The 57,671-nt window shown below is 57.7% G+C and carries 48 protein-coding genes and 1 pseudogene (1 of these 49 running past the window's edge); 29 read left to right on the forward strand and 20 right to left on the reverse strand.

All coding sequences use genetic code 11. From position 1 onward, the window contains the following. Positions 1-595: pseudogene (locus tag JRJ26_01065) on the forward strand (S8 family serine peptidase). A 39-nt stretch (positions 596-634) separates the two neighbouring features. Further along, positions 635-1,624 (forward strand): S8 family serine peptidase, encoded by a 990-nt coding sequence (locus tag JRJ26_01070; GenBank protein MBW2056064.1) that lies wholly within the window; start codon positions 635-637, stop codon positions 1,622-1,624. 20 nt (positions 1,625-1,644) lie between these two features. Here JRJ26_01070 and JRJ26_01075 read toward each other — a convergent pair whose 3' ends face one another. Together JRJ26_01075 and JRJ26_01080 are read right to left on the reverse strand one after the other, a co-directional pair. Beyond that, positions 1,645-3,726: a chloride channel protein gene (locus JRJ26_01075; protein MBW2056065.1), complete on the reverse strand. Its 2,082-nt coding sequence runs from the start codon at positions 3,724-3,726 to the stop codon at positions 1,645-1,647. 137 nt (positions 3,727-3,863) lie between these two features. Beyond that, complete coding sequence (locus JRJ26_01080; GenBank protein MBW2056066.1) at positions 3,864-4,535, reverse strand: adenine nucleotide alpha hydrolase; 672 nt, start codon at positions 4,533-4,535, stop codon at positions 3,864-3,866. Positions 4,536-4,825: 290 nt separating this feature from the next. Between JRJ26_01080 and JRJ26_01085 the strand changes: the two genes are divergently transcribed. Then, positions 4,826-6,550, forward strand: a complete 1,725-nt coding sequence (locus JRJ26_01085; protein ID MBW2056067.1) for a M3 family oligoendopeptidase — start codon at positions 4,826-4,828, stop codon at positions 6,548-6,550. A 10-nt stretch (positions 6,551-6,560) separates the two neighbouring features. Here the strand turns inward: JRJ26_01085 and JRJ26_01090 are convergent, their stop codons facing one another. Next, positions 6,561-7,160, reverse strand: a complete 600-nt coding sequence (locus JRJ26_01090; protein ID MBW2056068.1) for a GNAT family N-acetyltransferase — start codon at positions 7,158-7,160, stop codon at positions 6,561-6,563. Positions 7,161-7,182: 22 nt separating this feature from the next. Next, positions 7,183-7,683 (reverse strand): universal stress protein, encoded by a 501-nt coding sequence (locus JRJ26_01095; protein MBW2056069.1) that lies wholly within the window; start codon positions 7,681-7,683, stop codon positions 7,183-7,185. A gap of 147 nt (positions 7,684-7,830) precedes the next feature. On the opposite strand from JRJ26_01095, the gene JRJ26_01100 reads away from it, so the two are divergent. Next, entirely contained in the window at positions 7,831-9,633 is a 1,803-nt protein-coding gene (locus tag JRJ26_01100; GenBank protein MBW2056070.1) for an HD domain-containing protein, read from the forward strand. A 59-nt stretch (positions 9,634-9,692) separates the two neighbouring features. Here JRJ26_01100 and JRJ26_01105 read toward each other — a convergent pair whose 3' ends face one another. Then, complete coding sequence (locus JRJ26_01105) at positions 9,693-10,178, reverse strand: CinA family protein (protein ID MBW2056071.1); 486 nt, start codon at positions 10,176-10,178, stop codon at positions 9,693-9,695. A 414-nt stretch (positions 10,179-10,592) separates the two neighbouring features. On the opposite strand from JRJ26_01105, the gene JRJ26_01110 reads away from it, so the two are divergent. Continuing rightward, entirely contained in the window at positions 10,593-11,159 is a 567-nt protein-coding gene (locus JRJ26_01110) for a TlpA family protein disulfide reductase (GenBank protein MBW2056072.1), read from the forward strand. Here JRJ26_01110 and JRJ26_01115 read toward each other — a convergent pair. From JRJ26_01115 to JRJ26_01125, 3 genes are read right to left on the reverse strand one after another with little or no spacing between them, the layout of a single operon-like run. Then, entirely contained in the window at positions 11,156-11,854 is a 699-nt protein-coding gene (locus JRJ26_01115) for a DUF1684 domain-containing protein (GenBank protein ID MBW2056073.1), read from the reverse strand. The two genes, JRJ26_01110 and JRJ26_01115, sit on opposite strands and share 4 nt — an antisense overlap. Positions 11,855-11,897: 43 nt before the next feature. Further along, positions 11,898-12,542: a molybdopterin-guanine dinucleotide biosynthesis protein B gene (gene mobB / locus JRJ26_01120; GenBank protein ID MBW2056074.1), complete on the reverse strand. Its 645-nt coding sequence runs from the start codon at positions 12,540-12,542 to the stop codon at positions 11,898-11,900. 51 nt (positions 12,543-12,593) lie between these two features. Further along, a complete protein-coding gene (locus JRJ26_01125) occupies positions 12,594-13,826 on the reverse strand; it encodes a molybdopterin molybdotransferase MoeA (protein MBW2056075.1) in 1,233 nt (410 codons plus the stop codon). Between the two features lie 209 nt (positions 13,827-14,035). On the opposite strand from JRJ26_01125, the gene amrS reads away from it, so the two are divergent. Together amrS and JRJ26_01135 are read left to right on the forward strand one after the other, a co-directional pair. After that, on the forward strand, positions 14,036-15,046 hold the full coding sequence (gene amrS, locus JRJ26_01130; GenBank protein ID MBW2056076.1) for an AmmeMemoRadiSam system radical SAM enzyme: 1,011 nt from the start codon (positions 14,036-14,038) through the stop codon (positions 15,044-15,046). Further along, a complete protein-coding gene (locus JRJ26_01135; GenBank protein MBW2056077.1) occupies positions 15,043-16,200 on the forward strand; it encodes an SAM-dependent methyltransferase in 1,158 nt (385 codons plus the stop codon). The genes amrS and JRJ26_01135 overlap by 4 nt, the downstream gene beginning before the upstream one ends. Positions 16,201-16,281: 81 nt before the next feature. Here the strand turns inward: JRJ26_01135 and JRJ26_01140 are convergent, their stop codons facing one another. The 7 genes from JRJ26_01140 to JRJ26_01170 form a co-directional block, all read right to left on the reverse strand. Beyond that, positions 16,282-17,481: an electron transfer flavoprotein subunit alpha gene (locus tag JRJ26_01140; GenBank protein ID MBW2056078.1), complete on the reverse strand. Its 1,200-nt coding sequence runs from the start codon at positions 17,479-17,481 to the stop codon at positions 16,282-16,284. 22 nt (positions 17,482-17,503) lie between these two features. Then, on the reverse strand, positions 17,504-18,298 hold the full coding sequence (locus JRJ26_01145; protein ID MBW2056079.1) for an electron transfer flavoprotein subunit beta/FixA family protein: 795 nt from the start codon (positions 18,296-18,298) through the stop codon (positions 17,504-17,506). A gap of 54 nt (positions 18,299-18,352) precedes the next feature. After that, on the reverse strand, positions 18,353-19,135 hold the full coding sequence (locus tag JRJ26_01150; GenBank protein MBW2056080.1) for an enoyl-CoA hydratase/isomerase family protein: 783 nt from the start codon (positions 19,133-19,135) through the stop codon (positions 18,353-18,355). Between the two features lie 232 nt (positions 19,136-19,367). Then, positions 19,368-20,339, reverse strand: a complete 972-nt coding sequence (locus JRJ26_01155; protein ID MBW2056081.1) for a peptidyl-prolyl cis-trans isomerase — start codon at positions 20,337-20,339, stop codon at positions 19,368-19,370. A gap of 10 nt (positions 20,340-20,349) precedes the next feature. Further along, positions 20,350-21,282, reverse strand: a complete 933-nt coding sequence (locus tag JRJ26_01160; GenBank protein ID MBW2056082.1) for a peptidyl-prolyl cis-trans isomerase — start codon at positions 21,280-21,282, stop codon at positions 20,350-20,352. 21 nt (positions 21,283-21,303) lie between these two features. Beyond that, positions 21,304-24,723 (reverse strand): transcription-repair coupling factor, encoded by a 3,420-nt coding sequence (mfd, locus tag JRJ26_01165; GenBank protein ID MBW2056083.1) that lies wholly within the window; start codon positions 24,721-24,723, stop codon positions 21,304-21,306. A gap of 267 nt (positions 24,724-24,990) precedes the next feature. After that, a complete protein-coding gene (locus JRJ26_01170; GenBank protein MBW2056084.1) occupies positions 24,991-25,707 on the reverse strand; it encodes an FHA domain-containing protein in 717 nt (238 codons plus the stop codon). Between the two features lie 566 nt (positions 25,708-26,273). Here JRJ26_01170 and rimO point away from each other — a divergent pair. The 22 genes from rimO (at position 26,274) to JRJ26_01280 (ending at position 51,979) form a co-directional block, all read left to right on the forward strand. Then, positions 26,274-27,632, forward strand: a complete 1,359-nt coding sequence (gene rimO, locus JRJ26_01175; GenBank protein ID MBW2056085.1) for a 30S ribosomal protein S12 methylthiotransferase RimO — start codon at positions 26,274-26,276, stop codon at positions 27,630-27,632. Positions 27,633-27,770: 138 nt separating this feature from the next. Beyond that, positions 27,771-29,261 (forward strand): lysine--tRNA ligase, encoded by a 1,491-nt coding sequence (lysS, locus tag JRJ26_01180; GenBank protein ID MBW2056086.1) that lies wholly within the window; start codon positions 27,771-27,773, stop codon positions 29,259-29,261. 13 nt (positions 29,262-29,274) lie between these two features. After that, on the forward strand, positions 29,275-30,522 hold the full coding sequence (locus tag JRJ26_01185) for a lipoprotein-releasing ABC transporter permease subunit (protein ID MBW2056087.1): 1,248 nt from the start codon (positions 29,275-29,277) through the stop codon (positions 30,520-30,522). A gap of 82 nt (positions 30,523-30,604) precedes the next feature. Further along, positions 30,605-31,282: an ABC transporter ATP-binding protein gene (locus JRJ26_01190; GenBank protein MBW2056088.1), complete on the forward strand. Its 678-nt coding sequence runs from the start codon at positions 30,605-30,607 to the stop codon at positions 31,280-31,282. 518 nt (positions 31,283-31,800) lie between these two features. After that, positions 31,801-34,074, forward strand: a complete 2,274-nt coding sequence (gene bamA / locus JRJ26_01195; GenBank protein MBW2056089.1) for an outer membrane protein assembly factor BamA — start codon at positions 31,801-31,803, stop codon at positions 34,072-34,074. A gap of 82 nt (positions 34,075-34,156) precedes the next feature. Continuing rightward, positions 34,157-34,711, forward strand: a complete 555-nt coding sequence (locus tag JRJ26_01200; protein ID MBW2056090.1) for an OmpH family outer membrane protein — start codon at positions 34,157-34,159, stop codon at positions 34,709-34,711. 10 nt (positions 34,712-34,721) lie between these two features. Beyond that, positions 34,722-35,753, forward strand: coding sequence for a UDP-3-O-(3-hydroxymyristoyl)glucosamine N-acyltransferase (lpxD, locus tag JRJ26_01205; GenBank protein ID MBW2056091.1), 1,032 nt, complete (start codon positions 34,722-34,724; stop codon positions 35,751-35,753). Then, on the forward strand, positions 35,740-36,198 hold the full coding sequence (fabZ, locus tag JRJ26_01210) for a 3-hydroxyacyl-ACP dehydratase FabZ (protein ID MBW2056092.1): 459 nt from the start codon (positions 35,740-35,742) through the stop codon (positions 36,196-36,198). The genes lpxD and fabZ overlap by 14 nt, the downstream gene beginning before the upstream one ends. Positions 36,199-36,207: 9 nt before the next feature. Then, entirely contained in the window at positions 36,208-36,981 is a 774-nt protein-coding gene (gene lpxA / locus JRJ26_01215; protein ID MBW2056093.1) for an acyl-ACP--UDP-N-acetylglucosamine O-acyltransferase, read from the forward strand. Then, positions 36,982-37,947, forward strand: a complete 966-nt coding sequence (locus JRJ26_01220; GenBank protein MBW2056094.1) for a Gfo/Idh/MocA family oxidoreductase — start codon at positions 36,982-36,984, stop codon at positions 37,945-37,947. After that, positions 37,940-39,112 (forward strand): lipid-A-disaccharide synthase, encoded by a 1,173-nt coding sequence (gene lpxB / locus JRJ26_01225; protein MBW2056095.1) that lies wholly within the window; start codon positions 37,940-37,942, stop codon positions 39,110-39,112. Before JRJ26_01220 ends, lpxB begins: the two co-directional genes overlap by 8 nt. Beyond that, on the forward strand, positions 39,109-40,872 hold the full coding sequence (msbA, locus tag JRJ26_01230) for a lipid A export permease/ATP-binding protein MsbA (GenBank protein ID MBW2056096.1): 1,764 nt from the start codon (positions 39,109-39,111) through the stop codon (positions 40,870-40,872). The genes lpxB and msbA overlap by 4 nt, the downstream gene beginning before the upstream one ends. Before the next feature lie 105 nt (positions 40,873-40,977). After that, on the forward strand, positions 40,978-41,667 hold the full coding sequence (locus JRJ26_01235; GenBank protein ID MBW2056097.1) for a lysophospholipid acyltransferase family protein: 690 nt from the start codon (positions 40,978-40,980) through the stop codon (positions 41,665-41,667). Positions 41,668-41,783: 116 nt separating this feature from the next. Further along, positions 41,784-42,962 (forward strand): 3-deoxy-D-manno-octulosonic acid transferase, encoded by a 1,179-nt coding sequence (locus tag JRJ26_01240; protein MBW2056098.1) that lies wholly within the window; start codon positions 41,784-41,786, stop codon positions 42,960-42,962. Beyond that, entirely contained in the window at positions 42,959-44,266 is a 1,308-nt protein-coding gene (der, locus tag JRJ26_01245; protein MBW2056099.1) for a ribosome biogenesis GTPase Der, read from the forward strand. Before JRJ26_01240 ends, der begins: the two co-directional genes overlap by 4 nt. 310 nt (positions 44,267-44,576) lie before the next feature. Continuing rightward, a complete protein-coding gene (rpiA, locus tag JRJ26_01250) occupies positions 44,577-45,272 on the forward strand; it encodes a ribose-5-phosphate isomerase RpiA (protein MBW2056100.1) in 696 nt (231 codons plus the stop codon). Positions 45,273-45,896: 624 nt separating this feature from the next. Beyond that, positions 45,897-47,114 carry a homocysteine biosynthesis protein gene (locus JRJ26_01255; GenBank protein ID MBW2056101.1) on the forward strand — a complete coding sequence of 406 codons (1,218 nt, stop codon included), beginning with the start codon at positions 45,897-45,899 and terminating at the stop codon, positions 47,112-47,114. An 89-nt stretch (positions 47,115-47,203) separates the two neighbouring features. Then, positions 47,204-47,611: a 4Fe-4S binding protein gene (locus tag JRJ26_01260; GenBank protein ID MBW2056102.1), complete on the forward strand. Its 408-nt coding sequence runs from the start codon at positions 47,204-47,206 to the stop codon at positions 47,609-47,611. 108 nt (positions 47,612-47,719) lie between these two features. Beyond that, positions 47,720-48,937 (forward strand): cysteine desulfurase NifS, encoded by a 1,218-nt coding sequence (gene nifS, locus JRJ26_01265; GenBank protein MBW2056103.1) that lies wholly within the window; start codon positions 47,720-47,722, stop codon positions 48,935-48,937. 179 nt (positions 48,938-49,116) lie between these two features. Then, positions 49,117-50,214, forward strand: a complete 1,098-nt coding sequence (gene mnmA / locus JRJ26_01270) for a tRNA 2-thiouridine(34) synthase MnmA (protein ID MBW2056104.1) — start codon at positions 49,117-49,119, stop codon at positions 50,212-50,214. Between the two features lie 65 nt (positions 50,215-50,279). Beyond that, on the forward strand, positions 50,280-51,065 hold the full coding sequence (larE, locus tag JRJ26_01275) for an ATP-dependent sacrificial sulfur transferase LarE (GenBank protein ID MBW2056105.1): 786 nt from the start codon (positions 50,280-50,282) through the stop codon (positions 51,063-51,065). Positions 51,066-51,112: 47 nt separating this feature from the next. Then, entirely contained in the window at positions 51,113-51,979 is an 867-nt protein-coding gene (locus tag JRJ26_01280; protein ID MBW2056106.1) for a HEAT repeat domain-containing protein, read from the forward strand. Positions 51,980-52,096: 117 nt separating this feature from the next. Here JRJ26_01280 and JRJ26_01285 read toward each other — a convergent pair whose 3' ends face one another. From JRJ26_01285 to murB, 5 genes are all read right to left on the reverse strand, one after another. Next, positions 52,097-53,743: a radical SAM protein gene (locus tag JRJ26_01285; protein ID MBW2056107.1), complete on the reverse strand. Its 1,647-nt coding sequence runs from the start codon at positions 53,741-53,743 to the stop codon at positions 52,097-52,099. A gap of 116 nt (positions 53,744-53,859) precedes the next feature. Continuing rightward, complete coding sequence (gene ftsZ / locus JRJ26_01290; protein MBW2056108.1) at positions 53,860-55,026, reverse strand: cell division protein FtsZ; 1,167 nt, start codon at positions 55,024-55,026, stop codon at positions 53,860-53,862. A 116-nt stretch (positions 55,027-55,142) separates the two neighbouring features. Then, the gene (gene ftsA / locus JRJ26_01295) at positions 55,143-56,372 is read right to left on the reverse strand and encodes a cell division protein FtsA (GenBank protein MBW2056109.1); all 1,230 of its coding nucleotides are present in this window, start codon (positions 56,370-56,372) and stop codon (positions 55,143-55,145) included. Positions 56,373-56,388: 16 nt separating this feature from the next. Further along, positions 56,389-57,228, reverse strand: coding sequence for an FtsQ-type POTRA domain-containing protein (locus JRJ26_01300; protein MBW2056110.1), 840 nt, complete (start codon positions 57,226-57,228; stop codon positions 56,389-56,391). A gap of 53 nt (positions 57,229-57,281) precedes the next feature. After that, positions 57,282-57,671, reverse strand: partial view of a UDP-N-acetylmuramate dehydrogenase gene (murB, locus tag JRJ26_01305; GenBank protein ID MBW2056111.1) — the end only. It continues 522 nt past the right edge of the window; 390 of the gene's 912 nt are visible here — the last part of the coding sequence; its start codon lies off the right edge, out of view — the gene reads right to left on this strand; it ends in the stop codon at positions 57,282-57,284.

The following is a 57,671-nucleotide window of genomic DNA, read 5'->3' on the forward strand; positions in this document are numbered from 1 at the left end:
TCCGGATCTCGCAGACAACATCTGGTCCAATTCAGGCGAGATAGCCGGCAACGGCATCGACGACGACGGGAACGGGTATGTCGACGACGTTTGCGGCTGGGATTTCGTGGACAACGACAACGACCCGACCGATCCCTATGGCCACGGAACCCATGTCGCCGGCACCATAGCCGCCATGGGAGACAACGGCACCGGGACCGTCGGGGTCTGCTGGACGGCCAGGATCATGCCGTTGAGGTTTCTCAACACCTTCGGCTACGGCACCGTGGCGGATGAGATCTCGGCCATAGAGTACGCGATCGCAAACGGGGCCAAGGTCATCAACGCGAGTTACGGGAGTTCCGGTTTCAGCCAACCCGAGTATGATGCCATTGAAGATGCAGGGGCTGCCGGAATCCTCTTTGTCGCAGCGGCTGGAAACACCGCGACCGACAACGATGCAAGCCCCTTCTACCCTGCGAGCTATGACCTGGCAAACATCGTCTCCGTGGCCGCCACTGATCAGGACGACAAGCGCGCGTCTTTCTCGAACTACGGCGTGACCTCCGTGGACGTGGGAGCCCCGGGCAAGAACGTGTACAGCACCAAACCCGGCCGGCAGACGGTCTGGAGCGACGATTTTGAAGACGGGAACATGGACGATTGGACAACGGGAGGGACCGAGAATACCTGGGGTCTCACGGACCAGGTTTCATCGAGCGGGACCTATTCACTGGCGGACAGCTCGGGTGAGGATTATGAAAACGGCACCGCTTCCTGGGCCCAGGCGCCGGTCCTTAATCTCACCTCCCGGGCAGGCACGAAACTCCAGTTCCAGTTAAGGGGAGCCTCGGAATCCTACAAGGATCTCCTCTATGTTCAGACCTCGACGGACGGATCGACGTGGAGGAACCAAACCATCCTGATCGACGAGGATCTTTATGAGAGCGTCTCAGGCACGGAATTCGGCCAATGGACAAGTGCGACCGTCGATCTGGGCAGCTACGACGGCAGGGACACGGTCTATGTGAAATTCTACTTCGAAACCGACGGTGAAAACGTCTATGACGGGTGGTACATAGACGACGTCACCGTCACGGCCGCCTCCGCGGATGCAGACTACCAGTTCATGCAGGGCACCTCAATGGCCACTCCTCACGTGGCCGGTCTTGCCGGGCTGATCCTCTCGAGATTCGCCGGCATTTCCAACACGGAGGTGAAGGATAGAATCCTAAATGGGGCTGAATCAAAGGCAAGCCTGTCGGGAAAGGTTTCAACAGGGGGGAGGATCAACGCCTTCAACTCCCTCACCCTTCCCAGCAAGCCCACAGGCCTGAGTGCGACCCTCACCTCGCTGACCTCCATAAGGCTCACCTGGAACGATGTCGCCGACGAAGAGGGCTACCGCATAGAACGAAAGGCGGGCGAGGAAGGTGCCTTCTCCCGGGTGGCCACTCTCGGGTCTGACCAGACCTCTTACACAGACAACGATGTCCTGGCGGGCAGGGTCTACTATTACCGCCTCACAGCCTTCAACGGCTCCGGAAACTCCTCTTCTGCCACCACCACGGTCTACGCCGTGAATCTCACGGACGGAGGAGGGGGAGGGGGAGGCTGCTTCCTTACGGCCACGGGGCGGCCCTGACGAGCAGGAAAAGCGGGCCTTCACTTCGATCTCCTCAGTCTGTCCACTCCGGTCTGAGGGCCCATGACGAGGATCGTATCCCCCAACCTGAAACGATAATCCGCCGTCGGGGTGGCGACCTTCTGCCACTCCTTCCTGTCGGGATCGTAGTTTCTCCTGACCAGAATGACCTCCACACCAAAGCGGTTCCGCAAATCCAGTTCCTTCAGGGTCTTGTTCACAAAGCCCCCCGGGATCTCGATCTCGCACAGAACCTGCCCTGCAACCATTTCGACCCGTCCGAATCTGCCAAGTGCCCCTATGTAGCTCGAAACCGAGGTGACCATGTCCCGCCTGAGCACCTCCTTGTTGTAGGCATCGATCACGTCGTCCTTGGAAACTATGCCCACGAGGCGTTGCTCCCTTTCCCGGACTACCACGGGCAGTTCGTCTATGTTCATCTCGCTGAAGGCGATAATGACGTTGTCTAGGGTGTCCTCGGGCGTAAAGGAATGGCGCACGGGTGCAGCCAGATCGTGGGCCAGGACTATCGGTTCGAGAAGGTCCGATTCGTAGATGGTCTTCCTCACGTCGTGGATCGATATCACTCCCATCAGGCGCTTCTCGTCGTCCACCACGAAGAAGTTTGAGTGGGGGCTCGTCACGGTTAAGTCCATCAGTTTTTTGAAAGGGGTATCCGCGTGCACCTCCTCGTAATCCGACCTCATCACCTGGGCCACCCGGAGGGAGTGAAGCACGTTGATCTCCCGGCCCTGGAAGAGGTCGATCCCCCGGCGGGAGAGTTTCAACGTATATATGGAATCCCTCTTCAACCGGGTGGTGATCAGCACGCTGATGATGCATGCAATCATCAGGGGGAGCATGATCCTGTATTCACCGGTCAATTCAAAGATGATCAGGATCGACGTAATCGGAGCATGCATGGCTCCGGCTGCAACGGCTCCCATTCCAACCAGCGCATAGGCGCCAGAGGAAGCCGTGTGTGCGGGGGCCAGGGCATGTGCGATGGTCCCTACAAAACCACCGAGGTTGGCCCCGAGAAAAAGCGAGGGAGCGAAAATCCCTCCGGAGCCTCCCGAGCCGATCGTGACCGAGGTGGCCGCCAGTTTGAGAAGCACCAGAAACAAGAGGAAGTACCAGGCCAACCGGTTTTCCAGGGCCAGGCTGATAGTATCGTAGCCGACTCCGAAGACGTGGGGGAAGAGAATCCCGATTGCTCCGATCAAGATCCCCCCTATGGCAGGCTTCAAGAATCCGGGTACCGGAATGCTCTCGAAGAGATCCTCGGTTCTGTACAGGAGGTCGATAAACGCCAGGGCAACAAAAGCCGCCAGAATTCCAAGTACTGCATAGGGAATCATCTCGAAGACGCTGACGAGCTCATACCGGGGAATCACGAAGGCCGGAAAATCGCCGAGAAAGTGACGGGAGACCACGGTGGCAGACACGGAAGATACGACGATGGGACTGAACTGAGATATACCAAAATCGCTGAGTATTATCTCCATGGCGAACAGAGCCCCTGCAATGGGAGCGTTGAAGGTAGCGGCGATACCAGCGGCCGTGCCGCACGCAACGAGCGTCCGCAGGCGGGAGCCGGTCACCTTCAAGGCCTGCCCGAAAGCGGAACCGATGGCGGAACCGATCTGAACAATGGGCCCCTCTCTTCCCACGGAGCCGCCCGATCCGATACAGACCGCGGAGGCGGTGATCTTGGCGATCATCACCCGGGGGCGGATGGCGCCCCCGCGGAGCACGATCGATTCCATGACCTCCGGTACCCCATGGCCTTTAGCCTCGCTGGCAAAATAGATGACAATGGGACCGATGATCAATCCCCCTGCCGCAGGGGCAAAGAGTTTGACATACCAGGGCAGTTGGAGGACATAATCGAGGGCATAGCTCCAGGACCCAAAAAAGACCCCTTGAAAGAGCCGAATCGCAAGACGAAAAAAGATCGCTCCGAACCCCCCGAAGATTCCGATAAGCACCGCAACAAGCACCATGAAGGTGTGTTCGGTCATTCGAAGGCGGTACAACTGGTCTGCAAGGAAGTGCTGGAAAAAGGCCAGAGTGGGGTAACCACGGGTTTTTTCCGCCATCTTCGTCTGCTCCCTGCCCGACAGAGCCCTCCGGATAGGACCGGACGAGGGACCGGAGTCACCCTTCATCCGAGCCGGATCTGCCGGTTCACCGAGTCACCCGGCATCTCCCACACCGTGCCACCGTGGAGGGCCCTTTACGGGCTCTTTGAGACTATATCGGCAAAGACAAAACCGTCCCGTTCGACCCTTTCGCCCACCGAGATCTCTACAGGGCGGAGAAACATGGGCCCATCAAAAACGAAAGTGTGGAACTCGCCCCTTTCGCCGCAGGGATCGACGGTTGGAGGTATCTCCTCGAGAAAGGACGAATCGTACTCTCTACCCACAAAATCACCGGGCAGAAACCTGGAATCTACACACGTCACCCTGGCACGGACTCCCTGTGAGACCATCCTGCGAGCCAACTCGCCCGTACCGGCCCCCCATAGGGGGAACAAAGGGGTGATACCTGTACCCGACAGCCTGCTCTCCCTGTATCGGCGGACATCGGCCAGGAAAAGATCACCAAATGCCATGCACTCAATGCCCTCGGCTCTTGCCTCATCGATAAACCCGTTCATCGCGGCTTCGTATTGGTCGTTGTCACAGGGATGGGGAATCCAGATGATCCGCAGGGGCATTCCCACAGACTCGGCCTGTCCCTTGAGCAGATCAACCCGGACCCCGTGCATGGCTACCCGGTCGAAGACACGGTTGACCGTGGAGAAGAGCCCAACAACCTCTATGCAGGGGTCCTGGGAAAGCACATGGAGAGCCCAGGCACAGTCCTTGCCGCTGCTCCAGGAGACCAGGGTTTTTCTACTCACAGCATGCTCCACCCCGGAGATCCCTCTTGACCCCGGTACCGCTCCCCGACACCCCCGCCTCTGGCGGGCCTTTTCTCAAGAAGGTCCGCGTCTCGATGCCTCAGCCTGCCCGAGTTCCAGAGAGCGGTTCCCCGGGCGGGCTGGGGCCGGGGTTCGAAAGAGGCTAATACAGGCGCCAGGGGATGTCAAGGCGACCGACGATCGGAAGCAAGCCAGAAGCCGGCGTTGACAGCACTCCCGGCTGATGCCATACTTTACATACTCTTCAACCCCTCGTGCGGGAGGTGAGCATGGAAAAGAAGATCCTGGAGGAGAATCCCTATCCCAGAAGATTTGTCCCTCCGGACGCAGACATGGGGCAGTGGTCTCACATTGAACCCCTCTTTGCCGCCCTCGATTCGAGAGAGGTAAAGACTCCCCCCGGACTGGAAGAATGGCTGCTCCACATGAGCGAGCTTGCCTCCTGTATCGATCAGGAGGGTTCCAGGCGATATATCGCCATGACATGCCAAACCGATGATCCTCAGGCAGAGAAGGAGTATCTCCATTTCGTCGAAGAGATCGAGCCCCGCTCCAAGCCATGGTGGCAGAGGCTCTACACGAGATTCGTGAACCAACCTCTCCGTCTTGCCCTGGACCGCCAGAGATACGGGGTATTGGACCGCAAGATCGAAAACCAGGTCCGTCTCTTCAGGGAAGAGAACGTCCCCCTCGAGATGGAGGAGACAAAGCTCTCCCAGCAGTACCAGAAGATCACCGGAGCCATGACCGGCTGGTTTGGAGGCAGGGAACAGACCCTCCAGCAACTGGCCAGATACCTTGAAGAGCCGGACCGGACCACGAGAAAGGCGGCCTGGGAGGTCATCGCGTCCCGCCGCCTCAAGGACAGAGAGAGAATCGAAGAGATCTTCGACGGCCTCCTTGCCCTCAGGGCCAGAATCGCAAGAAACGCGGGCTTCCAGAACTACCGGGAATACGCCTTCCGCCAGCGGGAGCGATTCGACTATACGCCCCAAGACTGTCTCCGTTTTCACAAGACCGTCGAAGAGGTCGCCGTTCCCGCAGCCAGGAGCATCATGAGAGAACGCCGAAAAAGGCTCGGCCTGGATCGTCTCAGGCCGTGGGACATGATGGTGGACCTTGAAGGGAGACCCCCACTCCGGCCCTTCACAAAAGCGGAAGAACTGATCGAGGGATGCCATCGCATCTTCCGTCGAATCAACCCGGAGTTTGGAGACTTCTTCGCCCTTCTGAGGAAGAAGGGACTTCTCGATCTCGAGAGCCGCAAGGGTAAGGCGCCCGGGGGTTACCAGACGACCCTCAGTGAGGTGAGGCTCCCGTTTATCTTCATGAATGCCGTGGGAATCGATCGGGACGTTCGGACCCTACTCCACGAGAGCGGCCATGCCTTCCACACGCTGGAGTGCCGGGAGGAACCACTGTTTTTCTATCGGGAGGCTCCCATCGAGTTCTGCGAGGTCGCCTCCATGAGCATGGAGCTCCTGGGTGCAGGATTTCTGGACGAGTTCTACACCCCCGAAGACTCTCGACGCTCGTACAGGGACCTTCTGGAGGAGGTGATCACTATCTTCCCCTGGATCGCCACCATCGATACCTTCCAGCACTGGCTCTATACGCACGAGAATCACACCCGGGCCGAGAGAAGAAAAACCTGGCTCGAGTTGCAGGAAAGATTCGGCGGCATCGAAGACTGGAGCGGATACGAGGAGAGCCTCGCTTCCCTGTGGCAGAAACAGTCCCATCTCTTCGTCCACCCCTTCTACTACATAGAGTATGGAATCGCCCAGCTTGGAGCGCTCCAGGTGTGGCGGCGGTCCTTGAGGGACTTCGATCAGACCATCGGTTCTTACCGGTCTTCCCTCTCTCTGGGAGGCTCAAAGCCCCTGCCGGTGCTGTTTCAGAAGGCTGGTATTCGCTTCGACTTCAGCCGGAAGGCTGCGGAGAGTCTCATGGATACGGCTCTGGAAGCTCTCCGCCGGGCCCAGAAGGACTAGATCCCGTCTCTCATAGAGAGAAACGCATCCCAAAGGCTCTCTGGCCGGCAGGATACCTCCAAGGCTCTCTCCTCACGATTTCAAAGCCGTGGCGGCGGAAAAAAGAGAGCCCCCTGATGTTGGATTCGGCCACAGAGAGCCGCACTTCCCTAGTCGGAGAGTCGGTCCGAATGGAGAGAGGCCACCTTTTGGCGAATTCGATGAGGCGAGATCCGATCCCCTTTCCGCGTTCATTCCGTTCCACCGCTATGGCCAGGATCTCGGCAAAACACGGCCCATACCTTCTCGGTTTCCGGAGGATCATCATGAGGAGCCCCACAGGTATCGCCCGCCCTCCGTGGACCTCCTCGGCCACATAGGTGTGAACGTCCCGGCGAACAAAGAAACCCGTGAGGATGGTCTCATAATCCCCGTAGACGGAGAACGCCTCAAGGGCAAGGCTGCGGAGAAAAGGAAGATCATCCGGCACGGCATCACGGATGCTCACGGAAGGATTCGACTTCTTCCCGGTCTCCATGACGGGAACCGCTTTCATCCTGTTGTAGGGGCATGGAGGCAAACCGAAGAGCCTCGGCTTCGCCATGGCGCAAAGACCGAGGCTTTTCATCATCCTCCCGGCTGGAACAAAGGAGCTACTTCACTGTCACGCACGTGCAATCAGCCAGGTGGCATATCTTGCTGGAGACACTCCCCAGAAGCAGCCCCTTGACTCCACCCAGACCGCGACTCCCGGTGACAACCATATCGACCCCCTTCGATCTGGCCAGTTCGATAATCGTTTCAGCCGGATCTCCCTGGAGCACCACCGGCTCGACGCGCTTCACACCCTTGGCCCTGGCCTCTTCTTCTGCGACCTCGATGATCCCGCGGCCCACCTTCTCGAGGTAGACACTTTCAGGAGGATCCTCGATTCCCTCTACCCTGATGTATTCGAGCACCTCCTCAGGGATCTCCGTCTCGGGGACCACATGAACCAGATAGAGAGTAGCATCGTACTTCGCCGCAATATCACTTGCATATTCAACGGCCTTCCTCGCATGGAGAGAACCATCCGTAGCCACAAGAACCTTCTCGATCATCGTCCCATACCCCCTTTCTCCGAAGAACTCCCCCTCTCTCCCTGATTCTATCATGTGGGTCTCGGAATTTCATGGGCCCTTCGCGGTCCTCTCCCAGCCCCACTGGGAAACTCCGGGTTCATTTTGGTTGATTTGCGGGCAAAATGCGTGTATTAGTAGTATCGGTATTAACAAATAAACACCACGGGAAGAGACTCGTCGTTGGAAAAGATCCATAGCTGCGTCGTCACCCGGGCAATCCTCGATTACGTCGATTCGCGACGCCCCGACGACGTGAATCGCCTGATCGAGAACCTCCATCCGGAACTGGACGTCCTTACAGACCCGAAATCCTACCTTAAGGACAGCAACAACTGGGTATCCAGCCAAGTCTGTGCCGAGATGTTTCGGCGGGCCGAGGAGATCTTTGGGGATCCACGCATAGCCATCGATATCGGATACGATTCCACGGTCAACATGAAGATGAGCGACATCCAGAAGGTCCTGATCAGGTTCTTCGGCTCACCCAAGACGATCTTGGCGAGGATCCAGAAGTTCAACGACAAATACAACCGGAACAAAACGCTCGAGCTCATTGAGAGAGGACGGAGGCATGCCGTAGTCCGCCTCCACTGGTTCAAGGAGACCGAGCCGGTCAAAAGCTTCTGCTACTTCAATCAGGGTGTCTACACGGCCATTCCCACCATATGGGACATGCCGCCTGCACGGGTTGAAGAGATCCGCTGCTTTTTCGACGGCCATCCCTTCTGCGAGTATCGGGTGAAATGGACCTTCCGCCGTTCCTTCCTCATTTTCGACTCCACCCTTTTCAGGAGCAGAAAGCTCCTGGAGGAGAGTATCGTCGAGTTGGAACGGGACAAGCAGTTACTCCAGCACAAGTACGACGAGGTCCATCAACTCAACCTGGCACTCCAGAAAAAGGTCCACCAGCTCGCCTCGATCCAGCAGGCCAGCCAGGCGGTCGTTTCCATCCTCGATCTCCGAAACATTCTGGAGGTCGCCTTCAGCCTCCTGGCCCGTCTTTTCGGGTTTGACCGTTTTGTGATCTTCCATATCGACGAAGAGACAAGAACCCTCAAGATTCTCCATGCAAAGGGGTCGGAACCAGACTTGATCGAAAGGATCAGGGACTACCAGGTACCCCTCACACGTCTGAACAATATCCTTGCCAGGGTCGCCAGTACGGGGGTTCCGGCGATAATTGAGGATGTAAGAGATTCGCCTATCAATCAGGAGAACCTGATTATCAGGTTGTTTCGGCCCAAGGCCTTTGTGGTGGTTCCTCTCATCGCCAAGAACAAGATAATCGGTGTTCTGGCGGCGGACAAGAAAGCCGAGAAACTGAGGGCAAACCAGGAGGACAGAGAGTACCTTTTGAGCTTTGCCAACAACATCGCCATCGCCATAGAAAACTCCAAGCTCTATGAGGATCTCAGGAAGAACTTCTTCAGTTCCATCCAGGCTCTCGCCTATGCCCTGGAAGCAAAGGACCCATATACAAAAGGTCATTCGGAAGTGGTTGCCCAGTACTCCGTGGAGGTGGCCCGCCAGATGGGGCTCCCTGAAGACAGGATAGAGTCGCTCCACCAGATGTGCCTCCTCCATGACATCGGCAAGATCGGTGTGGTGCCGGACATCCTGGAAAAGGCCGCTTTCCCCGACAGAGACGAGTGGCAGGCTGTCCGGAAACACCCCCTTATCGGCGACAACATCGTCAGGCCCCTCAACCTTCCCTGGAAGGCCAGGTCCGTTATTAGAAACCACCATGAGCGTTTTGACGGGCGGGGCTATCCCGATGGTCTCACCGGCACTCAGATTCCTCTCGAAGCCCGAATAGTCGCCGTGGCCGACGCCTACGACGCCATGGTCTCGACCAGGCCTTACCGCAAGGCCATGTCGCCCAAGAGCGCCATTCTGGAACTCGAGAGAAACGCCGGTACCCAGTTCGATCCGGAGGTCGTAAGGGCTTTCAAGGCCGTCATCAGGAAACAGTCGATAAACTGACAGCTTGGCTCGGCCACCCGGCAGGGTGGCACCAATAGAGAGGGACCTGGGGGGTTCCTTCACCCGATGGTATCGCGCTCTTCGTAATACTCCAAGACCATCTCAAGGGCCTTGTCCGCAGCGAGCCTCTTGACCTTCAGTCTCGTCCCCTTGAAGCAAAAACGCCTCACAGCCGTCCCATTCGGGCCGGACAGGGCTATAAAGACCGTTCCCACCGGGGACCTGGCCGTCCCTCCCAAGGGGCCCGCAACACCCGTGGTCGCCAGGCCTAAGGTGGTATTCCTTTTCCTGCGAATCCCTTCCGCCATCGCCCTTGCGACGGGCTCACTGACGGCGCCGTGGTCATCAATCAAGGAGAGCCGTACGCCTAGGAGGTCCGCCTTCGATTCATTGCTGTAAGAGACAACCCCGGACTCAAAGTAGTCGGAGCTGCCAGACACGTTGGTAATCCGATGGGCGATCAATCCCCCCGTGCAAGACTCAGCCACGGAGATCGTCGCCCCCTCTCTTCTCAACCGACGCCCAATCCTCTCTTCGACCCTCATTGCGGAAACCCTCGAAATGACCGACCTCCAGCCGCCGACCCGCAACGTATCCCGACAGCGGCATGGATCGACCCGGCAACCCTCCCGGCACTCACTCCGACTCACTACCCTCTTTTCCCCTTAAAGTCAACCAGAACCAAACCGTGGAGCTTCCTGATTTTTGGAGAACACCCTTGCCTCCGGGCGACATTGCGGAAGCGGCGGGGTACCCATCAAGGGCGAGCGGGAAGGGGAAAGGTCGTGTTCGTGATTCGTGATTCGTGTTCGTGAGTCGTGTTCCTCGGGAAGGGACGCGAACTGTCCGCCCGCGACCCCATGAAAACCGGGGAACCCCCGCGCCTTGACAGCCCCTCCCGATAATCGGAATATTATGGAGTGTAAGACAAAAAATCTTTGATTCTCAAGGCCATTCCAATGGCATCGATCCAAAGCGGCATGATGCGCCCGAAGGGGCTGCTTCTCGTCGTCCTCTCGGGCCTCTGCTTGGTTCTCTCGTCGAGTCTCTCGTTCGGCCAGGTCGACCTCTTCTGGCGGATGCGTGTCTTGAGGTATGAAAAGCCCCTCGCTCCGAAGAGCTTTACGGCGGTCGATCTCGAGGGCAAGCCGGTCCGGCTCAGCGATTTCCGGGGAAATGTGGTCTTACTCAATTTCTGGGCCACCTGGTGCAGCCCCTGCAAGAAGGAGATGGGGCCTTTGGAAGCCCTTTACCGGCGATTCAAAGGGAGAGGATTCGTTGTTCTCGCTGTCTCCCTTGATCAGGGAGGAGCGAGGATCGTACGGCCTTTTGTCGAGAAGAAGGGACTCTCCTTTCCCATCCTCTTGGATAGTACCGGAAAGGCCAAATCGACGTATCACGTAACATCCCTGCCCGCGACTTTCCTCATAGACCGCAAAGGCAGAATAATCGGCAGATCCCTCGGGCCGAGAGACTGGGCGAGTGAGGCCGCTGTTGCACTGGTTGAATCCCTACTCGTCCATTAGTCCGTCTCTTCCCGGGGGTGTGAAGGGCTCCTGTACCTTTTTTCCCCTGCCTTGATTTCCACGGGGAGATAGTTCTCTTCCGGCGGAATGGGGCAGACGGAGTTTTCGTTGAATGCACAGTTGGGATTGTAGGCCATGTTGAAATCAATGATGGTGTAATACCCGGGAAAGATCTCTGCATTGAGGTACCGGCCGAGCCTGTAGGTCTCCTTCCCATTGGTCTTGTCTCTGAACGGCACGAAGAGGTAATCACTCAGAATCGACTTGTAGAGCTGGAGGGTGTAGGTGACTCCTTCCAGTTCGAAGCTGAACCTGCCGTAACGGATATAGCGCTTGTTGGTCCCCTTGTTGGTCGGAAAGGTGGCGTAGTAGTCCGGGTTGTGGATATTGAGACGGTAACGCTCGATCTTCCCAACAAAGACGTACTTCAGATTGATGGGATAGACATCAAGGCCCTGAAATCTCTCCCTGTCTCGTGCACTCAGAGGTGAACGGGGGTGATTCTTCAGGAACTCGTTTCTCCTCTTGCGGAAATCCTTGATCCGGGAAATCTTGGTCTCCGTCGAGACGCTCGTGAGACCAGGGGCCCGGGCGCTCCAGACAAACAGGACGGCCAAGACAATGAGAAGCACTCCGCCGAAACGGCGCCCTCCCCCTGCTTTCCGGTTCGAACTCTCCCTCCTGCAGACGGTCATGACAGCTACCCCTCGGCTTCCGTCCAAGAGATTCCCCGTACCTTCATTCCAGGATTATCCTGATCCTCCTCGGATCATGGCAGCCCTTCAGCGTTGAGACCATAGCACGGATTGTCGTCGTGAATAGGGTCTTGATAAAAGGGGTCATCGACACGGACCGGCCGTCCACCACGAGAGAGATCCCCTCACCACCCCTTTGCCGGAGGAATCTCTCTTCGATGAAATCCGCCACCCCTTTGCCGTCGTTCATGTCGAGACAGGGGACCGGGAGATCGACCTTTCGATCCGTCGCAACGGCGATGAGATTATCCTCCACAGAGCACATCAGTTCCCCGTGTTCCTCCTCCCGGAAGACCTCGATCTTGGGTTGGCTGTCCCTCTTGAACCCCTCTGAGAGGACTATATCCACATCCTGCACGAATCGCTCCCTCAGCTCCTCCAAGCTCAGGTCCCGATCCACATCCTGGATCAGGGCTATCTGTTTGGGGGAGGAAAGAATCACCATGTAGGTCCCCGCCCTCCGATGGCGCCAACTATCCTTTCCCTCCCGGTCTATCTCAAACCCATGGACATCGTGTTTGATGGTGGCCACCCTGTATCCCCGGCCTGCAAGCTCAGGGACAACCCTCTCGATCAGTGTGGTCTTTCCGCTGTTGGATTTGCCCACAATGGAGACAATAGGGATCATGATCTCCCACCTCTCTTGTCCAACATCAGCAACCGCCTTTCCATAGAGACCCTAGATGTCGAGTCCGAAGAGCCTCGCCCAGACCTTCTGTCCAGGCAGGACCTCAGATTCGCCTGCAGGAAGAACGATCATTCCGTTGGCATAGGTGACGGCCCCCAACGACCCGCGTGGTTCCCCGGCGATGGGAACGGCGGTCAATCTTCCGTCCTCGACCACTATCCTGCTCAGCACATACCTCTGGACCCCGTTCCTCCCCCTGACCCTACCTCCCAAATCGATCTTCACAGTCCGGCCGTTCGGTCCTTGGTCCCGCCTCTTCCCACCCATTTTCAGGAGCACAGGTTTCACCAGCTCCTCAAAGGTCACGATCGAAGCGCTTGGACTACCGGGAAGAGCAAAAACCGGTCTCCCCTCCAAAAGGCCGAAAACAAAAGAACGGCCGGGGCTCATTGCCACACCATCCACACGCCGGCCCACCGCCATCTCCCTGTATGCTGGCCTCACCCAGTCCGAACCCCCATGCCCCGTCCCACCGGTTGTGATTATTCCGTCGGCGACAAGCCCCGATCGAATCCTCTCTCTGATCCGGTCCTGCTCGTCCCCCACTACACCGAGGGGAACCGGGGTACAGCCGCATTCCCTGAGCTTGGCGAGAAGAACATAGAAGGAACTGGCAAAGATCTTCCCCAGGGAAAGCCCCTCCCCCAGATCGACGAGTTCACTCCCTGTGGAGAGAACGGCGATCTCAGGACGCCTGAAGACCTTCAACTCCCGGAAACCGAGAGATGCCAGGACCCCGATATTCCCGGGCCGCAGAGTAGTCCCCTTTCTCAACACCAAATCTCCCCTTCTTACCGACTCTCCGGCACGGGCCACGTTCTCCATAGGGCCAACCGGCTTTTCGAGCAAGACCAGAGCGGCGTTCTTCCCCCCGGGAGAGGTATCCTCGTCCCTCACCACGGCACCGGCCCCTGGCGGAAGAGGGGCGCCTGTCATGACGCGGATCGTCACCCCGGGCTTCACCGCGCCGCGGCAAGAGGATCCTGCCGGCACCGTCTCGATCACCTTGAGGGGAATCCTCTTGCCTTTGGAGGCCTGCTCCGCGTCCTGGGAATGTATTGCAAAACCATCTACCGTTGCATGGCTGAACCGGGGCAGGTCTGCAGGGGCAGCCACATCGACGGCGAGAACCCGGCCCAACGCGGCCGTAAGGGGTATCAACTCCGAGCCCACCTGGCTGACAGAGTCGAGCATGCAATTGAGCGCCTCTTCGACTGAAAGCACCTTCTTCCCCCAGAGTCCGGTGGCGGGATCACCAGAGTCCCACGGGCCGGCCCCATACTCACCTTCTTAATTCTAAGGGAAACAGAGTTGCGAAGCAAACCGGAGAAGTCTCCCTCCTCTGAGACCTGGCTTTGAGCTTGTCCCGCTCCCCTGGCCGGCACCGATTGATAATCCACGAGGGGAGGGCTATAATGAGGTGGAGGAGGCATATGAAGGAAGCGGCATTCTACGAAAAACTCGCGGGCGGAAGGGTCAGGTGCCGTCTTTGTTTTCATGAATGCGTAGTAAAGGAGGGGGGCCGCGGAATTTGCGGGGTCCGGGAGAACCGAGGGGGAACCCTTTTCAGTCTCGTATACGGCAAGGCGGTCTCCACGGCTGTCGACCCCATTGAAAAGAAACCCCTTTTCCAATTTCTGCCAGGGACGAAGACCTTCAGTTTCGCCACTGCGGGGTGCAATTTCAGGTGCCTCCACTGTCAAAACTACAGTATCTCCCAGATATCCGGATCCCATGGGGAGATCCCAGGCGAACCTCTTCCACCTGAGAGAATCGTCTCTCTGGCTCAACAGACAGGCTGCCAGAGCATAGCTTACACCTACACGGAGCCGACGATCTTCTTCGAGTATGCTCTGGACACGGCCGAACTGGCAAGCCAGGAAGGCCTCAAGAACGTCTTTGTCACCAACGGATATATCACCCCCGAGGCCCTGCGCGCTATCAGGCCTTATCTCGACGGGGCTAATATCGATCTGAAGGCCTTCACCGAGGAGTTCTACCGCAAGGTCTGCGGAGCGAGGCTGCAACCGGTCCTCGATTCGATTAGGCTATATAGGGAGCTGGGGATCTGGATCGAGATCACCACTCTTGTCATCCCAAACCACAACGACTCCGACGAGGAACTCAGGAACATAGCCCGGTTCATCGCCGATCTGGACCGAACGATTCCATGGCATGTCACCCAGTTCTATCCCACTTACAGGCTCCAGGACGTGCCCAGGACCCCTATCAAAACCCTGGAAAGGGCCAGGCAGATAGGGATCGAAGAGGGACTCAAGTACGTTTATCAGGGAAACGTGCCTGGAGCCGGAGGGGAAAACACGTACTGTCCCCGCTGCGGCAAGCTGCTCATTGAAAGATTCGGATACACTCTCCAGAGCTACTCTCTGGTAAGCGGAAAATGCCCGGCCTGTGGCGAGACAATCAGCGGGGTCGGCCTGTGAAGATCCCGCCTGCCCGTGAGAATCCAGACCTCAAGAAGTTCATCCTGAGACGGATCCGTGACAAGGGGAGGATCACATTTTCTGAGTTCATGGAGCTCTGCCTCTACCACCCGGTTCACGGCTACTACCAGACCAAAGGACAGAAGATAGGCAAAGACGGCGACTACTACACGAGCCCCTGTGTCCACCCGGTCTTCGGACGCCTTCTTGGAAGACAGCTGATGGAGATGGACAGCCTTCTCGGAGAGGAGGCCTTTTGGATCCTTGAGGCCGGAGCGGGAAGGGGCACACTCGCCGCAGACATTCTCGACTCCATTGCCAGGGAGTCTCCCCGGTTTTTCGAAAGGATCGAGTACGGCATAGTCGAGAAGAGCAACCCCTTTAGGGAAGAACAGAAAGACAGACTCGCCTCCTATGAAGACCGAGTCCACTGGCTTGATCCCGAGGCTGCCTGTGCCCAGGGACTCCAGGGGTGCGTGGTTGCCAACGAGTTCTTCGATGCCTTTCCAGCCCACCGTGTCGTGGTCGAGGACGGAAGGCTCCTGGAGATCTACGTAACCGAAGAAGAAGGTGGCTTTCGCGAGGTCTTTGACGAGCCTTCAACCGCGGAGATAGTGAGGTATTTCGACCAGATGGGGGTAAGCCTTGCCGAAGGTCAAAAGGCCGAGATCAACCTCCAGGCCCTTGGATGGTATGACCGGCTGGCCAGGATCCTCAGCCGGGGTTTTTTCCTGACCATCGACTACGGCTATCTGGCCGAGGAGCTCTACGATGCCCCTCGTCTCTCCGGCACACTGCTGTGCTATTACAGGCACACCTGCTCGGATAACCCTTACGCCCACATCGGGCTCCAGGACATGACGACCCATGTCAACTTCACCGGTCTCATCAAGAAAGGGGAATCCCTGGGATTCCGTCTGGCAGGCCTTGTACCGCAATACCGGTTCCTTCTCTGTCTCGGCTTCTTGGAAGAACTCGAAAAGAGGAACGAAGGGCTTACCCCCCGCCAGTCGCTGGTCGAGCGCCTCACCATGAAGCATCTCATCCTGCCCGAGGGGGGGATGGGAGACACCTTCAAGGTACTGATCCAGTACCGGGGGCTCGACCGTGTCCAATTGACCGGTTTGCGCCCCCTCTCAGCGGTTCCAGCCTGAGATCTCTGCTGTAGTCTCTCAGCTGTCCATCATTCAGGCCAACAGACCCCCCCGGACACACAGGCCCGGAATCCGGAGAGGCTAAGCCTTGCCGAGCCGTGCCTTGAACTCCTCGGTCAGCCGGGGAACTACCTGGAAGAGATCTCCCACGATTCCATAGGTGGCGATCTTGAAGATGGGAGCTTCAGGGTCTTTGTTGATGGCAACTATGATATCAGAGGTCTTCATCCCCGCCTGGTGCTGGATGGCGCCGCTGATACCGCATGCGAAGTAGATCTTGGGCCTGACCGTCTTTCCTGTCTGGCCGACCTGGTGCTCGTATGGGATCCAACCCGAATCGACCGCAGCCCTCGATGCCCCGACGGCCGCCCCCAAAACCTCGGCCAGCTCTCTGATTACCTTGAACTGCTCGGGGCCGCCAAGCCCTCGCCCGCCGGACACGATTATCTCGGCATCCATAAGATTGATCGACTCGGCCCCCTTGACGAACTCCAATACCCGGGTATGGACCTGATCTTCATCCATGGCCAGCGGTTCCCTGACTATCTCTCCCTGCCTCGATTCGTCTCTTGGGGGCATGGGGAAAACCTTCGGCCGTACGGTCGACATCTGGGGCCGGCGAGCCTCACAGACAATGGTAGCCATTATGTTCCCCCCAAAGGCCGGCCTGGTCTGCCTGAGGAGTTTCTTCTCCGGATCGATGTCGAGGCCCGTGCAGTCTGCGGTTAACCCCGTCTCCAATGTGGTGGCCACGCATCCGGCAAAATCACGGCCCTGGATGGTGGCACCGAAAAGAACCACTTCGGGCCTGTACTTGCGAATCAGGTTGACGGCAGCTGCCGCATAAGGTTCCGTACGGTACTCTTTGAGGAGAGGGTCTTGGGTGAGGTAGATCCTCTCCGCTCCGTAATGGAAAGCCTCTGAGGCAAACGATTCGACTCCATCTCCGAGAAGCATTCCGCAGAGACTGCACCCCAGACTATCGGCAAGCCTTCTACCCTGGCCGAGCAGCTCAAAGGAGACGTTTGCGAGCTTGCCCCGGTCGTGCTCGATGTAAACCCATACGTCCCTGTACCCCTCCACATCTGTTCCGGCTTTCTTCTCCTCCTTCTCGATCGTGATGGCATCCACAGGGCAGACATCGAGACAGGCTCCGCAGAAGGTGCACTTCTCGTTGACCACGGCCAGGTTGTCCACAAGGGATAGAGCGTCATACGGGCAGGCCTCTATACAGGCCCCGCATCCTGTACAGGTTTCTATATCGATTATCAGCTTCGGCATTCTTCCTCCCCTCCTGGCAGGGCTATTTGATCACCTTGGCCTCCAGCAACTTGTCGGCCAGTTGGGCAACAACTTCTGGAACCTCACCCTGGAGGATCTCCCCCCCTCCCCTCTGTTCAGGTGTGAAGACCCGCATCACCCAGGTGGGAGATCCGTCAAAGCCCACCTTCTTAGGGTCCACGTCAATATCGGCCACGGTCCAGGTAGGGATATCGGCCCTGGCCGCCTTCTTTATACCCAAAAGCGAGGGGAGTCTCGGCTCATTGATGTCCTTCATAACCGTTATCAGAGCAGGCAGAGAGGATTCCACGACCTCTTTGCCGTCTTCAAGCATTCTCTCAACCACAATCCGCCTCTTCTCAGGGTCGATCTCCTTCACCTTCGAGACATAGGTGAGCTGGGGAATCTTCAGGCGCGTCGCCACACCAGGGCCGACCTGTGCGGTATCCCCGTCGATGGCCTGTTTTCCGCAGATCACCAAGTCGACCTCACCGATCTTCTCGATGGCCTTGGACAGGGTATAGGCCGTGGCCAGGGTGTCCGCTCCGGCAAAGGCCTGGTCAGACAGTAGAATCGTCCTGTCAGCCCCCATGGCGAGTGCGTTCCGAAGGACATCGATCGCCTGGGGAGGCCCCATGCTGACTACGTTGACCTCCCCCCCGTACTTCTCCCGGATCTGAAGACCCTCTTCGATGGCAAACTCGTCAAAGGGATTGGTGATGCTCTCAACCCCTTCCCGAATCAGCGTACCCGTCTCAGGATTGATCCTCACGTCCGTCGTGTCCGGAACCTGCTTCACACAAACCACAATCTTCACGTGTCTCCTCCTCGCCGGCTCCCCTCTTCCAGTCAGCCGGGCCTCATCCGGCTTTCACCTTCCCACGAACCGGGGCTTCCGTTTCTCCACAAAGGATGCCATGCCTTCTCTCTGATCCATCGTGGCAAAACACATACCAAAGGAGAGGGACTCCATGTGGCATGCCTCTTCCAGCGCGACCTCATATCCCCTGTCGATACTCGCCTTGGCGAGTTTCAGGGCGATAGGTCCGTTGGAGCCGATCTTCCCCGCCACCTTTCTAGTCTCCTCCATCAAAGAATCCCCTGGAAAGACCCGATTGACGATCCCCAAATCCCTTGCCTCTTCAGCCGAAATCATGCTCCCCGTAAAGATCAACTCCTTGGCCCTGGCCTTTCCTATCAGCCGGGGAAGCCTCTGGGTTCCTCCAAACCCCGGAAACACCCCCAGGGTGACCTCCGGCAGACCGAATTTGGCCTTGTCAGAGGCGAAGGCGAAATCGCACGCAAGGGCGAGCTCCGTACCCCCTCCCAGAGCAAAACCATTGACCGCCGCAATCACCACCTTGCCCATCCTTTCGATCCGGCCGAGGGTCTCGTGACCGAGCCTCGAAAACCGGAAAGCCTCCAGGCAGTTCATCTCTTTCATCTCCTGAATGTCGGCTCCGGCCACGAAAGCCCGGTCTCCAGATCCGGTCAGAATCACCACCCCGACCCTGTCGTCCTCCTCCAGTTCCCCGAATACCGCCTGAAGCTCGTGGAGGGTCTCCATGTTCAAGGCATTGAGAGCCTTAGGCCTGTTGATGGCCACTGTCCCGATGCCTTCGGCGATGTCAAGCAGAAGGTTCTGGTAAGCCATCCTCTTCCTCCTGTAAGAACTCGGCCGCGGAGCTCAGGTGCCGGGGATTGAGCGAGATTTCACAAAAGGGTTAACCCATTCCGGGGCCCCTTGTCAACTCCGGGCGAGCCCCCCGCCCCGAGGGGGATCCACTCTCTGTCAAAAGATCCTCTCATGGGGTTCCCGTCGCTTCCACAATCCCGTTCAGGGATAGACATGGACCAAGAGCCCGGAGGCACCAGATACCGTCAGCTCAGAGCTTCACCTCAATGAAAGACCGCTTCTTGAGCTTGGCCAGCCAGCGCCTGTACAGCCGTTCCGCCAACTCCCTGTAGCAGTCCTCCTCGACCCGTTTCCGTATTTCGGCCAGAGGAATCGGCTTTGCCTCTTTTCTATCCGTCACCTGGATGATAACGACCCCATCGGGCGTTCGAATCGGCCCCCCCACTCCTCCCACAGGAAGGCTGAACGCCTCTTTCTCAAGGGCGGGAATCATTTCCCCCTTCTTGAAGTAACCGAGATCACCCTCCTCCAGGCCAGAGATGCTCTGGGAATATGTACGTGCAAGAGAGGCAAGGTCCTCACCCTTCTCTGCCCTTCCGACGATCTCTTCGGCCTTTGAAAGGGCCGAAGCTTCGGCCTCCCCCGTTGCATTCGGAGGGAGAGGGATCCTGATATGAGTGATCCTCACCGATTCCTCGGTTCTGTAGTCGTTGATATGGGTCTGGTAGTAGCTTCTTACATCCTCCTCTTTCACCTCGACCTTCGATCTGACGACCTGGTTGACCAGAGTGGTCTTCCTCAGCCCATTGATCACTTCCTGCCTGATATCCTCGTAGGTGAGGCCCTCTGCACGCAGCGCGGCCTCGAACTGGCTCTTGGTCAAACCCCTCTGCCTCCTGAAGGATTCCAATGCCTCCTTCACCCGGCTCTTGCTCACCTGGATCCCCCTCCTCTTCGCCTCCTGCTCGATGAGTTTCTCCTCGATAAGGTCGTCGAGTGCCCTCCGCCTCGCATCCTCGAGGTTGAACCGGACGTTCAGGGGGTCGCCCCCTTTGGGTATTCTGGGAAAGAAGGATCTCCTGAATCTCTCGAGTTCGGAGAGGGTTATTATGTCGTCGTTGACAATGGCCACTATCCGGTCGACGATCTCAGCCCTTCCCGGTGGATCCAGAAGGGCAAGGGCAAAGGAACAAACCAGAATCTTGAGCCATGTCCATCCCATGAAGCTGGCCTCACTCCGTGTATTCCAAGAGCCGGTGGTTGATCTCGATCTTGGCGTTCTTCTTCAGTTCCTCCAACCACTGGTAGTAAAGCTGTTCAGACTTGATCCGAGCGATTTTCCTCTTCACATCGTCGGCCACCTCTTCAAATGTAAGCTGGCGGCCCCGTACCTTGTCTTCCACCTTGAAGATATGGTATCCGTAAGGACTCCTCACAGGCTTGCTGATCTCTCCCTTCTCCATGGAGAAGACCACGTCGAACTCCCCAGGCATATCGCCCCGGGCAAAATACCCCAAATCCCCTCCGAAGGCGCTCTCAGGCCCCAGGGAATTTTCAAGGGCGAGTTCTTCAAACTCCTTCCCCGCCTTGAGTTCCCGAAGGATCTTCTTGGCATTCCGCTCCGAGGCCACGACTATCTGCCTGGCTCTGACCCGCTCGGGAAGCAGATAATCCTCACGGTGGGCATCGTAGTAGGCGCGGGCCTCCTCCGTGGTGATGGTACCGTCGAAATGGCAGCCTGTTTGAATCGTCTTCTCGATCAGTATCCTCTCCTTCACCCTCTTTTTCCACGTCTCAAAGGAGAGTCCCTGGCTGCTCAAGTAGTCCCGGAGGCTCTCCCCCTTGTAGTCGCTTTTGGTCTCCATGACTTCGGCTTCCAGCTCCTCATCTGTCACCGTCATTCCCAGACGTCTGGCCTCCTCCAGGATAAGAGCCTCCTCCACCATCTGCTCGAGGAATCTCTCCTTCATCTCCATGAGCGCCTCATGTCCTCCAGGGGAAAACTCATTCTCCAGCCTCATCTGACGGAATTCTCGATTGAAATCCTCCAGGGTTATGGCCTTGCCATCCACACGGGCCAGAATGTGGGCGGGGATATCACCCCTTTTGCATCCCGAGAGGGTGAATAGAACCAAGAGCCCAACCGAAAAGAGTACCCTTCTCATACCTTTCCTCATCGGAAGACCCTACCCCAACCCGATACTGGAGATATCCACATCCCCGGGCCTGTCCTCCTGAATTTTCAACTGCCCCAAGAGGTTCTTCACCACCTCGTGGACGTCCTTCTCGCCATCGAGTTCGATCCTCAACCTCAGATCAGGGCTGAACCGGACCCGGTCTGGAAACCTCCTTGCAAGGGCCACGATGGCGCCGGGTTCGATCCTTGCGGCCTTCTCAAAGCCGAGAACCACCCGACGCCCGTCAAAGTCGAAGGTCCTCACCCCCATCCGGCTCAACAGGGGCCTAACCCTCATGACTGCCAGAAGATGAGAAACCGGCTCTGGAACCGTTCCATACCGGTCCACCAGTTCAGCTCGTATATCCTCCAGGTCTTCATCCGTCTCGGCCGCTGACAGCCGCTTGTAGATCGACAGCCTCTGATGGGGGTTCGCAACGTAGTCATCCGGGATGAAGGCAGGTCTGTTCCACCGGATCTCAGGTACAACCTTTTCCTCGATCCTCTCACCCCTGAACCGCCTGACGGCCTTTTCCACGAGCTGAGTATACATTTCAAACCCGACCGCGGCAATATGCCCTGACTGCTGAGTACCCAGGAGATTGCCCGCTCCCCGAATCTCCAGATCCTGCAGGGCCAGCTTGAATCCCGACCCGAGTTCGGTGAATTCCTGAATGGCTCTAAGCCGCTTGAGGGCGTCTCGCGATAGGGCTCCCTCCCCTGGAACGAGCAGATAGGCGTATGCCTTCTCCTTGCTCCGCCCGACCCGACCACGGAGTTGGTACAGGTCTGCCAGGCCGAACTGTTCTGCATGATCGATGATGATCGTGTTGGCCGTGGGAATGTCGAGACCCGACTCGATGATACTCGTACAGAGGAGTACGTCGATCCGGTGTGTAATAAAATCGAGCATGACCCTCTCGAGGGCACGCTCTCCCATCTGACCGTGGGCTACGGCCAGCTTCACCTCGGGCACGAGGTTTCTCAGATAGTCGTGCATGGCCATGATATCATGGACACGGTTATGGACGAAGAAGACCTGGCCTCCCCGTTTGACCTCCTGGATGATGGCATTCCGGATCACTTCTCTATCAAAGGGATAGAGAAAGGTGCGGATCGTCTGCCTGTCCTGGGGGGGCGTGTTGATGACCGACATGTCTCGAATCCCGGTGAGAGACATATGGAGAGTCCTCGGAATCGGAGTGGCCGAGAGGGTGAGAACGTCCACGAGCTTCCTGAGTCCCTTTATCCTCTCCTTGTGAGTAACGCCGAACCGGTGCTCTTCGTCCACGATGAGCAGACCGAGATCCTTGAACTTGAGATCCTTTTGGAGAAGCAGGTGGGTGCCGATGATGATATCGATCTTACCTTTTTCGATCTCCTCCAGGATCGTGGCCTGCTCCCCGGCCGTCTTGAACCGGCTCAGGGACTCCACGACTATTGGATAGTCTTCGAGCCGCTTGGAGAAAGTCAGGTAGTGTTGCTGGGCCAGAACCGTTGTAGGCACCAGTACGGCCACCTGCTTGGCATCCATCACGGCCTTGAAGGCGGCACGGATGGCGACCTCAGTCTTACCGTATCCCACATCGCCGCAGATCAGCCGGTCCATGGGGACAGGCCGCTCCATGTCTGTCAGAACGTCCTGGATGGCTTCCGACTGATCAGGCGTTTCATCATACTCAAACCGGGCCTCGAATTCCCTGAAATACCGGTCTGGTTTGGAAAAGGCAAACCCCCTGAAAAGCCGGCGGGCCGCATAAATCTCAAGCAGTTCCCGTGCCATGTTTTCGACAGCCGCGGCCACCTTCTTCTTCACCCGCTTCCACCGGGTGCCTCCGAGACGATCCAACTGGGGCTTCTTCTCTCCCGTGCCCACGTATCTCTGGACCAGATTGAGACGATGAACGGGAACATAGAGCTTGTCTCCTCCCAGGTACTCAAGGAGCAGGTAGTCATTGCTCGCCCCTCCTACGTCCAGCCTGTGGAGCCCCCGGTAGATGCCGATCCCGTAGTCGAGATGGACCACGGGATCACCCGGATTCAAATCGCCGAAAGAGGTGAAAAAGGGGCCCTGCCTCCTCTTCCCCGGCTTCCGGACCTTGCGCCTTTCGCCGAAGATCTCCTCCTCGGTGATGAAGGCGAGACCCTCCGCTGCAAGGCGGAACCCTGCAGAAAGATCTCCCACAAGGATTGCAGGACGGTCCCTCTCGATCTCCTCTACCGCCGAAAAAGGTACCTGAAGACTATCGGTGGAGACTCCGTATTCATCGAGAACCCCGCCGAGCCGGCCGGCCTGCTCCGAGTTCCTCGACACGAAGAAGACCGACATTCCCTTCTCCCGGCACCTCTCGATCTCCTTTACAAGAGGTTCCAGAAGCATCTCCTCCTTCTGCCCCCTGAGGATCTCCCTCCTCAGGTTTGCGTTCTCTTCCACCCGGAATCGGAAAGCCCCTTCGCCGTCCTCTGCTTCTCCCCGGATCTCGATCTGCTCCAGGATGACTCGGGCCTTCTCCACCAGGGCGTCCCCTGTCTCCCGTGGATCGGAAACCAGGACCTCAGGAGACCGGGAAGATCCGAGCCGGCCGCCGGAATTCTCAAGACGTTCCTTGGTCTCTTCCATCAAGCCCGCCATCTCCTGAAAGATCAGGCCAGGAGAATCGAGCAACAGGACCTGCCTGGGGGATATGTAGGCGAGGAGGTCCTCCAGGGCCGGATTCCCCGGCTCTTGTAGGAACTCTCCAGACGGGATAACCGTGGCCTCCTCGATCTCCATGGAGGACCTCTGGGTCTCGGGATCGAAGCATCTGAGGGAGACTATCTCTTCCCCGGACCATTCGAGCCGGAGTGGGTAATCGTAAAGAGGAGAGAAGACATCCACGATCCCCCCCCTGACGGTGTATTCACCCTTCTCTTCCACCGTGTCGACACGAAGGTATCCCGACCGAATCAGAGAATCGATCAGATCGTCCTGATCGATCCGATCCCCTCTTTTCACAAGAACGGAGAGACCGCCGAGGACTCTCCTCGGTATCACCTTCTGCACCACCGCCCTGGCCGAGGTAAAACAGATGCTGCTGTTGTCCTGGTCCAGATGAAACAGAACCCTGAGACGGTCTGCAACCGAATCGGGGGTGGGTGGAATTGGACCCCAGGGAAGGGACTCCCGAGGGGGATAGAGCAACACGGCTTCTCCCTTGCCCCTGAAAAAGAACCGGAAATCCTCCCACAGAGACTCGGCCTCGCGGTGGGTTGGAACGACCACCACGACAGGGAGCCTGGATTGCTCGCAGAGTCTGGAAAGCATATAGGCCCTGGAACTCCCCAGAAGACCGTATACCCGTGCCTTGCCCCTGCCGCTGAGAACCCATTGGGCCAGGGAATCGACGAGTCGGCCGGTCTCGTGATTGGGATTTTCCAGGAAGCTGTTCACGAGATAAGGTTAAATCCCTATCAGGAATTCGTCAACCAGGATCCCCGGGAGTATCCTGACTTTCGGAGAACGCCCTCGTCTTCGAGGGTCGTTGCGGAACCGTTGGGTAACCGGGGCGCTATTACCGCGAGATGGATAAGATCGCGACAACAGATTCAAAAGGCCCCTTGCTGGGAGAGATATGAAGTGACACGGTTTGCAGCCAGGAGGGATACCGGCAGTCCCTCTGGCCGCCTCTATTCCAAGGGAGATAGGGAGCCCTCACGATCACGCCTTGCTGTGGAAGCGCATGCTGTTGCCTCCCACCGAGATGACGTCGCCGTCCTTGAGTTCCTGCTGCCCCTTGACGGGATTACCGTTGACACGGGTCGTCCTCACACCCCCCAGGCTGGAGATGTAGAAGCCTGAGGGTCGCCGGCTTATATGGAAGGCGGATCTTCCCACAAGGAGCCCCTTGAGCCTTATGTCGGCACGGCGATCTGTACCGGCAGTAATGACGCTCTTTGTCAGCTCGATCTCTTGCGGACCCGAACAACCCGAAATGACCGTGATCGAACACCGGACGCCGCCCTGCCCCCCGCCTCCACCGGCTTTCTGGGTCTTGCCCAGCAGCTCCTCCTGCTTCTTGGTCTGGAGAATCAGGGTCTTCTCCACACTGAATCCGTCCGAACCGGCCCCCTGTGACAGGGGTTCATCCTCCTCCTCGATAAAGACCAGGCTGTGCTTGCCTATGAGGATCTGGTCGTTATGGGAGAGAATCCATTCCGAGATCCTCTTGTTGTTGACGAATGTTCCATTGAGACTCTTGAGATCCTGGATAATAAACCTGGGGCCCTCCTGGTAGATCCGGGCGTGCCTTCTCGAGACGGCCATGTTGTCGATTACGATGTCGTTCCTCCTCGACCTCCCAATCATGATAGACGGTTTGTCCAGGGGAACCTGCCTTAATGCAACGTTGTTGAACCGAACCTCGAGCCTTGCCATTCCCTCACCTCCCCCTCGGGGAATCGGTTCCTCTCGCCACTGGAACCCTCCCGGGAGGATGCATCAAAAACCCATCTATCCTATAGGAGAAAGGGGGGATTGTCAAGTTGGACAGACCGTGGAGTTTCCTGACTTTTGGAAAACCCCCTTGCCTCCGAGCGACATTGCGGAAGCGGTGGGGTACCCGTCAAGGGTGAGCGGGGAGGGGAAAGGTCGTGTTCGTGATTCGTGGGTCGTGTTCGTGATTCGTGTTCGTGATTCGTGTTCGTGATTCGTGTTCGTGAGTCGTGTTCGTGATTCGTGGGTCGTGTTCGTGGGTCGTGAGTCGTGTTCGTGGGGAAGGGGCAGGAACCTGCCCACCCGCGAACCCTGATAGGGTCACCCCGTGAGCCCAGGAGCGAGGGGATAAGGGTGTTCTCCTGTGAAAACGGAAAAAATCGCGAAATCATATACTTGCAAGAATCCTAGGCCCAGATGGGTGTCTCAGACGCAACACGGGCTGGTCGACCTGAGTGGGGAGTGGGCCCTCGTTTTCTCCCCCGGATCGTTCAGGTATAATTAGGATCATGAAAAAGGAATCGGTCTGCCTCATAAGCCTGGGATGCCCGAAGAACCAGGTCGACTCAGAGGTCATGCTCGGCCTCCTGGTCAAAAGGGGCTACACCATCAGTCCGAACCCTGCCCAGGCGGACATTATCCTGATCAATACCTGCTCATTCATAACAGAAGCAACACAGGAGGCTCTCGAGACTGTCCTGGAGGCCGTGGACCTGAAGCGGGTTGGCTCGTGCCGAAGGGTTGTTGTAACCGGCTGTCTCGCCCAGCGCTATGGTGCGGAGTTGGCCGGGGAGTTACCCGAGGTCGACCTGTTCCTTGGAACCGACCAGTTTCCCCGGATCGTGGACTTCCTTGAGTCGAGCTTAGATCAGGACAGGCGGGTGTATACCGGGAGAACCTCTTTCCTCTATGACCATACGGTGCCTCGTATTCTGTCCGGACCGTCCTACCACGCCTACATAAAGATCGCAGAGGGTTGCTCCAGGTCGTGTTCCTTCTGCATCGTTCCCAGCCTGAGAGGAAGCTTCCGGAGTCGCCCCATTGCTTCCATCCACGAGGAAGCAAGGCTGCTTGCCGCCCAGGGGGTCAAGGAGATCGATCTCGTCGCCCAGGACACCACTGCCTATGGAGAGGATCTCCGTGATGGAACCACCTTGGCCGGCCTCCTGGAAAGCCTATGCTCCCTTGAAGGGCTCGCCTGGATCCGTCTGCTCTATGCTTTTCCGGACCGGATCGATTCAGCCCTTCTCAGCCGGATTCTTGAATCCGATAAAATCTGCAAGTACATCGATCTGCCCCTCCAGCACGTCAGTGACGGGATCCTGAGGGCCATGGGGCGGCCCGGCAGCCGCAGATCCCTGGAGGCCCTTATCGCCAGGATCAGGGAAGAAATCCCTGGAGTCTGCCTGAGAACCACCCTCATGGTAGGGTTTCCCGGTGAGACGGAGGCCGATTTTTCGGAGCTCGCCGATTGGGTGGAGAAGACCCGCTTCGAGAGGCTTGGGGTGTTCCAATTCTCCCCGGAGGAGGGGACCCGGGCGGCCACCATGAAGGGACAGGTGTCCGAACCCGTAAAGAGGAGACGCTTTGAAAATCTCATGGAACTCCAGCAGCGGATCTCCCTGGAGCACAACCGCAGCCTCGTGGGCAAGACCGTTCCCGTGCTGGTGGAGGGCCGACTGGGAGACAGCGGGATACTGCGCGGGCGCATGGCGACCCAGGCGCCCGAGATCGACGGCCAGGTTCTGATTACCAGGGGAACCGCTTCTCCCGGCGAGATCCTGGAAGTGCGCATCACCAAGGCCCTTCCCTACGACCTGGAAGGGGAGATTCCCTCGGGGAACGATCCCGGCGGCCGGCTTGCTTGACGCCTCTGAAAGAATGGGGTAACTATTGTTCCACACACCGCCCGGCACTGTGTGGGAGGCGACCAGCCACGTCCATACCGACCATCTTTGTGAGACGGCGGGCAATTCTCAATCACACCACCTGGAAAGGAAGGAACCGTGGAGGAGCAGAGCCAACTGCGCATGCAAAGGCTGGAAAAGATCCGACAGATGCGGGAGGAGGGTATAGAGCTTTTCCCAAATGACTTCAAGGTGAAACACCAGGCTCGTGACATCCTGAAGATCTACGGTTCCCAGGACCAGTCCGCACTTGAGAAAGTGGACGAAACCTTTGTCCTTGCCGGGCGGATCATGGCGATAAGGCAGTTCGGCAAGGCATCCTTCTTCCACTTGCAGGATAGAACGGCCAGGATCCAGGCCTATATCCAGAGGGACAAGGTCGGCTCCGATACATACACCCTTTTCAGGAGACTCGATGTGGGGGATTTCGTGGGGATCACGGGGAGAGTCTTCCGTACCAAGACAGGGGAGCTCACCGTAGCCGTCGAGTCTCTCCGTCTCCTGGCAAAGTCTGTCAGGCCTCTGCCTGAGAAATTCCACAAGCTCAGAGATACGGAGACCCGATACCGCCAGCGATATGTGGATCTCCTGGTCAACCCGGATGTGAGGGAGGTTTTCATAAAGAGAGCCCGGATCGTACAGACCCTCCGATCTTTCCTGAACGAGCGGGAGTTTCTAGAAGTGGAAACGCCCATGATGCAGCCCATCCCGGGAGGAGCCACGGCTCGTCCTTTTCGGACCTATCACAACGCACTCGGCATGGAACTCTTCCTCAGGATCGCCCCGGAACTCTATCTCAAACGTCTTGTGGTGGGCGGCTTGGAACGTGTTTATGAGATCAATCGTAATTTTCGGAACGAGGGGATCTCGACCCAGCATAATCCCGAGTTCACCATGCTCGAGTTATACATGAGTTATGCCACCTACGAGGACCTCATGGATCTCACAGAGGAGATGATCAGCCACGCATGCCGGGAGATACTGGGTGAAAGGCCTCTGGTCTATCAGGGGAAGACCATAGATATCACGAGACCCTGGCGGAGGCTCACCGTCGGCGAGGCGATCACCCGGTACGCCGGGGTCGAACCTTCCGTCCTTACAGACAGGGAGAGGGCCATGGAGGCTGCGGTGAGACTGGGATGCAATGTGACCGAGAAGATGGGATTGGGTAAGATCATCACCCAGATGTTGGATCATCTCGTGGAACCCCATCTCGTGCAACCTACATTTGTCACCAGCTTCCCCACCGAGGTCTCACCCCTTTCGAGAAGAAACGACGCGAACCCTGAGGTGGTCGACCGGTTTGAGCTGTACATGGCAGCCAGAGAGATCGTCAACGGATTCTCGGAACTGAACGATCCCTTCGATCAGAGAGAACGCTTCCGCCTCCAGGTCGAGCAGAGGGAAGCAGGGGACGAGGAGGCGCACCTCATGGACGAGGACTATATTCGGGCCCTTGAATACGGTATGCCTCCCACGGCGGGGCTCGGCCTCGGCGTTGACCGGCTCGTCATGATAATCTGCGATGTACCCTCCATAAGAGACGTGATCCTCTTCCCCCATCTCCGGCCGGAGAAAAGCCGCTGCTGAATGTGAGGAGTCGATGGCCTACGAGGGATTCATCAGTCTTCGACATCTGAAGGCTAAACGGAAGCAGTTCTTCATCTCACTGATTACCCTCCTTTCCATTCTTGGAGTCGCCGTCGGTGTAATGGCCCTTATCGTGGTTCTGGCCGTAATGACGGGTTTCGAAGAGGACATCACCTCAAAAATCGTCGGCATGACCGCCCATGTCGTGGTTCGCAAGCATGGAGGGACGGGGCTGGACAACTACCGGGCCGTTACGAGACGGATCCAAGGTATAGAGGGGGTGGTTGCCGCTACTCCCTTCATCTTCAATCAGGTGATGCTGACAACGGAGTCAGGTATCACCGGAGCCGTGCTGAGAGGAATAGATCCTGACACGATCGGGCGGGTAACCTCGCTGGTTCAAAACATCAGCCGCGGATCTGTCCAGGCCCTGAAAACCGAGGACCCGCCTGGAATCATCGTGGGAAGCGAGTTATCAAAGACCCTGGGACTTTCCCCCGGGCGATGGGTCAACGTGGTGACCCCTCTGGGTACCATGACTCCTCTGGGCATGGCCCCCAAACGCCAGAGGTTCAAGGTGGTGGGCATTTTCGCCTCGGGTTACTACGAATACGATACCTCATTCGCCTATGTCTCCATACCCGCCGCCCAGAGGTTCTTCAGCATGCCGGACGTGGTCACCGGCATTGAGGTCAAGGTGGAAGACGTCTACAAGGCGAGGGAGGTCGCCTCAAGGATCCAGAGGACCCTCGGATTCCCTTTCTGGACCATGGACTGGATGAGCATGAACCGGAACTTCTTCAAGGCCCTCAAGATGGAGAGAATCGTCATGTTCGTCATCCTTACCCTGATAGTCTTCGTGGCGGCTCTCGCCATCGTAACCACTCTGATCATGGTGGTCATGGAAAAGACCAGGGACATAGCCATCCTCAAATCGATGGGGGCCACCACATCGAGCGTCATGAAGATCTTCGTTTACGAAGGACTCATCATCGGCGTGGTGGGTACCGTCCTGGGAACGGTCCTAGGCCTTCTCGTGGCTTACAACCTGGAATCCATCACCCAGTTTCTCGAGGGGGTGTTCCGGTTCAAGTTCCTTCCAGGCGACGTCTACTATATCAGCGAGCTTCCCTCCACGGTCCGTTTCACCGACGTGCTTCTCATCGACGGGATTGCCATCCTCCTGAGTTTTCTGGCGACCCTCTATCCATCCTGGAAGGGAGCGAAATTGGACCCTGCCGAGGCTCTGAGATACGAGTAACCGGTCCGGCTCGGCAGCGGTTGGGTGCAGCACATCGGAAGGCCTCAGAAACGAATCGAGAGAGTGAGCAGGGGGCAACGGGTTGTCCGAGATAAGAGTCGAAAACCTGGCAAAGTATTACAGGCAGGGAGCCAGAACCGTGGAGGCTCTCCGTGGCGTGGACTGTGTCTTTGAACCGGGGCAGTCGGTAGCCATCGTAGGGCCTTCTGGAGCCGGTAAGACGACATTCATCCACATCCTTGGGACCATCGACAGGCCCTCGGGCGGCAGGGTCCTCTACGACGGGCGTGATGTTTTCACCATGGGAGAGAGAGACCTGGCCCGGTTTCGCAACCGAACGGTGGGGTTTGTTTTTCAGTTCCACCACCTGCTGCCGGAATTCACAGCCCTCGAGAATACGATGATGCCCGCCCTTATCCATGGAATGCAGAAGAGGGAGGCCAGAGACCGTGCCCGGATAATGTTGAAGCGGGTGGGCCTCGCCGACCGGATGACCCACAAGCCCGGGGAGCTGTCCGGTGGAGAACAGCAACGAGTAGCGGTGGCGCGTTCTCTGATTCTCGAACCCGAGGTTCTCCTGGCAGACGAACCCACGGGCAACCTGGATAGAGAAACAGGGGAAGGTGTTTATCGGCTTCTCGAGAAGATGAACGAAGAGAGGGGGATCACACTGATCATCGTGACCCATAACGAAGAGATCGCCGATCGTCTGCCGAGAAGGATCCGCCTTGTGGACGGTAGGATCGTCCGGGAGGGATAGGGGGTTCCCCTGTTTTGAGGACCAGGGGGTTTCCGTTGAGAATCCGGAAGCGCCCTCGGAGACCGGGTGGTTTGAGGCAGGTGCTTCAAGAAGCAGTGGAATCCTCCCTGGAGGGACCATTTAGTGGAGTTTCCTGAGTTTTCGGCCGAGGATTCTTGCAGGTATATGACTTCACGGTTTTTTCTGTCTTGGCAGGAGGACACCCTCGTCCCCTCGCTCCTGGGCTCACGCGGTGACCTTATCAAGGTTCGCGGGTGGGCAGTTCCTGCCCCTTCCCCGGGAACACGAATCACGAACGCGACTCACGAATCACGAACACGAATCACGAACACGACCTTTCCCCTCCCCGCTCACCCTTGATGGGTACCCCACCGCTTCCGCAATGTCGCTCGGAGGGAAGGGTGTTCTCCAAAGCGCAGGAAACTCCACACCATTTACAAAGAGGTGAGGATCTGTTAATAATCCGAAACTCCAGAGACCCACAACAGGATGATTGCACGAAAATCCGTCCGTGAATCATGAACAAGGGATTGAAACTCCTCGGGATCTTCTCGATCGTGGTGGTCTTGGTCTGCTTGGGAGGCACGGCCGCATCTGGAACCGACAGAGTGGTGGCCAAGGTGCGGGTCCTGGGGAACGAAAAGATCGAATCCTCTGCCATTCTGGATCAGGTAGAGACCAAAGAAGGAGATCTGCTGTCTACCTCCACCCTTCGAGAGGACATACGGAGAATCTACAAGATGGGCTACTTCACCGATGTTCAGGTGGACGTCAAGGAGACAACGGCAGGATCGGTGGTGACATTCGTGGTTCTGGAAAAACCCTCCATCGGACGGGTCCTGATTTCAGGAAACGAAAAGATCGAGACCGACAAGATCCGAGAGAAGATCGATATCCCCCTTCATTCCATCGTAAAAACCGACAAGATCCAGCAGATAATCGAAGCCATAAACAAGCTCTATCTTTCCAAGGGGTACTACGGGGCTCAGGTCTCCTACAATATTCAGCCCCTGCAGAAGAACGAAGTCTCCCTTGAGATAAAGATCAAGGAGGGAAAGAAGGCCTGGATACGCAAGATCGTGTTCAAGGGAAACGAGCACATAAGTTCCCGCAAGCTCCGCCGGAAGATGCATACCAAGAAGCGGGGGCTCCTCTCTCTGATAAAGGGAGGCGGGTACCTGGACGAGGACATCCTCAACAACGATGTGGAGATCCTCAAGGGCTTCTATTATGACGAGGGGTATCTCCAGGTCAAGGTAGAGAAACCCCAGGTGATTGTGGGCAGAAAGGGAAAGGCCATTACCGTTCAAATCACCATCCACGAGGGCTCACAGTTCAAGACCGGAACCATCGACTTCGAAGGCGATATCCTGACGACCAAGGAAGACCTGTTCAAGCTTCTCAAGACAAAGACGGGAACCGTCTATCGGAACGTGCAGGTCCAGCAGGACATGTTGAAGCTGACCGACCTATACGCCGACCAAGGATACGCCAATGTGGAGATCCGCCCCCTCGTCAGACTGGACCAGGAGACGAACACGGTTAATCTGACCTTCAAGATCGACAAGGGCAAGAAGGTCTATTTCGAGCGCATAACCATCGTGGGGAACGATAAGACACGGGACAAGGTCATTCGGAGAGAGCTTCGCTTCGGCGAGGGGGATCTCTATACGTCCACCGGGATGAAGAGAAGCCGCCAACGACTCAAGATGACCGGCTATTTCAAGGATGTCGAGTTCGCGACATCCAAGGGGTCGAGGGACGACAAGCTCGATCTTCAAATAAAGGTCGAAGAGGCACCTACTGGTTCTGTCTCTGCAGGTGTAGGTTACAGCATCAAGGACCAGTTTGTCATCCAGGGATCCATCGCAGAAAGGAATCTCTTTGGCCTCGGCTATAAGTTCATTCTCGACGGTTCCATCGGGGGACAGACCGGCAGGTTCAGAGTCGGCTTCACCGATCCCTGGTTCTTGGGATATCCTGTTCTGGCCGGGGTCGATGTCTACTCCTCAGAGGACACCTTCCTTACCTCCTACAGCACAAAGATCCGCGGTGTCCGTTTCCGTCTCGGTAAAGACCTGGGAGAGTATCTTCGGGGGAGAGTGACATACACCTTTGAGAACGTGGATGTGTTCGATGTGGCCGAGGACGCTCCAAGGTTCATAAAGGAACAGGAGGGGGTGAGGGATTCGAGCATTCTCGGATTCACCCTTTCGATGGACAAGCGGGACGACTTCTATTTCCCCACCAAGGGAGGGATCTATCGACTCGAAATGGCCAATTCCGGCGGCATTCTTGGAGGCAACACGAACTTCTATCGGACCGTGGGTGAGTTCCAGCAGTACTATCCCCTACTCTGGAAGTTCATCGCCCACGGGAGAATCCTGCTAGGGTTGATAAACGGCTACGGTGGGGATGACGTGCCGATTTGGGAGCGTTTCTTCATCGGCGGTATCAGAACCATCCGTGGTTTCGATTACGGAGAGGCGGGGCCAAAAGACGAAAGCGGGGAGGTGATCGGCTCCACAAGGGAGATCGCCACGAATCTCGAGCTCCTCTTCCCTCTGAGCAAGGAGATGGGGCTGCGGGGTGTGGTCTTTTTCGATGTGGGCAAGGGATTCGACTCGATCGACGGCGATTTCCCTCTCCTCCCCTTGCGGACCAGTGCCGGCTTCGGGATCCGCTGGTTGACCCCCATGGGGCCCATGACGGTCGACTACGGAATCAACCTGAGCCCCGAACCGGGCGAGAGGAGAACAAAAGTTCATTTCTTTCTGGGAGGAACCTTCTGATCGGGTCCTCCACGGCGGACTTGAGAGGCGATCCGACAAGAGAGGGATTTCTCCTATACACGGACGGAAACGGAGGGGTGATATGAAGAAGGCAATCCTGGTTGGAATGGTCGGCTCTCTTGTCTGTCTCGGCGCACTCGTCTCGGCGGCAGAGGTGAAGATCGGTTATGTCAACCTCAGGCAGGTCAAGGAGACCCAAGAGTGGAAACGACTGGAGGCCGTTTTTCAGACCGAGGTGAACAAATCACAGATCGAAGTCGAGCAGAGAAAGAGGGAACTCGAGAAGGCGGCCCTCCAGTACCAGCGTCAGAAGGCCATGCTCAGCGAGGAGACCCGGCGGGAAAAGGAGAGGGAACTCCAGAAGCGGAAGATCGAGTTCCAGCTGTGGGCACAGGAACGCCAGCAGACACTGGAGCGGAAAAGGGATCAGATGTCCCAGCAGATCTGGTCAAGGGTCAAAGAGGTGGTTGAAAAAATCGCAAGAAAGAAGCATCTTACCCTGGTGATCGATTACAACCCCGCTCCCTCCAAAGCGACGGAGAACTTCGAGAAGGGATTCGTCTATCTTGCTCCCCAGACGGATATTACAGAAGAGGTGATCAAGGAGCTGAACACCATTTTCGAAGGCAAGACATGAGGGACGAATCTTGAAGAAGACATTGAGAGAACTGGCCTCCCTAGTAAACGGCCAGGTCAGGGGCGACCCCTCCGTGGAGATCTCCGGAGTGGCCCCCTGCGACTCGGCCGGACCCGGGGAGATCACCTATGTGAAAGGGCGGAAATATCTGGCTCTTCTGGAAACAACCGGGGCCTCGGCAGTGATTACGCCGCCCGGGACGGTTTCGAAAAAGAACCTCCTCTGGGCGGACAACCCACAACTGGCCTTTGCGAAAATCCTCGGCATCTTGTACCCCAGGCCCCCGAGGACTCCCGGGGTTCATGAGACTGCTTGCATCTCTCCCACGGCCGTACTCGGCTCCAACGTATCTATCGGACCCTATACCGTGATCGGTGAGAACGTCTCCATCGGAGACGGAGTCGTGCTCCACGGGTGCATCTCCATCGGTGACAACTCGACCGTCGGCCAAGACACGGTCATTCATCCCCACGTCTCCATATACGAGGGGACCACCATAGGAAAACGTGTCATCCTCCATAGCGGCGTGGTAATCGGAAGCGACGGGTTCGGATACGTGAGAGACGGGAGCAGTCACTTCAAGATCCCCCAGGTGGGCGGTGTCACCATCGAGGATGACGTGGAGATCGGAGCCAACTCCACCATTGACCGGGCTACCATGGGACAGACCATCATAAGGCGGGGCGTGAAAATTGACAATCTCGTCCAGGTGGCTCATAATGTGGTGATCGGCGAAAACAGCATCGTCGTGGCGCAGGTTGGGATCGCGGGAAGTGCCCGTGTAGGCTCCAACGTGGTGCTCGCCGGCCAAGTGGGCATTGCGGATCACATCGAAATCGGAGACAATGTGATCGTGGGTGCCCAAGCCGGTGTAGGTAAAGATGTCCCGCCCAACCAGGTTCTGCAGGGGAGTCCCACCATGCCCCAGAGGGATTTCCTGCGGAGTTCCCTGCTGGTTGCCAGGCTACCACAGATCAAGCGAACCCTGGACGCACTGGTCAGGCGAATCCAGAAGCTGGAGGAGAAGATTGGAAAAGACTGACGGAGCCGGACCCCTGGATATCCAGAAAATCATCGACTTGCTGCCCCATCGCTACCCTTTTCTCCTTGTGGATCGGGTCGTCGAGGTGGAAATGAGAAAGCGGATCGTGGGGATCAAGAACGTAACCTTTAACGAGCCCTTTTTTCAGGGACACTTCCCGGGCCGACCCATCATGCCGGGGGTCCTCATCGTGGAGGCTATGGCCCAGACAGCGGGGGTACTGGCCTTCCTCTCTCTTCCAGAGGAAGAACGGAGCCGCGAGGTCTATTTCCTGGGCATAGACAAGGTGAGGTTCCGCAGGGCTGTAGTTCCGGGAGATCAACTGCGAATGGAACTCGAGGTAATTAGACAGCGGAAGCTCGTATGGGGTTTTGCCGGGAAGACACTCGTAGGGGGGGACCTGGCATGCGAGGCAGAACTTCTGGCCATGTTGGGTAACCGATAGAGGGACGCCATGATCCATCCTACGGCCATAATCCACCCCACGGCGGAGATCGCCAGCACCGCCGAGATCGGTCCGTATACGATTATCGAGGAACACGTGGTCATCGGGGAAGGGACCACCATTGCCTCCCATGTGGTCATCCGCAGGAACACGGTGATAGGCAAGAACTGCCGCATCTTTCAGTTCGCCTCCATCGGTGAGGTGCCGCAGGACCTGAAATACTCCGGCCAGGAAACCCGGGTCGTCATGGGTGACGGCAACGTCATCAGGGAGTACGTCACTCTCCACCGGGCCTCTGTCCACGGAGACGGAAAGACCGAACTCGGAGACGCCAATTTCCTCATGGCCTATTGCCACGTGGCCCATGACTGTAAGATCGGTAACCACGTGATCATGGCCAACGGCGCGACCCTGGGAGGTCACATCGAGATCGAAGATTACGCCATCCTGGGCGGGCTTTCAGCGGCCCACCAGTTCGTCAGGATCGGCACCCACTGTATCATCAGCGGACTGACAGGGATCCCCAAGGATATCCCGCCCTATACGATGGCTGCGGGCGAGAGAGCCAGGCTTTACGGGCTCAACCTGACCGGGTTGAAGCGCCACCATTTTCCCGAGCAGACCCTCCGGTCTCTGAAAAAGGCCTATCGACTGCTGTTCCGGTCTAAACTCCCCTTGACAAAGGCCGTAGAAAACGTTCTGAACGATGGGATCTCCTCGGTACCCGAGGTCGCCCATCTCATCGATTTCATAAAGCGTTCTGAAAGGGGGATCTGCCGCTAGGTGGAAAAGATAAAGGTGGGTGTGGTCGGTGTGGGATATTTCGGCCGGTTCCACGCGGAGAAATACTCGAAGATTCCCTATGTCGAACTCGTCGGTGTGGCCGACATCGACGGGTCCAGGGCAAGAGACGTTGCCGGCCGTTTCTCGACCCAGCCCTTTCTCGATTACAGGAATCTCTTTGACAAGGTTCAGGCGGTGAGTGTCGCGGTTCCCACGTCCGTCCACTATCAGGTGGCCAGGGATTTTATCGATCACGGCATCGATGTCCTGCTGGAGAAACCCATGACCACCAGCCTTCGGGAGGCTGAGGCCTTGGTTGAAAGGGCTCAAGCCCAGAAGAGGATCCTTCAGATCGGCCATCTCGAACGGTTCAATTCGGTCCTGGCGGCTCTCGACGGTCTGGTGGGCGACCCCCTGTTCCTCGATTCCCAGAGACTGAGCCCCTTCCTGGAAAGAACCGCCGATGTCGACGTGGTCCTCGATCTGATGATTCACGACATCGACATCGTTCTCAGTATCATCCCAGGGGAAGTCACCGGGATCGATGCAGTGGGTGTCCCGGTGGTCTCTCCACGCCTCGATGTCGCCAATGCCAGACTCGTCTTCGAGAGCGGTTGTGCGGCCAACATGACGGCCAGCCGCGTGTCGCGGGAAAAGTTGAGGCAGATCACGGTATTCCAGAAGGACGGTTACTTCACCATCGACTTTCTTTCTCATGTGATAAGGGTTAACCGGAAAAAGGAGGGCTCAAAGGGATCGGAAGTGGTGGCCGAGGAGATCCGAATCGAGCCCGTAGACGCTCTTGAGAAGGAAATCCGCTCTTTCATAGAGAAGGTGAGAGACAGGACCGTTCCTCTCGTCTCCGGGCAGGAAGGGAAGAGGGCCCTGAGAATCGCCCTGGCCATCACCGAAGAGATACAGAAGCAGATCCGCAAGAGGAAAGAACCGGGCTTCCTCGATGTCTGAAAAGATGATCCGGTCAGACCGGCCGAAGCGTGTCTTGATCATTGCCGGGGAGGCATCGGGAGATCTCCATGGCGCAAACCTCGTGAGGGCAGTCCACCGGGTGGCCCCTCGGGTAGGGTTCTACGGAATCGGCGGGGAGAACCTCAGGAGTGCAGGGGCGCAACTGCTCTTCCACAATTCTCAGCTCGCCTTGGTGGGAATCTCAGAGGTTCTGCCAAAACTCCGGTCCATCCTCCTGGCCTTTGGCCGGGTAAAACGATCACTGGTCGAAGAAGATCCGGACCTGGCCGTTCTGATCGATTTCCCTGACTTCAACCTGCACATGGCGGGCCATCTCAAAAGAAGGGGCATCCCGATTCTTTACTACATCAGCCCCCAGATCTGGGCGTGGCGGGGATGGAGGATCAACAAGATCAGGAAGCTGGTGGACAGGATGGTTGTGGTCCTCCCCTTTGAACCCTCCTTCTACGGGAAGAGGGGGGTCGAGGTGAGCTTTCTGGGCCACCCCCTGCTCGACGTCGTCAAACCCTCACCGGATGCGGCACGGTTATTGCGTCGTCCCGGGGTCGGTCCGGGAAGCCGGGTCATAGGTCTTTTCCCCGGGAGCCGGGATCAGGAGGTCCACCGGTTACTTCCGGTCATGCTCGATGCGGCCAGCCTGATGGTGGACCAGGGTTTGGATCTCCACTTCCTCGTCGCACTTGCGCCGGATATCGATCCCGGCGAGATCGGGCGCCTCGTAGAGATGAAGAACCTCTCCGTTGGGATAGTGGAGAACCGTCCCTATGATGTGATGGCTGTATCAGAGGTTCTTCTTGTCGCTTCCGGCACGGTGACGCTGGAGGCTGCGATACTCAATACTCCCATGGTAATCCTCTACAGGGTCTCACCTCTTACGTATTGGATCGGCAGAATGATGGCACGGGTCGATCATATCGGCCTCGTCAACCTCGTGGCAGGCACAACCGTGGCACCCGAGCTCATCCAGGGCAGGGCGTCGGCCGACATGGCAGCCCGTGAGGTTATCTCGATCCTCGAGGACGTTCAACGTTGCTCGACCATGAAGTCGGCCCTGGCAGAGGTAAGAGAAAAGCTCGGTACTCCTGGGGCCTCTGACAGGGTAGCCCGTCTGGTCTTGGAAATGATCGATGGAGAAAAAGGATGAAGTCACTCGATCTGTATCGGAGACTTCTCGCCTATGTAAAACCATACTCTGGGAAGATCATCTTCGCCATGATCTCCATGGTGGGGTTCGCGGCTTCGACTTCCCTCATGGCTGTCCTTGTTCAACCGATCATCGACGGCATGGTGGGCAAGGACGTGGAGCAACTGAAGATCCTCCCCCTCCAGCTCCTGGGCATCTTCCTGGCCCGGGGTTTCTTCGACTATTGGCAGGAGTATCTGATCCGGTACGCAGGCCAGCAGGCGGTGGCCGATATGAGGCAGTCCCTCTACGACCATATCCAATCTCTGTCGCTCTCTTTCTTTACCAGAACACCCACGGGAGTCCTCATCTCCAGGATAATGAACGACGTCAACCTCGTCCAGGGGGCGGTCTCGAGCGCGATCACAAGCATGTTGAAACACCCTCTCACCATAGTCGGTCTGGCCGGTGTAGCCTTTTACCGGGACTGGAGGCTGGCGTCGGTCGCCTTTCTGATCCTTCCCGTTGCCCTGATTCCCATCTACCGCTTCAGCAGGAAGATCCGGAGGGTCAGCATCAGAGGCCAGCAGATGATGGCCAGGCTCACCAACCTCATCCACGAGACCACCACAGGGGTTCGCATCGTCAAGGCATTCAACATGGAGGATTACGAGAAGGATCGGTTCAGACACGAAAACGCCGGGTATCTCAGGCAGATCATGAAACGCATAAGAGTGAGAGCCCTCTCTTCGCCCGTCATGGAGGTCATCGGGGGGATCGTAGTCTGTTTCATCGTTTTTCTCGGAAGCTACTATGTTGCGAGAGGATACTCTCTGGGCAAGCTCGCATCTTTTCTGAGCGCCCTCCTCCTGATCTACCGGCCCATGAAGAGCCTGGTGCAGACCAACAACCTCGTTCAGGAGGGCCTCGCTGCCGGGACCCGCATCTTTGAACTTCTCGACGAAAGACCCGACGCATCCGATGCAGAGGGAGCAAGGCCCCTCGCCAAGGTCGAGCGCTCCATCGAGTTCCGGAAGGTCTCCTTCATGTACGACGAGGACTGGGTTCTGAGGGACATCAATCTCAAGGTCGAGGTAGGAGAGGTCATAGCCCTCGTTGGGAGCAGCGGCGGCGGCAAGACGACGCTGGTGAATCTCATCCCCCGGTTCTACGACGTTACAGAAGGGGAGATCCTCATCGACGGGACCGATGTCAGGGCATATACCCTGAAGTCTCTCAGGGACCGGATCGGAATCGTGACCCAGCAGACAATCCTCTTCAACGACACGGCAAAGAGGAATATCGCCTACGGTAGTTTCCACAAGTCAGACGAAGAGATCCTCGAGGCGGCCAAAGCGGCGAGCGCCCATGATTTCATCGAGAGACTTCCCAATGGCTACGACACCGTCATCGGCGAACAAGGGGTGAGGCTCTCCGGCGGGGAAAGACAGCGGATCGCCATCGCCCGGGCCATCCTCAAGAACGCCCCGATCCTTATCCTCGACGAGGCCACATCTTCCCTGGATTCGGAATCCGAACTTGAAGTCCAGAAGGCCCTTGAAAGACTGATGGCTCACCGGACCGTCTTCGTCATCGCCCATCGCCTATCGACCATCCGTAAGGCAGACCGGATCCTCGTGATACAGGGCGGCAGGATCGTAGAGGAGGGAGATCATCGGAAGCTGATGGCCATGGGGGGAGAGTATCGCCGGCTCTACCGGATCCAGTTCCGGGACATGGAGACCATCGTAGAGGCTCCATCAGCCCCCGGAGTGGCATGATCCGCGGGCCCTCGGCCTCAGGGGTTATCGTATTGCAGCAGACAAGACGGGCTCTTTCGGGAATCGACCAGAGCAACCGAGCCCTCGGGTTGAAGAGAAGGCAGAGTGACAAAGAGACGGAGAGGCCTCCTTCGAAAACTCGGCGAGAGTATCACCCTCTTTCTGATCCCCTTCTTCTCCTACGGGCTGTTCTGGCTCTATCGGCTCACCCTGCGGGTCGAGACGGTCAACGCCCAGGCCATCAGCGCCTTTTTTGGGGGGAATGATGAAGAGCCAGTGATCATGGCCTTCTGGCACGGCCGTCTGCTCGTTGTGCCTTACCTCGCCAGGAAGAGGCGGATCGCCATCATGATCAGCCGGCACAGGGACGGGGAATTGATAAACAGGGCGGTCAGATTCTTTTCCATCGACTCGGTGAGAGGATCGACCACACGAGGCGGAATCCAGGCCTTACGGGGGTTGATCAGGGCCCTCAAGAGGGGTTCCCATGTCGCAATTACACCGGACGGCCCCAGAGGACCGCGCAACCGGGCACAGATGGGAGTGATCATGCTGGCCGCTGCTACCGGAAGACCCATCCTGCCGGTCACCTATGGAGTCTCAAAGGGAAAGACCTTCAAGAGCTGGGATCGATTTCTTCTCCCCTACCCTTTCTGCCGGGGAGTTCTTGTCTGGGGAGAACCAATCTGGGTGGACCCGGAAGAAGGCCAGGCGGGTTTCGAAGAGAAGAGGAAGATCCTCGAGGCTAGGTTGAACGAGATGACCCTCGAGGCCGACAGCTATTTCGACCGATGATCTACGGGGCATACAACACGCTTCTAGTCCTATCCCTCCCTCTGGTAGTGCCTTACATTCTTCTGAAGGACAGAAGGATCAGAGGGACCTCCTCGAGGCTTGGCGGGAAGCCGCCCATGGGGAGGCAAAGACCCGAGGCCGGACAGGACCACCCCCTCTGGTTCCATGCCGCATCGGTCGGCGAGGTGAACATGGCCCTTCCCCTCATGGATGCCGTCCACCGGAGGTTCCCCCACTTTCGGCTGTATCTGTCCACCATGACAGAGACCGGTCAGCAGGCGGCGGCGAGACTCCTCGAGGGGAAAGGTACGACCTTCTTTCTGCCTCTCGATTTCCCGTGGACGGTCAGCAGGATCCTGGGGAGCCTGGCGCCGAGAGCCCTGTTTGTCGCGGAGACGGAGATCTGGCCGAACCTCCTCCGCCAGTGCCGGAGGAGAAGGATACCCGTGGTACTGTTCAACGGCCGGATCTCGGATCGATCCTTTGAGAGGTACCGGAGGTTTCGGTTCTTCTTCAGGGAGGTCATCCAGGGATTTGCGGCATTGGCCATGCAGTCGGGCAGGGATGCCGAACGGATCATCGAGATCGGCGCATCTCCGAGCCGTGTCAGGGTTACCGGGAATGTCAAATTCGACAGGCCGATCCCTCGTCTGACAGCAGAGGAGGCCGGAGCACTCAGGGCAGGACTAGGAATCAAGGAGAAACAGCGCGTCTTTGTTGCCGGCTCCACCCACAGGGGCGAAGAAGAGTTGGTTCTGGAGGCCTTCCGGCGGCTCAAACAAACAGAGCCCTCCCTCGTCCTGATCCTGGCGCCGAGGCATCTTGAGAGGCTCGGGGAGGCAATAAAGGCCCTGGACAGAGGAGGCCTCTGTTGGACCAGGAAAAGCCAAATATCGAGGGACGGGCCTCGGGCCGATGCAGTTCTCCTCGACACCATGGGGGAGTTGGGAAGGATATACGGCATCGGAGACGTGGTCTTTGTGGGCGGAAGCCTCGTCCCCGTGGGGGGACATAATATCCTCGAACCGGCCGCCTTCGGCAAACCGGTCTTGTTCGGACCCCATATGGAGAATTTTCGTGAAGTCGCTCGAATCATCAAGGCCGAGGGAGGCGGGATAGAGATCAGGGACCAAGGGCAGCTCTTCGAGGAGACTCACAGGCTTCTCACGGATCGCTCCTACTACCGTCGAGTCGGCCGTGCCGCCCTGCGCACGATCCGCAACAATCAGGGAGCGAGCCAGAAGACCCTTGAGATATTTGAGAAGTATTTGAAACCAGGTGACGCATCCCCATGAACCCTGTGGTAGCCATTGTGGGACGTCCCAACGTGGGCAAGTCGACCCTGTTCAACAGGATCATCCGAACCAGAAAGGCCATCGTGGAAGATGAGCCGGGGGTCACCCGGGACCGGAACTACGGAGAGGCATCCTGGGGCGACAGGTCTTTCACCCTTATCGACACGGGCGGATTCGAGCCGGTCTCCCGGGAGAGACTTCCGGCCCAGATCCGCGAGCAGATACAACTCGCCATCGAAGAGGCCGATCTGATCATCTTTCTTATGGACGGGAAAGAGGGACTCACACCGGCCGATGAGGAGATCGACCGCCTCTTGAGGGCCCATCACAAGCCCCTGATATACACGGTCAACAAGATCGACAGCCCCCAACACGAGGCCAGGGTTTTCGATTTCTACTCCCTTGGGGTGGACCGGATCTTCCCGGTGTCGGCTTCCCACGGTTACGGCGTCGAGGAACTCCTCGACGAGATCACCAGGGCCCTTCCCCGGGGAGGTCCCGTGGTCGATGAGGAACGCATAAGGGTGGCGGTGGTGGGCAGGCCCAACGTGGGCAAGTCTTCCTGGATCAATCGTGTTCTCGGGCAGGAGCGACTCCTGGTGGACGATCGGCCCGGTACCACCCGAGACGCGATTGACACCCCTTTTGCCATCGGCCCCAGAAAGTATCTACTCATCGATACGGCTGGAATCCGGAGAAAGAAAAAGATCGGTCTCCGCCTGGAGAAGTACGCCGTCGTCGAGGCACTCAAGAGCATAGACAGGTGCGATGTGGCGCTCCTTCTCCTGGATCCCTTTGAAAAAGTGACCGAGCAGGATGCCCGGATCGGAGGCTTCATCCAGGAGAAGGGAAGGGCCTGTGTCATCGCCGTGAACAAATGGGACCAGGTGAAAAAGGACAATACCACGGTGAAGACATACACAGAGGAGATCAGGCAGGGATTGAAACATCTGGCGTACGCGCCGATAGTCTTTATCTCCGCCTTGACCGGGCAGCGAGTGAGGAAGACCCTCGATCTCATCGACCAGGTGGCCACGGCCCACCAGAAAAGGGTCGGCACCAGCCTCCTTAACACCTTTGTCCGTGAGGCCGTGGAGAGGTTCCCCCCGCGGGTCCACAGAGGAAAGAGGGGAAAGATCTACTTTGTGACCCAGGCTTCCACAAAACCGCCTACTTTTGTGGCTTTCGTGAACGATCCTGACGCCATCCACTTCTCCTACGAGAGATACCTGATCAACCAGATCAGGGAACGCTTTGATTTCCAGGGAACCCCTATAAGGATCTATTTTAGGCCCAGGGGTTAGGGGAGGAAAGACCTCTCCGCGTCGAGGGTATGACCCTAGGGAAACCGCAGAGGGGGTCCTCGGCTCTTGCTGCCCTCCGGGGTGAGAGGAGATCCCTTTCTCCACGGCAACATTGGGATGGCCCGAGTTTCCTGACTTTTCGATCGAGGATTCTTCCAGGTAGTTCGGCTTGACAGTTCCTTCTCTGTTTGACGGGGGAACGTCGTCGGTGGCTTTGAACCTGCCCTCTACCTTCCCCCCAGAACCATTTGACAGCCTACCGAATTCCCTGTACCCTGAAGGGTAATTTCCGAAGGAGGAGGCTTCTTTCGTGACCGATCCGGCAGGGCAGGCAAAACGGCTTTCCGGGGCGGAAGCCGCCCGGCTCGTCAAGGAGGGGGCCGTCGTCGGCCTTGGGACAGGTTCGACAGCCTCCCATGCCATCCAAGAGCTCGGCCGTCGAATCCGCGAGGAGGGCTTGCATCTGGTGGGGATTCCAACTTCCTACCAGGCTGCGGATCTCGCTCGGCGCAACGGAATTATCCTGCAGACCCTCGACGATGTGGACAGAGTCGACATCGCAATCGATGGAGCCGACGAGGTGGATCCCCATAAGAACCTGATCAAAGGAGGGGGCGCGGCCCACACAAGGGAGAAGGTCATCGATTCGCTGGCCGACCTCCTCGTGATAGTGGTGGACGATTCCAAGCTCGTCGGCAGGCTCGGTGAAAAATCACCTATCCCGCTGGAAGTCATCCCCATGGCCGTGGTGCCGGTGATGCGCCGCCTCGAAGCCATGGGCGGGCAACCTGCTGTCAGGATCGCCGTGGAAAAGGACGGTCCCGTCGTGACCGACCAGGGAAACCTAGTGATCGATGTTCGATTCCCCATGATAGAGGATCCCGAGACCCTGGAGTCGGCTCTCAATGACATCCCCGGGGTGGTCGAAAACGGCCTATTTATCGGGCTGGCCGACCTTGTCATAGTGGGGGACAGGCGTGACGGTACGATCAGGAGGATCGAGTAGAGTGGACCGCACGACGCCGTGCTCACCGAGCCCGGGAAACACGGAGAGTCCGTGGAAAAAACTCGGAAGTCTGGAGAAAAGACTTGACAACCGGTATCCTATCATGTTAGAAGCGTTTCTCTCCTTTTGGTTGCAGGGAGGTGGAGAGATGGACATGGACATGCAGGACCCGGGCAGCATGCGGTACGGCCACGGAAGTAGCCGTTCTGGTCTCGGGGGAAGAGGTCCCGGGAGAGAGACCGACTCCGGATGATCTGACTCTTTGATGCGCCTTTCCAGAAAGGCGGCTCTTGATCTTTCCGGAATATTCAGCCCCACCTTCGGAAATCTTCCCAGAGCCCGAATGGGTCTCCTCAAGCAAGACCGCTCCAGCCCAGGATCCCGTAAATTCCACGGAACCTTTTGAAGCCGAACTACACCCGCAGACCTCTGATCCGCGCGGCACGCGACGGAGGAGGACGGGGTACGGCCGTGGGGAAGGCAGGTGATGGTCATGATATGGATCATGGAGATCCCCCTGGTGGGGGGAAATGGGAAGTTCCTTCCGGTATTGAGGCCGGAATCGGTCCGGTCAATAACCAGAGATCCGTAGCAAAGAAGGCTCTGCCTTTTAGGAGGAGATAGATGAAAACAGTCGAGCAGATCAATGAGAAGATCAAGAAGGGAAAGGCTCTCGTCCTCACTGCCGAGGAGGTGATCGATTTTGTCGCCAAGAAGGGCACAAAGCGGGCGGCGGAAGAGGTCGATGTCGTTACGACCGGTACTTTCGGTCCCATGTGTTCATCGGGTGCCTATTTCAATGTCGGTCACACCAAACCCAGAATCAAGATCGGTGGGGGAAAAGCCTATCTTAACGGCGTACCCCTTTACACGGGTTTTGCCGCTGTGGATATCCTCATGGGTGCCACCGCCATGGCCGAGGATGACCCGAGAAACGCCGTCTTCCCCGGAGAGTTCGCCTATGGGGGAGGCTACGTAATAGAAGAACTGGTGGCAGGCAAGGAGGTCCACCTTACCGTTACGGCTTACGGGACAGACTGTTACCCGAGGAAGAAACTCGATACCCGTATCAGCCTCAAGGACATGAACGAGGCCGTCCTGTTCAACCCCAGAAACTGCTATCAGAACTACAACGTTGCGGTCAATCTCTCGGACCGTGCCATCTACACATACATGGGAGTTCTTCAGCCCCGCCTTGGCAACGCCAACTACTGCAGTGCGGGCCAGCTCAGCCCCCTGCTCTGTGATCCTCTCTATCGGACGATAGGCGTGGGAACAAGGATATTTCTAGGCGGAGGGACGGGCTACGTTGTCTGGAACGGCACTCAACACAACCCCTGTGTGCCCAGGACGGATCTCGGAGTTCCCAGGGTACCGGCCGGAACCATTGCCGTGCTCGGCGACTTGAAGCAGATGAGCCCAAGGTGGTTGCGGGGTACCTCCTTCAGGGGTTATGGGGTGACCCTCACCGTCGGGATCGGCGTGCCGATCCCCGTCTTGGATGAGGATGTACTCGTCCACGCTGCGGTCAGGGATGACGAGATTCTGGCCCAGATCGTAGACTACAGCCAATCCTATCCCCGGAGGGAACCGGAATCCCTGGGAGAGGTCAGCTACGCCCAACTTAAGAGCGGCGAAATCTCTGTCAGGGGAAGACAGGTCCCCACCGCCAGCCTCTCGAGCTATGCCCGGGCCAGGGAGATCGCCCAAATCCTGAAGGACTGGATCCAGAGAGGAGAATTCCTTCTGGCAGAGTGTGTCCAGAGGCTTCCCTCGGCAGACTCGGGGATCGTCTTCAAGGGACTTCAGGAAAAGCCTTTCAGAGTCAAAAAGACCGCTTGATCCACTCGGTGGATCCGAGCTCGAGGCTGCTGCTCGGGGAGTTCAGACTCCCAAGAATGTGCGGATCCACCAGAAGGGAGGATTTTCTCATGACAACGACAAAGGTGACACTCAGGTTTCCACCCCACCTCACCGATCAACCAGTCACGTACAAACTGATCAAGGAACACGATCTCATGGTCAATATCCTCCGGGGTCACATCACGCCCAAGGAGGAAGGCATGCTGGTCCTCGAATTGACAGGAACCAAGAAACAGCTCGACAGTGGAATGGAGTATCTCGCCAACCTCGGAGTTGAGACAAAGCTGCTGTCCAAGGACGTGAAATGGTTGAAAGACCGGTGCACCCACTGTACCGCATGCACATCCCTCTGTCCCACCCATGCCCTGTCGGTCGACAGGGATACCATGCTGGTGAGCTTTGACAAGGCAAAGTGCATCGCCTGCGAGATGTGTGTCACCGTCTGTCCCTACAAAGCCATGGAGGTCCAATTCTAGGACTCAGCAGGATCAACGGAACGGCCGAAGCGTGGATGCCATTGCCCCGTTATGGTAAAATAGACGATCGAGGGGCCGTAGACAGCACAACCGAGGCGGGCAGACAGGATGAGAACCGTCTATCTCGATCACAGCGCAACCACCCCCATAAGGCCGGAGGTTGTCGAAGCGATGCATCCCTATTTCATGGATATCTATGGAAATCCGTCGAGCATCCATGCCTTCGGCCGGGAAGCCAGAAAGGCTCTTGAGGACTCCCGGGAGCAGGTGGCGGCAATACTCGGGGCATCACCCGAGGAGATCGTATTCACCAGCGGCGGGACAGAGGCTACAAACCTCGCCATCAAGGGTGCTGTCCGGGCTCATGGGAAGCCGGGAAGCCGCATCATCACCTCCTCTATCGAGCACCATGCCACACTCCACACGTGCCGCTACCTGGAACGGAACGGCTTCGAGGTGGTCTACCTTCCGGTGGACAGGTATGGAAAGGTGAATCCCTCTGATGTGGAGGAGGCCATCACCGAAAGGACGGTCCTTATCTCCATCATGCACGCGAACAATGAGGTGGGGACAATCGAACCCATCGAAGAAATAGGGGATATCGCTCGTTCCAGGGGGGTTCCTTTCCATGCAGATGCCGTTCAATCGGTGGGAAAGATTCCTGTAAGAGTGGATAAGCTGAAGGTGGATTTTCTTTCCCTCTCCGGGCACAAGATCTATGGCCCTAAAGGCATTGGTGCTCTCTATGCCAGAAGGGGGGTTCCCTTTGAACCCCTCTTCCAGGGGGGGCACCACGAATCGAACCGGAGGCCGGGAACCGAAAACGTCCCGGCCATCGTGGGGCTGGCCAGGGCCATGGAGCTGGCAGAGGCGGAGATGAGCGTGGTTTCTCGCCGGGAGAGGAATCTCGTGGCTTTTCTTTGGGATGCCATCCAGACCAGAATAGAAGAGGTCCACCTGAACGGCCACCCCTTTGACCGCGTCCCTCCCATTCTGAACGTCTCCTTCGATTTCGTGGATGGAGAGTCCGTAATCCTCAACCTCGACCTCAAGGGGATCGCGGCTTCCACCGGATCGGCCTGCACATCGGGGGCCGTGGAGCCCTCCCACGTTCTTCTTGCCATGGGGATTCCACGGAGCCGCGCGCAAGGGGCGGTGCGGTTCTCTCTCGGAAGGGAGACGACCCAGGAGGACCTGGACTACACCGTCGAGGTCCTGGTGGAAACCGTCACCCGGCTCCGGTCCATGTCTCCGGCATACGCCGATCGCAAAAGAGGGAGGAAGAGGCATACCGGGTCTTTCCCGCTGACTTCTCTGAAGGGCTAGCTCGGGACCGCACCATTGCTCGAATAGGGCGCTCATCCGATGCTCCAAAGGAGGAACCGCCCGGTTTGGAGGCCACTACCATTGTTCAGAGAACGGCCACTGCTGCTTTCAGCGGGGAGCAGTCATCCGAATTTGTTCGGCCATCCCCGAATAGTCTGGAGCCTGGAGGGCCGGCCCGGATGGAGGATCAAAACAGAGCGGTTGTGGCTATGAGCGGCGGCGTGGACAGCACGGTGGCGGCCTACCTCATGCTCCGGCAGGGTTACGAGGTGATAGGCCTGACCATGTGCATCCGCGACATGGATGATTTGGAGGGGCACGAACAGGACCGTCCCCGTTGCTGCGGTCTCAGGGACGTGGAAGACGCCAGAAGAGCGGCCCAAAGCCTCGGAATCCCCTTCTACGTTGTAAACCTGAAGAAGGAGTTCAACGATCTCGTTGTGGAGTACTTCTGCAAGGAGTACCTCGATGGCAAGACTCCGAATCCCTGTATTGTCTGCAATGAGAAGCTCAAGTTCGGCAGGCTGTGGGAGAAGGCGCGGGCTCTGGAGGCCGGCGCCATCGTTACGGGCCATTACGCGCGGGTCGACTACGACGAGGAGAGAGGCAGGTATTTGCTCAAGAAAGGGGTGGACCCTAAGAAGGATCAATCCTACGTGCTTTTCTCCCTATCCCAGTATCAGCTCTCCCGGGTCCGTCTTCCCCTGGGAAGACACCACAAGGACTGGGTGAGACAAACGGCCAGGGAAGCGGGGATGAGGATCTCCGAGAAGGCCGACAGCCAGGAGATCTGCTTTGTTCGCCGGGGGGATTACAGGAACTTTCTCCAGAGGCGGCTCGGGAGGAGCGGGGAGTCCGGCTCCATCGTCGACACGGAGGGGCGCGTATTGGGAACCCACAACGGTATCTACGGCTTCACCATCGGGCAGCGGAGGGGGCTGGGAGTCTCGACAGGCCGCCCCCTCTATGTCGTCCATATCGACAAGACCTCCAACACCGTCACCGTAGGGGGAGAGACGGAAACCTTTCAGGACCGGTGTGTGGCATCTCGAGTCAACTGGATCGCCCTGGAGTCCCTCACCCGTTCCGAGACCGTGGAGGCCAGGATCCGGTACAACCACCCGGGTGCAGAGGCGACAATCGAACCCCTCGAAGACGACAGGGTACTGGTTCGATTCAGGAGGCCCCAGAAGGCGGTCACTCCGGGACAGGCCGTGGTCTTCTATCAGGGGGACGTAGTTCTGGGCGGAGGCTGGATAGAGGGGGAAGAACGGTGAGCGGACTCGGCTCCGATCGAGCCCAGGAGGAGAAGCTCAAGCGCCTGCAGGAGATACTCCGCTCCATGGGCTCCCTTCTGGTTGCTTTCTCGGGAGGAGTCGACAGCACGTTTCTGCTGGCAGTGGCCGAGGACGTTCTTCCCAAGAAGGCGCTCCTTGCCGTCACCGGCCTTTCACCGACTTTTCCCGACCGGGAGCTTGCCGAGGCGAAAAGGCTTGCCGCTCTTCTCGGTGTGGAACACATCCTCATTCCTACGGGGGAGATGGAGATTCCCGAGTTTCGGTCCAATCCGGCGGATCGGTGCTATTACTGCAAGAGGGATCTCTTCTCCCGCCTGAGAGAGACCGCCGACAAAAGGGGAATCCCTTGGCTGGTGGAGGGATCGACCCTCGACGATGTCTCCGACCACAGACCCGGAAGAAAAGCAGCAAAGGAGCTCCAGGTCCGGAGCCCTCTGGAGGAAGCCGAGTTGACAAAGGCAGAGATTCGATCCCTCTCGAAAAACATGGGCCTGCCCACCTGGGACAAGCCGTCCTTCGCATGCCTCTCTTCCCGTTTTCCCTACGGTGATCCCATCACTGAGAAGGGCTTGAAAATGGTCGATCGTGCCGAACAACTGCTTCTCGACCTCGGCTTCAGACAGGTCCGGGTCAGGCTTCACGGCTCGATGGGTCGAATCGAGATCCCGGGCACCGAAATCTCCCGATTTCTGGAACCGAAACTGAGAGAGAGAGTCACTCGGGGCTTGAAAGAGATGGGCTTTACCTATGTGGCCCTGGATCTGGAGGGCTACCGGTCCGGGAGTATGAACGAACCCCTGCACCTTCCCGGGGATGTCAAACCCGGATAAGCCGTCTTCTGGTTAACATTTCTAAAGAAAGATCCGATCTAATTGTTATGGTGAGAAACAGGATCAGGGGATCTTTTTTTGTTGTCTGTGCCCTTCTCCTTCTGTTAGGGCCTCCAGACGGTTTGGGCGCCTCAAGGGAAACAGGCGGTCCTTCGCCCCGGGTCCTGGTCAAGGCCAAGGACGACCTTTTGACCTTGAAGGCCACGGATGCGCCTCTGATAGAGGTCTTGACCCGGATCGTCAACGAGACCGGTATCCGCATCACTCTTCATGGCGAACCCGACGATGTGCTGACCGCCGATTTCTCCGACCTTCCCCTGGACAAGGGGTTGAGGCGATTGCTCAAGGACTGGGACTACGTTCTCATCTACGACCAAGCAGAGGGAAGGCACGAATCCCCGAGGATCAGAGAAGTGATCATCTACCCCGGGAGAGGCGGGAGCATGAAGGAGGGATTGGAGTCGAGGGTGATCACCCCTGAGGAACGCCCTGCTGAAGAGCACGGCGGAACATCCTTCGACTCCATGGTCAAGAAGCTGAAGCACAAAGACCCTGCTGTTCGGGCCGAGGCCGTGGACAGCCTGCTGGATTCTGAGGATAGGCGCGCGCTTTCCCACCTGGCCCGTGCTCTCCTGAACGACGAATCCCCCGAGGTGAGGGAGAGTGCGGCCGAGGCACTGGGAGAGCTGGGGGAGAAAAAATCCGTCAACTCTCTTGCACGAGCTCTCCATGACAGGGACGCAGGTGTGAGGGAGACCGCCGTGGATGCCCTCGCAGAGATAGGCGGCCCGGAGGCCGTCAAAGCCCTGAAGGTTGCCCTGGGGGACGAGAACGAGGATGTGAGGGAGGCGGCAGCAGAAGCACTCGAGGAGTTGACCGGAGAGGGCTCCGGTCTCGAGTCCGTGGGCCAGTAGTCCAGATCCCCCTCCGATGATCCTGGAAACCGGGGTGGCAGGAGATCCAGAGATCGGCGGGATTGACCGTGCCATTCCGGCAGGAGGACTGAAGCCCAAGCCGTGGAGGGAGCGAACTCATCTGACGGCCCTCTCGTACCGCTCCCACAGCCGGTCCTTGCTCACCCCGTGGTCGATGAAGTCCCAGGGGAAGATCTCCTCTCGGTCCCTCTCTCTGTAGACGTAGAAGTCCGGGTTGATGTCGACCTGCCGAAAGGCTCGCTTCCAGTCTCCTCCGGACTGGTGGACGGCCAGAAGAATCCTGCCCACTCTCCTGTCCCCCCGTGAGAGGAGGCTCTGGATGTAGCTCCATTTGGGCACGTCATGGGTAACCTCGATATTGGCCTCTCTCCTGAGACCGTTTCCGATTATCTTGAATTTCCGGCGCAGGTTCCCCACGTCCTCAAAGGAGACCCACTGGAAAGGGGTTGATGGTTTCGGAACCAGCCCATTGACACTCAAGGTGAGCCTGCCGAGGCGACGGCTCCTTCTTGCCCACCTGAGCATCCGGTGCTTGATCCTCCGCGTGAGCTGTACGATCGCCTCCACATCCTCGTCGGTCTCAGACGGGATGCCTATCAGGAAATAGAGGCGGAAGCTGAAGAGGCCGTTCTCAAGGAGAATCTCAACCGCCTGAAAAATATCATTCTCCTCGATCCCCTTCTGCAGGACGGCCCGCAGACGCTCCGAGCCCGCCTCGGGGGCCATGGTCACGGTCCTCACCCCACCCATTTTCAGTAACCGGCCGAGCTTCGGGGTCAAATTGTCGAGCCTCACCGAGGCGAGAGAGAACCTCGCTACCAGGCCGACGATGAGATCGCACAGGGCTTCAAGATCAGGGTAGTCGGAGACGGCGGCACCGGTCAGACCGAGCCGCCCACCCCTCTGGATCTCCTCCCGGGCAGTACGGCTCAGATTCTCCAACGACCGGTTTCGGTAAGGACGGTACAGGGAGGAGGCGCAACAGAAGAGGCAACTCCTGGGACACCCGCGGTTCACCTCGATGAGGGTCATCCTCCCGAACTCCGTGTTTGGAGTCCGAACAACAGAGATCGTCGGAAATCGGTCGAGGTCCCTTACGAATCTTCTCTTTATCCTCTCCGGGAAGCCGGCATGGACGGAGATCTCCCGAATCTTCCCTGCCGGCCCGTAGATGGGCTGATAGTAACGGGGGAGATAGACCCCTTCCAAGGTGCTCAAGGCATGGAGGAGATCCTCCCGGTCCGCTCCGGTCCCGCGTGCATCGAGGTACGTCTCCATGAACTCGAGTAGCGCTTCTTCCCCCTCGCCGAGAAGGAAGATATCGATGAAATCAGCCACTGGTTCGGGGTTCAGAAAGGTCGCCACCCCACCCGCCACAACGAGCGGCTCTCCGCCTCTTCTCGCTGAGGATTCAAGGGGGATTCTGGCATGATGGAGGATGGTAAGGATATTTATGAAGTCATTCTCAAAGGAGATGGAAAAGGCCAGTATTTCAAAATCCGTCAGTGGTCTTTGAGACTCAAGAGAAAGAATCGGGGTGCTCTCCCTGCGGAGCACCTCCAGGTCTTCTGCCGCCGGGAGGAAGGCCCTTTCACAAACGACTTGGGGTTGGTCGTTGAGGAGGCCGTATATGGTCTGGAAGCCGAGGTTGGACATCCCCACTTCGTAGCGGTTGGGGTAGATCAGGCAGACCGGTACCCTGCCGCCCCATTCCTTTCTGACAGCCCCCTGTTCTGATCTCAAGAGCTTCCGGGCTCTCCTGGCAAACCGGTCCGACATCTCTTACACGGTCTTGCAGCAGATGGAAAGATCCTGAACGGACGATCGAGCTTCCCTCCACACGGGTATCCCCGAAGCCCTCAATCCGCCTGCTTTCTCATGAAGGTAGGCAGATCGAATCGATCCTCATCGAAATCCGAGAAGCTCTCGATCCTTCCTCCATGTGCTTCTGCACTCCTGCGGATCTCGTCCCTCTTTCTCTTTCGGATATAGGCCGGAACGTTCCGCTCCTCGATGACGGAAAGGGCGACAGGAGAGACCCGGCCGAGGGGTTGGTCAACCTCCTCCTCTCTCGGCCCGAACCCCGTGGCGATTACCGTAACCCGGAGTTCGTCTCCCATGTTGTCGTCCACGACGACTCCGAAAATGATGTTTGCCTCTTCTTCGGCCTCCTTCTGTATCAAAGTGAGAGCCTCGTTCACCTCGTTCAGTGTCACCCCCGAGTCTCCGGATATGTTGACCAGGATTCCCCTTGCCCCCTTGATGGAGATGTCTTCCAGGAGGGGACTGCAGATGGCCATCTGGGCAGCCTCCAACGAACGGTTCTCCCCGGAGGCGATGCCGGTACCCATGAGGGCCATTCCCATCTCCGACATGATGGTCCTGACATCGGCGAAATCGAGGTTTATCAACCCCGGAACGGTGATCAAGTCCGAGATACCCCTGGCCGCGTGGAGAAGAACCTCGTCGGCCTTTTTGAATGCCTCCACAAGGGACATGGTCTTGCCGCCGATACCGAGAAGCCTCTGGTTTGGAATCGTGATGAGGGTGTCCGCTGTCCGCCTGAGATTGACAATCCCCTCTTCTGCCTGTTTCTGCCTCAGCTTGCCCTCAAAGAGAAAGGGCTTGGTTACGATGGCCACCGTGAGGGCCCCCAGTTTCTTGGCTTCCTCCGCCACTATCGGAGCCCCGCCCGTTCCGGTGCCCCCTCCCAGGCCCGCAGTGACAAAGACCATATCCGCTCCGTCCAGCACGTCGCGAATCTGATCCATAGCCTCCTCGGCAGCCTCTTTCCCCACCTTTGGATTCGCTCCTGAACCGAGCCCCTTGGTCAACCTCGCTCCCAGCTGTATGCGGATCGGGGCCTTGCTTGTGGCTAGCGCCTGGGCATCGGTATTGGCCGCGATGAAGTCGACTCCTGCGAGACCGGCCTCTATCATGGTGTTTAAGGCGTTACAACCCCCGCCCCCGATACCGATTATCTTCACCTTTGCCGAAAGATTCGTGTTCTCGTCAAACTCAATCATCCATCCCCTCCGTCTCCACAAAGCCGGCCGGAGAAAGCACATCTCTGGATCTCCCGTCAAGAAGGCCGTCTCTGTATCTCATGGGTTACCTCCGCGTTACATGCAGGGTCTCTCCTCTAGAAGAACTCCCCCAACCAGTCCTTCAGGCGGCCTATGACCCTGTGGACCCCCCCCTCCCGGTAGGGTGCAAAGCCTCCTGACCGGTCGTTCTTGGCCCCGTACAAGACAAGCCCCACACCGGTGGCGTAAACGGGACTGTTGACCAGATCCCTCAACCCGCCGATACCCACTGGCCCTCCTCTGCGGACCGGGAGATTGAAAACCTGTTCACCCAGCTCGACGATCCCCTCAAGGAGCGCCGACCCGCCTGTCAGGACCACCCCGCCGGCCAAAATACTCTTGTATCCCGACCTGATGATCTCGCCGTGGACAAAGGTGAGGATCTCCTCCGCCCTGGCCTCGATGATTTCGGAGAGGGTCTGCCTGGAGAGAATCCGATTCTTTCTCCCTCCGACGCTCGGGACCTCGATCGTCTCGTCCTTGTTCACCATGGAGGCCATGGCACACCCGTACCGGAGCTTCAGTCTCTCAGCCTCCTCATGGGGGGTTCTCAACCCGAGAGAAATATCGCTCGTCACGTGGTTTCCCGCGAGGGCCAGGACCGCAGTGTACTTTATGCTCCCCTCGGAGAAGATCACCAGATCAGTGGTACCTCCACCGATGTCCACGAGAGCCACTCCTATGTCCTTCTCCTCGTCGGTGAGAACCGCCTCACCGGAACCGAGCTGTTCCAGGACAACCTCGTTGACGTGGAGTCCGGCACGGTTTGCACAGCGGATAATGTTCTGGGCCGACGTGATAGCTCCGGTGACGATGTGGACCTTGCCCTCCAGCCTCACGCCCAGCATTCCCACAGGGTTCTTGATCCCGTCCTGATCATCTACTATGAATTCCTGGGGTAGGACGTGAATCAACTTGCGGTCCAGGGGGACGACCACTGCACTGGCAGCGTTGATCACCCGCTTGATATCACTGTCCGTGATCTCCCGGTTCTTTATGGCAATGACACCGTGGCCGTTTATACCCTTGATATGGCCCCCGGCTATGCCCGCATAGACCGACCGGACATCGCAGCCAGCCATGAGGGAGGCTTCGTCCACGGCTTTCCTGATGGATTGGACCGTTGTCTCAATGTTCACCACCACACCCCGCCTCAGGCCTTTGGATGGATGGGTCCCGATGCCGATGATGTTGATGTCGCCGTTGACCCTTTCCCCCACCACGGCACAGATCTTCGTTGTTCCAATGTCGAGGCCTACAACCATTTCTCTGTCTCTCTTCGACATCTCTTTCACCTCCTCTCTATTTGGAGTCTCTCTGTCTTGATCTTTTTTTTGATCCTCTCATCGCTTCCACCCTCTTGCTTTGGACTATTATTTTCCCTGGAATGGAACACTCTACGGCACAGAGTTCCATGGACCGGACGGTCGGCCAGACCCGCGAGAGCCGGCTGAGCTTTCTTTCAAAATCCCCAAACCCCATGCGCACCTCGATCCCCCTTTCCATGGTATAGACGAGAAGTCCGACAGCCCTGTCGAGATGGATCTGAGAAATCGAACGATAGGGAAGCACAGGACTACGCCGGGAGATTTCGAGCAGGTGGATGGCAGCCTGAACGAGGCGCCGTGTCTTGGCCTCTCCCTTTTCCAGATCCTCTCTCCTGACCCCGGTCAGGATGGGATAGGCCGCCTTGTCGCGCCCCCTTGCCTCGTCGAAGACCACACCGTTGGCGTCTATGTAGTAGAGCCTCCCCAGATGAATCAGGGCAATGGGCTCTCTCTCCCGAACCGCAATCCGGATGGTACCGGGCAGTTCCCTCCTGATCGTACATCTTTCGATCCATGGGTGCTCTCCTAGTCGCCGGTTCATCCCTTTGATGTCGAGAGCGAGGATATTCGGTCCACCCTCCAGCCCCGTAATGGCGAGGATCTCGTCTCTTGAGACTCTTCTGTTGCCTTCGATCCTGACCTCCTCCAACCGGAGAAAGGGGGCTCCTTTGAGAAACAGGTAGACCGAGAGGAACAGAAAAATCCCCCCTGCGACGGTCAGAGGAATCAGGGTGATGACAAAAACCCTCAGAAAAAACCTCTCTGACCCTCTGGGCTTACCATCGAGGCTCTGTCCTTGAATCCTCCGGTTCACGATCGATTGCCTTCCCTTCCGCCCGGTTCCTGGTGAGATCCTGTGGCGAAGGCTCATTCACCCACGATCCTCACCTCGAGTTCAAGGGCTATCCCTCTCTCCCTGAGAACCCTGTCCTGGATCAGGTGGATCAGATCGAGCATCTGGCCTGCCGTGGCACCCCCCCTGTTGACGATGAAATTGGCATGAAGGCTTGACACCTCGGCCCCTCCGATTCTCTTCCCCTTCAGCCCCACCTCTTCGATAATCCTACCCGCAGAGGTTCCGGGTGGATTCTTGAAAATCGAGCCCGCACTGGGAACATCGAGAGGCTGGGTCTGTCTCCGCCGCCGCTGGTAGGTGGAGATCTCCTCCCTGATCTTCTCCCTCTCCGACCGTTCCATGAGGAAGATTCCCTCCACGATGATCATCCCCTCTGCCAGGCAGAGCTCGCGGTACCTGAG

The organism is Deltaproteobacteria bacterium (assembly GCA_019308905.1).
Taxonomy (GTDB): domain Bacteria; phylum Desulfobacterota; class BSN033; order WVXP01; family WVXP01; genus JAFDHF01.

Coding starts and splice junctions, on each gene's coding strand:
- JRJ26_01070 (MBW2056064.1), top strand. CDS start 635: ATGGACGATTGGACAACGGGAGGGACCGAGAATACCTGGGGTCTCACG.
- JRJ26_01075 (MBW2056065.1), bottom strand. CDS start 3,726: ATGGCGGAAAAAACCCGTGGTTACCCCACTCTGGCCTTTTTCCAGCAC.
- JRJ26_01085 (MBW2056067.1), top strand. CDS start 4,826: ATGGAAAAGAAGATCCTGGAGGAGAATCCCTATCCCAGAAGATTTGTC.
- JRJ26_01090 (MBW2056068.1), bottom strand. CDS start 7,160: ATGATGAAAAGCCTCGGTCTTTGCGCCATGGCGAAGCCGAGGCTCTTC.
- JRJ26_01095 (MBW2056069.1), bottom strand. CDS start 7,683: ATGATAGAATCAGGGAGAGAGGGGGAGTTCTTCGGAGAAAGGGGGTAT.
- JRJ26_01105 (MBW2056071.1), bottom strand. CDS start 10,178: ATGAGGGTCGAAGAGAGGATTGGGCGTCGGTTGAGAAGAGAGGGGGCG.
- JRJ26_01110 (MBW2056072.1), top strand. CDS start 10,593: ATGGCATCGATCCAAAGCGGCATGATGCGCCCGAAGGGGCTGCTTCTC.
- JRJ26_01115 (MBW2056073.1), bottom strand. CDS start 11,854: ATGACCGTCTGCAGGAGGGAGAGTTCGAACCGGAAAGCAGGGGGAGGG.
- mobB (MBW2056074.1), bottom strand. CDS start 12,542: ATGATCCCTATTGTCTCCATTGTGGGCAAATCCAACAGCGGAAAGACC.
- amrS (MBW2056076.1), top strand. CDS start 14,036: ATGAAGGAAGCGGCATTCTACGAAAAACTCGCGGGCGGAAGGGTCAGG.
- JRJ26_01140 (MBW2056078.1), bottom strand. CDS start 17,481: ATGCCGAAGCTGATAATCGATATAGAAACCTGTACAGGATGCGGGGCC.
- JRJ26_01150 (MBW2056080.1), bottom strand. CDS start 19,135: ATGGCTTACCAGAACCTTCTGCTTGACATCGCCGAAGGCATCGGGACA.
- JRJ26_01155 (MBW2056081.1), bottom strand. CDS start 20,339: ATGGGATGGACATGGCTCAAGATTCTGGTTTGTTCCTTTGCCCTTGCC.
- JRJ26_01160 (MBW2056082.1), bottom strand. CDS start 21,282: ATGAGAAGGGTACTCTTTTCGGTTGGGCTCTTGGTTCTATTCACCCTC.
- JRJ26_01170 (MBW2056084.1), bottom strand. CDS start 25,707: ATGGCAAGGCTCGAGGTTCGGTTCAACAACGTTGCATTAAGGCAGGTT.
- rimO (MBW2056085.1), top strand. CDS start 26,274: ATGAAAAAGGAATCGGTCTGCCTCATAAGCCTGGGATGCCCGAAGAAC.
- JRJ26_01185 (MBW2056087.1), top strand. CDS start 29,275: ATGGCCTACGAGGGATTCATCAGTCTTCGACATCTGAAGGCTAAACGG.
- bamA (MBW2056089.1), top strand. CDS start 31,801: ATGAACAAGGGATTGAAACTCCTCGGGATCTTCTCGATCGTGGTGGTC.
- JRJ26_01200 (MBW2056090.1), top strand. CDS start 34,157: ATGAAGAAGGCAATCCTGGTTGGAATGGTCGGCTCTCTTGTCTGTCTC.
- lpxA (MBW2056093.1), top strand. CDS start 36,208: ATGATCCATCCTACGGCCATAATCCACCCCACGGCGGAGATCGCCAGC.
- lpxB (MBW2056095.1), top strand. CDS start 37,940: ATGTCTGAAAAGATGATCCGGTCAGACCGGCCGAAGCGTGTCTTGATC.
- msbA (MBW2056096.1), top strand. CDS start 39,109: ATGAAGTCACTCGATCTGTATCGGAGACTTCTCGCCTATGTAAAACCA.
- JRJ26_01240 (MBW2056098.1), top strand. CDS start 41,784: ATGGGGAGGCAAAGACCCGAGGCCGGACAGGACCACCCCCTCTGGTTC.
- der (MBW2056099.1), top strand. CDS start 42,959: ATGAACCCTGTGGTAGCCATTGTGGGACGTCCCAACGTGGGCAAGTCG.
- JRJ26_01255 (MBW2056101.1), top strand. CDS start 45,897: ATGAAAACAGTCGAGCAGATCAATGAGAAGATCAAGAAGGGAAAGGCT.
- JRJ26_01260 (MBW2056102.1), top strand. CDS start 47,204: ATGACAACGACAAAGGTGACACTCAGGTTTCCACCCCACCTCACCGAT.
- nifS (MBW2056103.1), top strand. CDS start 47,720: ATGAGAACCGTCTATCTCGATCACAGCGCAACCACCCCCATAAGGCCG.
- mnmA (MBW2056104.1), top strand. CDS start 49,117: ATGGAGGATCAAAACAGAGCGGTTGTGGCTATGAGCGGCGGCGTGGAC.
- larE (MBW2056105.1), top strand. CDS start 50,280: ATGGGCTCCCTTCTGGTTGCTTTCTCGGGAGGAGTCGACAGCACGTTT.
- JRJ26_01280 (MBW2056106.1), top strand. CDS start 51,113: ATGGTGAGAAACAGGATCAGGGGATCTTTTTTTGTTGTCTGTGCCCTT.
- ftsZ (MBW2056108.1), bottom strand. CDS start 55,026: ATGATTGAGTTTGACGAGAACACGAATCTTTCGGCAAAGGTGAAGATA.
- ftsA (MBW2056109.1), bottom strand. CDS start 56,372: ATGTCGAAGAGAGACAGAGAAATGGTTGTAGGCCTCGACATTGGAACA.